50 protein-coding genes and 1 other RNA gene (2 of these 51 cut by a window edge) are annotated in these 57671 nt (G+C 44.1%); 36 read left to right on the top strand and 15 right to left on the bottom strand.

Features of this window, described 5'->3' with window-relative positions; genetic code table 11:
- On the top strand, positions 1 to 2513 hold the 3' portion of the coding sequence (locus HPS57_RS04925; RefSeq protein WP_172180777.1) for a SusC/RagA family TonB-linked outer membrane protein. It extends 523 nt beyond the left edge of the window; 2513 of the gene's 3036 nt are visible here — the last part of the coding sequence; the start codon falls outside the window, past its left edge; its stop codon occupies positions 2511 to 2513.
- Between the two features lie 16 nt (positions 2514 to 2529).
- Positions 2530 to 4332, top strand: a complete 1803-nt coding sequence (locus HPS57_RS04930; RefSeq protein WP_172180779.1) for a RagB/SusD family nutrient uptake outer membrane protein — start codon at positions 2530 to 2532, stop codon at positions 4330 to 4332.
- A gap of 363 nt (positions 4333 to 4695) precedes the next feature.
- Here the strand turns inward: HPS57_RS04930 and HPS57_RS04935 are convergent, their stop codons facing one another.
- The 6 genes from HPS57_RS04935 to HPS57_RS04960 all read right to left on the bottom strand — a co-directional run bounded on the left by HPS57_RS04935 (position 4696) and on the right by HPS57_RS04960 (position 10861).
- Entirely contained in the window at positions 4696 to 5274 is a 579-nt protein-coding gene (locus tag HPS57_RS04935; RefSeq protein WP_172180781.1) for an AbgT family transporter, read from the bottom strand.
- A 37-nt stretch (positions 5275 to 5311) separates the two neighbouring features.
- Positions 5312 to 6028 (bottom strand): DUF5932 domain-containing protein, encoded by a 717-nt coding sequence (locus HPS57_RS04940; protein ID WP_172180783.1) that lies wholly within the window; start codon positions 6026 to 6028, stop codon positions 5312 to 5314.
- A 2-nt stretch (positions 6029 to 6030) separates the two neighbouring features.
- Entirely contained in the window at positions 6031 to 6651 is a 621-nt protein-coding gene (locus HPS57_RS04945) for a 5-formyltetrahydrofolate cyclo-ligase (RefSeq protein WP_172180785.1), read from the bottom strand.
- Positions 6626 to 8251 (bottom strand): S41 family peptidase, encoded by a 1626-nt coding sequence (locus tag HPS57_RS04950; protein ID WP_172181394.1) that lies wholly within the window; start codon positions 8249 to 8251, stop codon positions 6626 to 6628. The genes HPS57_RS04945 and HPS57_RS04950 overlap by 26 nt, the downstream gene beginning before the upstream one ends.
- Before the next feature lie 131 nt (positions 8252 to 8382).
- Entirely contained in the window at positions 8383 to 8811 is a 429-nt protein-coding gene (locus tag HPS57_RS04955) for a deoxycytidylate deaminase (protein WP_172180787.1), read from the bottom strand.
- Entirely contained in the window at positions 8786 to 10861 is a 2076-nt protein-coding gene (locus HPS57_RS04960) for a M3 family metallopeptidase (RefSeq protein ID WP_172180789.1), read from the bottom strand. Before HPS57_RS04960 ends, HPS57_RS04955 begins: the two co-directional genes overlap by 26 nt.
- A 597-nt stretch (positions 10862 to 11458) precedes the next feature.
- Here HPS57_RS04960 and HPS57_RS04965 point away from each other — a divergent pair.
- The 6 genes from HPS57_RS04965 (at position 11459) to HPS57_RS04990 (ending at position 19110) form a co-directional block, all read left to right on the top strand.
- Complete coding sequence (locus tag HPS57_RS04965) at positions 11459 to 12865, top strand: hypothetical protein (RefSeq protein WP_172180791.1); 1407 nt, start codon at positions 11459 to 11461, stop codon at positions 12863 to 12865.
- A gap of 153 nt (positions 12866 to 13018) precedes the next feature.
- A complete protein-coding gene (locus tag HPS57_RS04970) occupies positions 13019 to 13990 on the top strand; it encodes an energy transducer TonB (protein ID WP_172180793.1) in 972 nt (323 codons plus the stop codon).
- A gap of 7 nt (positions 13991 to 13997) precedes the next feature.
- Positions 13998 to 15473, top strand: coding sequence for a hypothetical protein (locus tag HPS57_RS04975; RefSeq protein ID WP_172180795.1), 1476 nt, complete (start codon positions 13998 to 14000; stop codon positions 15471 to 15473).
- Positions 15474 to 15857: 384 nt separating this feature from the next.
- Positions 15858 to 18317 carry a TonB-dependent receptor gene (locus HPS57_RS04980; RefSeq protein WP_172180797.1) on the top strand — a complete coding sequence of 820 codons (2460 nt, stop codon included), beginning with the start codon at positions 15858 to 15860 and terminating at the stop codon, positions 18315 to 18317.
- Positions 18318 to 18485: 168 nt separating this feature from the next.
- Positions 18486 to 18833: a type II toxin-antitoxin system RelE/ParE family toxin gene (locus HPS57_RS04985; protein ID WP_172180799.1), complete on the top strand. Its 348-nt coding sequence runs from the start codon at positions 18486 to 18488 to the stop codon at positions 18831 to 18833.
- Entirely contained in the window at positions 18799 to 19110 is a 312-nt protein-coding gene (locus tag HPS57_RS04990; RefSeq protein WP_172180801.1) for a helix-turn-helix transcriptional regulator, read from the top strand. The genes HPS57_RS04985 and HPS57_RS04990 overlap by 35 nt, the downstream gene beginning before the upstream one ends.
- Before the next feature lie 162 nt (positions 19111 to 19272).
- Here HPS57_RS04990 and HPS57_RS04995 read toward each other — a convergent pair whose 3' ends face one another.
- The 4 genes from HPS57_RS04995 to HPS57_RS05010 form a co-directional block, all read right to left on the bottom strand.
- Entirely contained in the window at positions 19273 to 20448 is a 1176-nt protein-coding gene (locus tag HPS57_RS04995) for a zinc ribbon domain-containing protein (RefSeq protein WP_172180803.1), read from the bottom strand.
- A 24-nt stretch (positions 20449 to 20472) separates the two neighbouring features.
- Positions 20473 to 21111: a glycoside hydrolase family 25 protein gene (locus HPS57_RS05000; protein WP_172181396.1), complete on the bottom strand. Its 639-nt coding sequence runs from the start codon at positions 21109 to 21111 to the stop codon at positions 20473 to 20475.
- Between the two features lie 275 nt (positions 21112 to 21386).
- Positions 21387 to 23165 (bottom strand): glycoside hydrolase family 25 protein, encoded by a 1779-nt coding sequence (locus HPS57_RS05005; protein ID WP_172180805.1) that lies wholly within the window; start codon positions 23163 to 23165, stop codon positions 21387 to 21389.
- A gap of 128 nt (positions 23166 to 23293) precedes the next feature.
- Positions 23294 to 23545, bottom strand: coding sequence for a type B 50S ribosomal protein L31 (locus HPS57_RS05010; RefSeq protein WP_135939161.1), 252 nt, complete (start codon positions 23543 to 23545; stop codon positions 23294 to 23296).
- A gap of 240 nt (positions 23546 to 23785) precedes the next feature.
- On the opposite strand from HPS57_RS05010, the gene udk reads away from it, so the two are divergent.
- Both udk and HPS57_RS05020 read left to right on the top strand, forming a co-directional pair.
- Entirely contained in the window at positions 23786 to 24403 is a 618-nt protein-coding gene (gene udk / locus HPS57_RS05015) for a uridine kinase (protein ID WP_172180807.1), read from the top strand.
- A gap of 253 nt (positions 24404 to 24656) precedes the next feature.
- Positions 24657 to 25820, top strand: coding sequence for a carboxynorspermidine decarboxylase (locus HPS57_RS05020; protein WP_172180809.1), 1164 nt, complete (start codon positions 24657 to 24659; stop codon positions 25818 to 25820).
- Positions 25821 to 25895: 75 nt separating this feature from the next.
- Here HPS57_RS05020 and HPS57_RS05025 read toward each other — a convergent pair whose 3' ends face one another.
- The 3 genes from HPS57_RS05025 to HPS57_RS05035 all read right to left on the bottom strand — a co-directional run bounded on the left by HPS57_RS05025 (position 25896) and on the right by HPS57_RS05035 (position 28810).
- The gene (locus HPS57_RS05025; RefSeq protein ID WP_172180811.1) at positions 25896 to 26642 is read right to left on the bottom strand and encodes a DUF3307 domain-containing protein; all 747 of its coding nucleotides are present in this window, start codon (positions 26640 to 26642) and stop codon (positions 25896 to 25898) included.
- Positions 26623 to 27285, bottom strand: coding sequence for a hypothetical protein (locus HPS57_RS05030; RefSeq protein WP_172180813.1), 663 nt, complete (start codon positions 27283 to 27285; stop codon positions 26623 to 26625). Before HPS57_RS05030 ends, HPS57_RS05025 begins: the two co-directional genes overlap by 20 nt.
- 262 nt (positions 27286 to 27547) lie before the next feature.
- Entirely contained in the window at positions 27548 to 28810 is a 1263-nt protein-coding gene (locus tag HPS57_RS05035; protein WP_172180815.1) for a saccharopine dehydrogenase family protein, read from the bottom strand.
- Positions 28811 to 28975: 165 nt separating this feature from the next.
- On the opposite strand from HPS57_RS05035, the gene ssrA reads away from it, so the two are divergent.
- From ssrA to HPS57_RS05050, 3 genes are all read left to right on the top strand, one after another.
- Positions 28976 to 29375: a transfer-messenger RNA gene (gene ssrA, locus HPS57_RS05040) on the top strand.
- A 335-nt stretch (positions 29376 to 29710) separates the two neighbouring features.
- The gene (locus HPS57_RS05045; protein ID WP_172180817.1) at positions 29711 to 33241 is read left to right on the top strand and encodes a hypothetical protein; all 3531 of its coding nucleotides are present in this window, start codon (positions 29711 to 29713) and stop codon (positions 33239 to 33241) included.
- Between the two features lie 15 nt (positions 33242 to 33256).
- Positions 33257 to 33448 (top strand): hypothetical protein, encoded by a 192-nt coding sequence (locus HPS57_RS05050; protein WP_172180819.1) that lies wholly within the window; start codon positions 33257 to 33259, stop codon positions 33446 to 33448.
- Positions 33449 to 33733: 285 nt separating this feature from the next.
- Here the strand turns inward: HPS57_RS05050 and recA are convergent, their stop codons facing one another.
- On the bottom strand, positions 33734 to 34756 hold the full coding sequence (recA, locus tag HPS57_RS05055; protein WP_172180821.1) for a recombinase RecA: 1023 nt from the start codon (positions 34754 to 34756) through the stop codon (positions 33734 to 33736).
- Between the two features lie 192 nt (positions 34757 to 34948).
- On the opposite strand from recA, the gene HPS57_RS05060 reads away from it, so the two are divergent.
- Genes HPS57_RS05060 through HPS57_RS05070 form a run of 3 tightly spaced genes read left to right on the top strand, consistent with a single transcriptional unit; the run spans position 34949 to position 39153 of the window.
- The gene (locus HPS57_RS05060) at positions 34949 to 35776 is read left to right on the top strand and encodes a WecB/TagA/CpsF family glycosyltransferase (protein WP_172180823.1); all 828 of its coding nucleotides are present in this window, start codon (positions 34949 to 34951) and stop codon (positions 35774 to 35776) included.
- A 25-nt stretch (positions 35777 to 35801) separates the two neighbouring features.
- Entirely contained in the window at positions 35802 to 36587 is a 786-nt protein-coding gene (locus HPS57_RS05065) for a polysaccharide biosynthesis/export family protein (protein WP_172180825.1), read from the top strand.
- Positions 36588 to 36627: 40 nt separating this feature from the next.
- Positions 36628 to 39153: a GumC family protein gene (locus HPS57_RS05070; RefSeq protein WP_172180828.1), complete on the top strand. Its 2526-nt coding sequence runs from the start codon at positions 36628 to 36630 to the stop codon at positions 39151 to 39153.
- 116 nt (positions 39154 to 39269) lie between these two features.
- On the opposite strand, the gene HPS57_RS05075 is transcribed toward HPS57_RS05070, so the two are convergent.
- Complete coding sequence (locus HPS57_RS05075; protein WP_172180832.1) at positions 39270 to 39959, bottom strand: hypothetical protein; 690 nt, start codon at positions 39957 to 39959, stop codon at positions 39270 to 39272.
- A gap of 849 nt (positions 39960 to 40808) precedes the next feature.
- On the opposite strand from HPS57_RS05075, the gene HPS57_RS05080 reads away from it, so the two are divergent.
- The 20 genes from HPS57_RS05080 to HPS57_RS05175 form a co-directional block, all read left to right on the top strand.
- Positions 40809 to 42245: a hypothetical protein gene (locus HPS57_RS05080; protein WP_172180834.1), complete on the top strand. Its 1437-nt coding sequence runs from the start codon at positions 40809 to 40811 to the stop codon at positions 42243 to 42245.
- 5 nt (positions 42246 to 42250) lie between these two features.
- On the top strand, positions 42251 to 42451 hold the full coding sequence (locus HPS57_RS05085) for a hypothetical protein (protein WP_172180836.1): 201 nt from the start codon (positions 42251 to 42253) through the stop codon (positions 42449 to 42451).
- A 16-nt stretch (positions 42452 to 42467) separates the two neighbouring features.
- Complete coding sequence (locus HPS57_RS05090) at positions 42468 to 43472, top strand: acyltransferase (protein ID WP_172180839.1); 1005 nt, start codon at positions 42468 to 42470, stop codon at positions 43470 to 43472.
- Between the two features lie 37 nt (positions 43473 to 43509).
- Positions 43510 to 45069: a lipopolysaccharide biosynthesis protein gene (locus HPS57_RS05095; protein WP_172180841.1), complete on the top strand. Its 1560-nt coding sequence runs from the start codon at positions 43510 to 43512 to the stop codon at positions 45067 to 45069.
- 1 nt (position 45070) lies between these two features.
- A complete protein-coding gene (locus tag HPS57_RS05100) occupies positions 45071 to 46045 on the top strand; it encodes a glycosyltransferase family 2 protein (protein ID WP_172180843.1) in 975 nt (324 codons plus the stop codon).
- Complete coding sequence (locus HPS57_RS05105; protein ID WP_172180846.1) at positions 46042 to 46221, top strand: glycosyltransferase family 2 protein; 180 nt, start codon at positions 46042 to 46044, stop codon at positions 46219 to 46221. The genes HPS57_RS05100 and HPS57_RS05105 overlap by 4 nt, the downstream gene beginning before the upstream one ends.
- Before the next feature lie 412 nt (positions 46222 to 46633).
- The gene (locus HPS57_RS05110) at positions 46634 to 47614 is read left to right on the top strand and encodes a glycosyltransferase family A protein (protein ID WP_172180849.1); all 981 of its coding nucleotides are present in this window, start codon (positions 46634 to 46636) and stop codon (positions 47612 to 47614) included.
- A 102-nt stretch (positions 47615 to 47716) separates the two neighbouring features.
- Positions 47717 to 48310, top strand: a complete 594-nt coding sequence (locus tag HPS57_RS05115; protein ID WP_172180851.1) for an acyltransferase — start codon at positions 47717 to 47719, stop codon at positions 48308 to 48310.
- Between the two features lie 73 nt (positions 48311 to 48383).
- The gene (locus HPS57_RS05120) at positions 48384 to 49316 is read left to right on the top strand and encodes a glycosyltransferase family 8 protein (RefSeq protein ID WP_172180853.1); all 933 of its coding nucleotides are present in this window, start codon (positions 48384 to 48386) and stop codon (positions 49314 to 49316) included.
- 2 nt (positions 49317 to 49318) lie between these two features.
- Positions 49319 to 50305: an acyltransferase family protein gene (locus HPS57_RS05125; protein ID WP_172180855.1), complete on the top strand. Its 987-nt coding sequence runs from the start codon at positions 49319 to 49321 to the stop codon at positions 50303 to 50305.
- 48 nt (positions 50306 to 50353) lie between these two features.
- Entirely contained in the window at positions 50354 to 51361 is a 1008-nt protein-coding gene (locus HPS57_RS05130; protein WP_172180858.1) for a glycosyltransferase family 2 protein, read from the top strand.
- Entirely contained in the window at positions 51358 to 52347 is a 990-nt protein-coding gene (locus HPS57_RS05135; RefSeq protein WP_172180860.1) for a hypothetical protein, read from the top strand. The genes HPS57_RS05130 and HPS57_RS05135 overlap by 4 nt, the downstream gene beginning before the upstream one ends.
- A complete protein-coding gene (locus HPS57_RS05140) occupies positions 52347 to 52673 on the top strand; it encodes a hypothetical protein (RefSeq protein ID WP_172180863.1) in 327 nt (108 codons plus the stop codon). Before HPS57_RS05135 ends, HPS57_RS05140 begins: the two co-directional genes overlap by 1 nt.
- Positions 52643 to 53128: an alpha-1,2-fucosyltransferase gene (locus HPS57_RS05145; protein ID WP_172180865.1), complete on the top strand. Its 486-nt coding sequence runs from the start codon at positions 52643 to 52645 to the stop codon at positions 53126 to 53128. Before HPS57_RS05140 ends, HPS57_RS05145 begins: the two co-directional genes overlap by 31 nt.
- A gap of 6 nt (positions 53129 to 53134) precedes the next feature.
- Positions 53135 to 54013, top strand: coding sequence for a glycosyltransferase family 2 protein (locus HPS57_RS05150; protein WP_172180867.1), 879 nt, complete (start codon positions 53135 to 53137; stop codon positions 54011 to 54013).
- Complete coding sequence (locus tag HPS57_RS14485; RefSeq protein ID WP_305849718.1) at positions 54010 to 54717, top strand: CatB-related O-acetyltransferase; 708 nt, start codon at positions 54010 to 54012, stop codon at positions 54715 to 54717. Before HPS57_RS05150 ends, HPS57_RS14485 begins: the two co-directional genes overlap by 4 nt.
- A gap of 10 nt (positions 54718 to 54727) precedes the next feature.
- Complete coding sequence (locus HPS57_RS05160; protein ID WP_172180869.1) at positions 54728 to 55603, top strand: glycosyltransferase family A protein; 876 nt, start codon at positions 54728 to 54730, stop codon at positions 55601 to 55603.
- A 133-nt stretch (positions 55604 to 55736) separates the two neighbouring features.
- Positions 55737 to 56681 carry a hypothetical protein gene (locus HPS57_RS05165; protein WP_172180871.1) on the top strand — a complete coding sequence of 315 codons (945 nt, stop codon included), beginning with the start codon at positions 55737 to 55739 and terminating at the stop codon, positions 56679 to 56681.
- Positions 56678 to 57421 carry a glycosyltransferase family 32 protein gene (locus HPS57_RS05170; protein WP_172180873.1) on the top strand — a complete coding sequence of 248 codons (744 nt, stop codon included), beginning with the start codon at positions 56678 to 56680 and terminating at the stop codon, positions 57419 to 57421. The genes HPS57_RS05165 and HPS57_RS05170 overlap by 4 nt, the downstream gene beginning before the upstream one ends.
- Before the next feature lie 81 nt (positions 57422 to 57502).
- A protein-coding gene (locus HPS57_RS05175) for an ArnT family glycosyltransferase (protein ID WP_172180875.1) crosses the window boundary here: on the top strand, positions 57503 to 57671 show its beginning. The gene runs 851 nt beyond the window's last position; the window shows 169 of its 1020 coding nt (coding positions 1–169); it begins with the start codon at positions 57503 to 57505; its stop codon lies beyond the right edge, outside the window.

A 57671-nucleotide genomic window follows, 5' to 3' on the forward strand; every position in this document is an offset into this window, starting at 1 on the left:
CTGATGCAGAGCTTAACATCATGCTCCGTGGTACGCGCTCTATCAATGGTGACAACACTCCGCTCTTCATCATCGACGGCATGCAAGGTTCTTATTCCGAACTAAACCCTAACGACATCGCGTCTATTGAGGTTCTCAAGGATGCTTCCTCAACAGCAGTCTACGGTTCTGCAGGTGCCAACGGCGTTATCATCATCACTACAAAGAGCCCAAAGAAGGGCAAGCACAGCATCAACTTCGACGCTTATCTCGGATGGAACACCATACCTTCCTATCCGGAGACACGCAAAGGTGAGGATTATGTCAACTTCCGTCGTCTTGCACAGCAAAATGCCGGAACATACACAAGTGACGCAGATTTGTTCCCGACATCCTTTCAGAATCTTATTGACAACGGTAATTGGGTCAACTGGTTTGACCTCGGCACGCAGGCCGGTATCACACAGAGCTACAATCTCAGCACATCATACGCAAATGACCGTATGAGCTCTTATTTCTCTCTTGGCTACTATAATGTGGAAGGCAACTTGCAAGGAGATGAAAAGACCCGCTACTCTGCACGTGCGAAGATTGATTTTACTGCCAACAAGATTGTGAAATACGGATTGAACGTCTATGCCATGTACTCCGACCATGACAAACGCTCCAGCCGTATATGGAACCGCATGATGGGCACTGCCCCTCTCGGCATTCCATATAACGAGGACGGAACTGTGAATCTTGACCCGTTGGGTGATGGCGGCAACACTCTTAACCCTATCGCCGATGAGGCAGAAGGACAGTATGTCAACAACATCAAAGTGCTCAGTGTCACTCCACAGGCATACGTTGAAATAACTCCGCTGAAGGGACTTACATTCAAGTCCACATTGGGAGGACATTTCACAAGCCGCCGTCAAGGACTCTATACAGGAAGCCAGTCCTATGAGCATCTCGAAAAAGACCCTGTATCTGCAAAGATTCCAACCAAGTTCACATATAATTATAAGTGGGAGAACGTCCTTTCTTACAATTTCCGGATAAAGAAAGACCATGACTTCACTGTCACTGCTGTTGCTGAATGGCAGAAGAACCGTTTGGAAGAATCATCTGCAGAGGCTTACGGTTTTGATACGGACTCATTCGGTTATCACAACCTTGGCGCAGGAACAGGGCAGCCAAAAGTTTCCTCTTCTTTCGTGGGCAGCCAGAAAATGTCATACGTAGCGCGTGCCAACTATTCCTATAAGGGACGCTATCTTGCAAGCGTTTCCGCACGTTGGGACGGAGCTTCTGTTCTTTCCGAAGACAAGCGTTGGGATGTGTTCCCTGCAGCTGCTGTCGCATGGCGCATCAGCGATGAGGCGTTCATGTCCGACCTCAAAGCCATATCTGATTTGAAACTTCGTGCAAGCTACGGCGTGACAGGCAATGCCGGTGCAGCCGAGTATGCCACAATACAGAATATCCGTGCCAACAAGTTCGGCTTCGGTGGTGATGTGCAGAACTCCAGTGGTTACAGCAACATCATGGCAAACAAGGAACTCGGTTGGGAGAAGTCCTACATGGTGGACTTGGGTCTTGACCTTGCTCTCTTCAAGAACAGGCTTAACTTTGTTGTCGACTGGTACCGCACAACCACAAAGGACGTGCTTTACAAGAAGACCCTCCCAATGGGAGCCGGCGGTTTTGGCGGTGGAGGCCTTTCTATATGGGCAAACGTCGGTGAGACACGCAACACCGGTTGGGAAGTGGCTGTCACAAGCCGTAACATCATAAAGAAGGATTTCACTTGGACAACAACCCTCAACTGGTCTGCAAACAAGGAGAAAGTCGTGAAGACAACATCCGACGGACCGCTCCAGTTCGGTGATTACTACCTGATTCCGGGTGAAGCAATCAAGACTTACTATGGCTACAAGTATGCAGGCATCTGGGGAACCGCTGAGGCTGACGAGGCTGCGAAGTACGGACAGAAGCCGGGACAGGTGCACATAGCGGAGAAGGGCGAGGCTGACTACAAGCTCAACACTGACGACTACTATGTCCTCGGACAGGCAACTCCTAAGTGGGCGGCAAGCATGCAGAACCAGTTCACATACAAGAACTTTGACCTCTCTGTCCTGATGACAATGCGCTGGGGACAGACAATCCACTACGGACTGACCGGCTGGTATCGCGGCGACGGTCTGAATGCCACACCTGTAATTTGCGACTATTGGACTGTGGACAACCAGTCAGCACGCTATCCTATGCCGGATGCCAACAACGGCAACCCTCAGTACCAGGATTGGGCGAACTTCTTCGATGGCTCTTATTTCAAGATCAAGACAATCTCTTTCGGTTACACACTTCCGAAGAATCTCGTGAAGAAGGTTAATATGGAGAATGTGCGCTTCTATTTCACTGCAAACAATCCGTTTGTGTTCACGAAGTGCGACTACTTGAAGAACTACGACCCAGAGAAGGGTGGTGACGATGATTCCACACCGATGTCCAAGCAGTATGTGTTTGGCGTAAATGTCTCATTCTAAAAAAACAGAAACAGCTATGAAAAAGATCAATATTTGGATTTTGGCAGCTTCGGTACTCCTCTTAGGCGTTACCACAAGCTGTGAATTGGATGAAGAGAATCCTTCCGGTGACACAGAATTGGCATGGAGCTCGATTGCCGGATATACAAAAAAGATAAACGACTGCTATTTCGACCTCGTGCGTGTCATCTATGGTCAGGCAGAGGACAGCTTCCTTCTTGAGGCTGAAGGCGGTACGGACATCTGGGCGGATGTCAACGAGAACGGCACGAACGGCAATTACAGCAAACTCATGCGCTATGAGGATTTCGGCGCGGCATGCAACCTCATGAATGAGGGCTATGACGGTTTCTATGGCGTCATACATGCTTGCAACGGTGCAATCGCTTACCAAGACCAGGTGACTGACGCACCGAAGGAGACAGTCTACAAGCTTGCTGCCGAGGCTCATTTCATCCGTGCCCATGCGCTCTTCAACATTGTGGAGCACAGAGGTGGAAAGTATCTTCCTCTGGAGCCGGTAACGGGGGAAATAAAGTCTCTTCCCCTGAGTTCCGTGAATGATTTCTACAATGTCATTCTCTCCGACCTTGAGTTTGCCATGCAATGGCTTCCTGTCACTCAGTCCAATCAGGGACATGTGAAGCGTGCCGCTGCCTATCACCTGTATGCAAAGGCATGTATGACATACTCCACCTACACGGACAAAATCTCCAATGTTGTACCTATCTCTGCCACAGAGAGTGAGGAACTGCTGAAGAAAGCCAAGAAGGCGATAGACGAACTTATCGACCATGCTGCCGACTATGACACACAGCTTTATACCGAAGCTAAGGACATCTTTGCCGAGAAGAACAACAAGCACAACAAGGAGGCGTTCTTCGTGATAAGCCATGATGAGACAGAGCTGAGCCTTAACCCACGCGGCAATTATCCTAACCGTACATGGAAGAAGTACTGCGCTTACAACAATGACAAGGCAGGCATCTACATCGAGGGTCTTGAACCAAGCGTGAAATCAACACCAAAGGTGCTGAAAGGTGACTGCATCATGGAGCCTACAAAGTACATGTATGACCTGTACAGCAATCCTAACGACGAGCGTTTCGATGCGTTCTTCAAGGTGGTTTACTACTGCAACAAGGCTACAAACCCGGAGAAGACTGGCTACAGATGGATTGATGCGGATGCTAACCGTTACGGCATGAATGACGGCCGTGTGGGCAATGCTGCTTACGATGTTATGGTCGGTGATACAATCGTCTACCTCTCACGCACGCCACTTACGGATGCGGAGAAGAAGAAACACAAGTATGCTGTCTACAACATAGATGACAACTATCTTGACCCTGCCCGTCCGAAACGATTCTTCCCAACACTCATCAAGGGCGATTGTATGGTTCCTGACTATCTTACAAACCCGAACAAGGCTTACAATGCAAGCGATCACCTCGTCTACCGTCTTGGCGAAAGTTACCTTGTCTCTGCTGAGATAGAGTGGCGTCTTGGCAATAAGGGGGCGGCAGTGAACCGTATCAACACTCTGCGTAACCGCGCTTGCAAGAACCATGACGGAAGCCTTGACATCAATGAGTCACAACTCACACAGGACTTCCTGCTTGACGAGTATGCACGCGAGATGATTGGCGAGTGGAACCGTTGGATGACATTGAAGCGTTTCCGTGCGTTCGAGTCACGTCTGGTGCACAATCCTCAGATTAAGAGTTTCAATCCGGCTGTCCATTACCTGCGTCCTATCTCAAGCAAGGAGATTCTCCTCATAGATAATGGTGCGGAATACCAGAATCCGGGGTATTAGAATGTATGCTCTCTGCAGCAGTCAATGCTTCAGGGAAAATAAAAAACAGAAGCAAATGGCATTTGTCTGCCGTTTGCTTCTGTTTGTATATAGTATGGTGTTGCAAATATTTTTTTTGTCATCTGATAATATGTAAGCAAAATATAGTGGCTTCCTGTAAAATGTAAAGCATTTTGCTGTTTTTGCTAAACTAAAAACGTAACGGATGTTAAAATACGGAGGAGAAAACAAAAGGTAACACTTTGCAGTGCAGAGTGTTACCTTTCACTAAGTCAAGTGTTACCTTTTGCATTGTGAAGTGTTACCTTTCATAATGTCACTGAATGCTTTCCGGTTTTCATGTCGTTATATTCCCCCTCCTGATTATGGCAGTATGTATTGAATGGTGAAATACAGTTGCGCAGTGAAAAGGTACAGCAGAATATACGGCGCAACCATATTTATACCGCATAATGCTGCCGTATAAATATGGTTGAGAGTTGCATATTTTGATTCAAGTGTGCCGTAGGTTAACGCGCAACAGCATGCTACGAAGCACAATGCCGGTACGATTCCTGCCGAGAAACTGCTGTCAAGCAGGTTGCCGGTGGCACTGAGGAGTATGGCATGTGGTGAGAATGAAAGCAATCCGATGGCAGAAAGCATGACAACAAGCACAAACAGTGTGACTTGCAGCGTCCACCCTTTCTTTGGGCGCAGGATTCCGCTGTCCTTGACAATGCCTGCCGATATTCCGGCAAGCAGGAGCCATACAAGGTAGGGTGTTGACAGCAGACGTGCATAATTACCTGTGAACCAACGGATGCCGTCAGGAGAGAGAAGGGACATTATGCCGCTCTCCTGCCATATTGTGCTTGCAATCCATGACAAGGGGAAGAGGACTGCCTCACATGCGAACAGGAGGCAGAGGATGAGAGGGATAATGTTTCTTCTTTTCTTCATGATGAATGAGGAGGTTCGTCATGTGGGAGTGTGTGGGTCATTCCTCATCAGGGACAAGATTGTCTATGTCTATGATGTGCAGTTCGAGTGCTTTTGTCACCAGTCGTGTGGCATTGATTCCCGATTTCTTGGGGAACAGCTTCTGAATCAGTTCCGCCTGGCGCTTCTCCAATGATTTTACGCCGAACGGCATGCCGCGGAGAGCCGTGATTTGCTCCTTGGTGTAGCCCAAGGCAAGATGCCTCAGGAAGCGTTCGTCATACTCGTCAATCTCGTACCTTATCTTTGCATCCTGGTTCATCTGCTCCGAACCTACGGTGCGCTTGAAGCGTTCCACTATGCGTTCGAGGATAGGCTGGTTGAAGACAAGCTGTTTGCCGTCCATTACGGCTGTGACATCGCGGCGCGTGAGAAGCTCCCCGGTCTTGAGGATGATGCCGTCAGCCCCTGCGTCAAGCACATCGACCCACAGTTTCTCGTTGAGTATTTCACCTGTGAAGATGAGCACTTTCACCTTTGGACGCGTCTGTTTTGTCTGTCGGCATATCTCTACTCCAACGGTTGTTGAGCCGCCCAAGCCAAGGTCAAGCAGCACAAGGTCAGGCTCTTCCTTGCGAATCAGCCGCCAGTATTCCGCCTCGTTCTGTGCTGTTCCTATTATTTCCGCTTCCGGGATGTCATTATGTATGATGCCCTCTGTGCCTTTCAGCTCGAGGGCTACATCCTCCACGATGATTATTTTGAAGTTTTCCATAGTCAAGGAATGTAAGGATTATGGTGTTTGTTGTTGCCGAATAAGTTGTTGTCTGCAAGTTTCTGACAGTTGTCAATGGTAACTTTGGCAAGTTCGTCCACAGGGATGTCGTGCTCTCCGCAAGGCACTTCGCCGACAATCTGAAGGTCAAAGCAGATGCCGATGGTATGCGGTCTGCCGGCGTTTTGCAGGAATCTGTCATAATAACCCTTGCCGCGTCCCAAACGATTGCCGTTGTTGTCGAATGCCACTCCCGGCACAAGGATGACGGTGGTGCCGTTGTCCGGGCTGTCGATGTCCGCTTCCTCACCGATAGGCTCTTGTATTCCGAATGCTCCGGTGCGCATGGACGATGGTCCGTCATACTGTCTGAGCACCATTTCCGTGTCGCTTGTGACGCATGGCAGCAGCACTCTTTTCCCTTGTTTGCATAGAGCGTCAATGGCATTGCTTAGGTCCGGTTCGTCAGGAAGCGGCCAATATGCCACGACAGTGCCTGCCTGCATCACCCGAGGGTGGCGCAACAGCCATTCGCAGATGGCGTCCGACTGCCGTGAAAGCTCGTCCGGAGAGCATTCGCGGAGCTTTTTCCTGACATTATTTCTTAGTTCCTGCTTTGTCATTCTTTACAGGCTTCTGTGGCCATGCATTGCCGTTGTGGAACAGTTCAAGGGCTTTCAGCACCGCTTTATCGTCAATATTCAGATATTCCGTAAGAGCCTGTTCGTCCAGCATGTTATAGATGATGCGCGAATTGATATACCTTTCAAGCAGAGAGTGTGACTTGCGAATCATGAGGTTGCGGCGCTGCAGTCCTCGAGAGTTGGCATAAGTGGCGAACTTCTCCACAGTGTTCTGCTTCACAAGGTAGTCGGACATCTCCATCATCTCCTTGAAATTGTTCAGTTTCAGACGGTTGTCGTCAGTGTAGGTGTATGCGAACTGCATGATGAGTCCTGTCATAGCCGCCTGCTTGTAGTATGATGTCATGCCCGTAGTGTCCTCGGCGATGAAGTAATCAGGGGTGATGCCGCCACCACCGTATACCGGTCTGCCAAGTGTTGTATGGTATTCCGGACCGTTATGCTTTATGCTGTCCTGTGAGAAGAACTCTCCGTGCTCGTAGCGTGCTATGAGGTCATTCTCGTATTCCTTCTCATCGCCCATTGTATAAGGCTTCTGTATGCAGCGGCCTGACGGAGTGTAGTAGCGTGCTATTGTCAGGCGGATGAGCGAACCGTCAGGGAATGAAATCTGCTGCTGCACAAGTCCCTTGCCGAAAGAGCGTCTGCCGATGATTGTGGCACGGTCATTGTCCTGCATGGCACCGGCAAATATCTCGGAGGATGATGCGGAACCCTCGTTGATAAGCACGCAGAGAGGGATATGCTGGTATGCCCCGCGTCCGTCACTCTTGTAGTCCTGGCGTGGAGACTTGCGTCCTTCGGTATAGGTAATGAGGCGTTTGCTTGGCAGGAACTCATTAGCCATCTGTATTGCTGTCTGCAGATAGCCGCCTGTATTGTCGCGAAGGTCGATGACAAGGTTCTCAAGATTCTCCTGTGACAGTGACGCAAGGGCAACAAGAAGCTCTGCATAAGTGTTTTCACCGAAGTTCTTCACCTTTATGTAGCCTGTCGTTTCGTCCAGCATATAGTATGCCGTAACGCTCTTTGTCTGTATGTCGTCACGCGTAAGTGTGAAGGTCTTGACTTTTTTGCTGCCATAGCTGAGTACGCCGATAGTCACCTTTGAACCTTTCTCGCCCTTCAGTTTGCGCATGGCAGCCTCGTTTGTCACCTCTTTTCCGACAAAAGGCTTTCCGTCGACAGCCACAATCTTGTCGCCGGCGACTATTCCTGCACGTTCCGCAGGACCGTCTGACATGACGTTCTGGACATGGATAGTGTCCTCACGTATGGTGAATGCAATGCCTATGCCTGAGAATGAGCCTTTCAGATCATCGTTCATCACCTGCACATCTTTTGCGCTTATGTAGACAGAATGCGGGTCAAGCTCCGCAAGAATCTGTGGTATGGCTTTCTCCACGAGGTCATTGACATTGACAGTGTCTACGTATTGGTCGTCAATGATATGCAGAAGATTGTTCAGACGGTTGGACTCTGTGTTGATGATGTTGAGACGGTTGCCTGAGAAATGGTTTGCATAGAAAGTTCCGATGAGTATGCCGATGACCATGCAAATGGCCATCAGCACAGGCATGTATCTGTTTTTCGTGTTCACAGGGATGATGTTTTTGTTTGTATTCAGAAATAGGATTGTCTTTTATGCTGTGTGCTTCCGGGCTTTTTCTTGTCGTTCCCTCTGTCGGATGCCGGCAGGGTGGGGCGTTGTCAGTCCTTCTCCATGGTGAGATGCACAACCTCGATACCGGCGCGCTGCAGCAGTTCCACACCGTCGGTGATGCGGTACATGTGCGTGAACACCACGCGTGTAATGCCAGACTGTATGATTAGTTTCGCGCATTCGATGCAGGGCGAGTCGGTAACGTATAGCGTTGCGCCGTCACTGTTGTTGTGGGAGCGTGCCAGTTTGGTTATGGCGTTAGCCTCCGCGTGCAGGACATACGGCTTTGTGATGTTGTCCTCGTCCTCGCAGACATTCTCGAATCCTGACGGCGTGCCATTGTAGCCGTCAGAGATTATGCGCTTGTCCTTGACGACAAGGCATCCCACCTGCCGCCTTTTGCAGTAGGAGTTCTCCGCCCATATCTCCGCCATGCGGAGGTAGCGCTTGTCAAGAAGCTGTTGTTTTGATTCCATTTCTTTCCAGTAATGCGTCGATTGTTGGTTCTGAGCCTTTGAAACGCTTGTACAATTCCATAGGATGCTCTGTGCCTCCCTTTGAGAGTATGCAGTCGCGGAAGCGTTGTGCGGTCTCAGGATTGAATATGCCTTCCTTTTGGAATACGGCAAAAGCGTCGGCGTCAAGCACTTCCGCCCATTTGTAGCTGTAATAGCCTGCGGCATAACCGCCTGCCATGATGTGCGAGAACTGCACTGTCATGCACGTGTCATTGCGCTGTTTGCCGAGGATAGCTTTCTCCCATGCCTGCTTCTCAAAGGACACAATGTCGTCCGCAAACTCGTCTTTCTTCGTGTAATACGCCATGTCAAGCAGGCCGAAACTTACCTGTCGTAGGCATGCCGTGGCACAATTGTAGTTGCGTGCCTTGAGGATACGGTCGATAAGTTCGTCAGGAATCGGTTCTCCTGTCTCGTAATGGAAGGCGAAAGTGCGCAGGAATTCGCGCTCCACGGAGAAGTTCTCCATGAACTGGGAAGGGAGTTCCACAAAGTCCCACCATACGTTTGTACCTGAAAGAGACTCAAAGCGTGTGTTGGCAAACATACCGTGCAGCGAATGACCGAACTCATGCAGGAATGTCTCCACCTCGCCGAGAGTGAGCAAAGCCGGCTTTTCGGCTGTAGGTTTTGTGAGGTTCATCACGACAGAGACATGCGGACGCACATTCTCACCCTTGCAGTCTATCCACTGACCTTGGTACTCTGTCATCCACGCACCTCCCTGTTTGCCCTTTCGAGGGTGGAAATCGGCATAGAAGACAGCAAGATATGAGCCGTCTTTGTCAAATACTTCGTAAGCCTTGACGTCAGGATGATAGACAGGAATGTCCTTGTTCTCTTTGAAAGTTATGCCGTAAAGCCGTGTCGCAAGACCGAAGATGCCGTTGATGACGTTCTCCAGCTTGAAGTACGGACGCAGCATTTCCGAGTCAAGATTGTAACGTTCCAGCTGCAGTTTGTGTGAATAAAAAGACACATCCCATGGCTCAAGCTCCATGCCGGCAAACTCGCGCAGCTCCTTGCGCTCTTGCTTTGCTGTCGGTTTGTAAGCCTCGATGAGACTGTCAAGAAGGTTGTAGACATTCGCCACGCTTGTCGCCATGCGGTGTTTCAGCACATAGTCGGCATAAGTTTCATAACCAAGCAACTGTGCAATCTCACGGCGAAGGTTGACCAAACGCTTGCATATTTCGAGGTTGTTCTCGTCATTATCGTGGGTACACACACTGTTTCTCGCCATATACATCTCACGGCGAAGCTCGCGCTGTGTGGAATATGTCATGAAAGGCGAATAAGAAGGCATGTCGAGAGTGAACACCCAACCCTCCTTGTCCTGCTCCTTTGCCGTCTGTGCAGCAGCATCAATGGCCGTCTGCGGCAGCCCTTCAAGCTGTGCTTCGTCAGTGATGTGCAAGGTGTAAGCCTTGTTTTCCTTCAGCAGATTCTGTGAGAATTTCAGTGAAAGCATGCTTGCCTCTTCGCTCAGGACACGCAGTTTGTCCTTGTCCTCTTCATTGAGGAGTGCACCGGAGCGCACAAAACCGTCATAGCTCTTGTCAAGTAGGGTTCTCTCTTCTGCAGTGAGAGGGCGCAGACCGTCATTGTCCTCGCAGGCATAACGGTCATGCACACGCTTGATACGTTCGAAAAGCTGCTTGTTGAGGCTCACATCGTTGCTGTGTTTCGTGAGGATAGGCTGCATCTTTTCAGCCAAAGCGTCAATCTCGTCCGATGTTTCCGCCGACATGAGGTTGAAGAAAATCGTTGTTGCACGACCAAGAAGTCCGTAGTAATAGCTCTTCTCCTTGTCGGAATCCTCGCGTACTATGGTGTTGTCGAAAGTAGGCTCCGCCGGATTGTTCACTATGAGGTCAATGTCTTCATTGTCACGGCGTATACCTTCGAGCATAGCTTCCTCGAAGTCCTGTATTGAGATTTCCCCGAACGGAGCTGTCTCGTGCGGGGTATTGTAATGTTTCAGTAATGGATTTTTTTCGTTAAGCATAAGTCCTTTGCACTTTAATATGCAAAAATACAAAAAATCATTGAGAGGAGGAAAACTATCTGTGTACATTTAACTTACATTATTATTGTAGGTGTCCATGTTATATAAAATGAATTTGCTTCCAAAGTCAATCCTTGATAGCATGAAACACAAAAAATCATCTTTCCTTTGCAGAAAAACACATAAAAATGATTGATTTACATTGAAATTTTGTATATTTGCACTTGATAAGCAAAATTATTCACCCTTTAATTATTACTGAAGAAACAGACATAAAAGAACGATGAACGCAACAATGGAAAAGGCTGCACCATGAGTGTGGCGTTCCGTAGAAAAACAGAAAAGCGTTTCCAGTTCATACATTTTACATAAAAAAATAGAGCTTTCGCTCTTGTTCTCTGACTCTGAATACCGCCAAACATTCAACATATGAGAACAAGCAGATGGAAGGTTCACGCTCCATGGGCGTGAGCCGTTCTGTGCTTGTTATATGTGCAGGTCACTTGGCGGTAACCTTGAGTCAGACAAGCCGATGAACGGTTACACGCCTTTTTTGTGTCTATCAATTAACAACGTAAATCAAACAAAAAATGTAAAATGATGAACCAATTGTCATCTAACAGTGCGGCATGGCGCTCTTCAACCTCCATGATTTTCTGGGGCGTACTCGCCCTGACTGTTTTCGGCTGCGCCGCTTCCTTTTGTGGATTCTTCTTTAGTATTATCGATACTGCGAAAGGATATCTTGACAGCCTGTCTGACGTAGCCGCCTCTTTCGGAGACCAATCTCATGCTGAAGGTTTCTTTAAGTTTTATGCAGTGCATGGCAGGCTTTCATTCTGTACCCGTATATTTGAAGTGCTGGCCATAGGTGGTTGGGTTGCCTATGTCTTAGGACTTTCCAAATTCCGGGATACACAGTCGACAGAAAAAGGACGCTGGCTGACAGGAAGCCTCTATTCAGCTTGCTGGATAGGACTTGCCGGCATGGCATGTACGTTTATCGGCAGTTTCCTCGGCATGTTTGGCTTATTGTTCCGCTTTGTGGGTTGGGTGCTTAACCTTATCTCCTTGTTTAAGTTCCGTGGGGCATTCAATCACCTGTGCATTGAAGAAACTTGGAACAGTCTGGCACAGCGGGGAGCCGGAAATCTTCGTGCCTCGTACATATTCGGAATTATCCTTGCCTTCTATCCCATCATAGTATTCCTGACAGTATTGTTTATCGGCTTGGGTTCCATCAGCAATTTCTCCAATATCGTAAGTAGTTTTGCCGGTGACGGAATGGATGCCATTGCTTCACTGATTGGCGGCTCCATAGCGATATTCGCTCTCTTGGCATTGGCGGCGATTGTCTTCTGGATTTGTCAGGTCTGCTACCTTATTAGCGGCTGGTGCAAGATCAACAATGGTTCGCTTGCCGGTGCTGATGAAGACGAATATTGGTCGGATAACAGTACAATCATGACTCTGTGCTCAATCCTTGCCACAATTGTTCTCATTGGACTTGCTTCATGGTTTTGCATTTCACCGATTACACATAAAGGTGCAACATACACAATCGGAAAGAATAATGTTGAAGATGTGCGTCCCTCAGAAGAGACGATGTTCTCAGAAGATAATGACGAACCTGCCTCAACGTATTCCAAAACGGAAGAAACGTCAACCGCAATAGAGGAAGCAGAGACCCAAGATGAGTCGGAAGGTAATGAGTACACTGATAATTACAAAGGTACAATCGATGGAAAACATGCCATAGAGATGACTCTTACCACAGACGGAAGTGCATATTACAGCGGCGAATATTTCTATACCAAAAAGAAACAGCCAATCCAACTGCGTGGTCAACTTACTGACGACTATGAGCATCTTGTCCTTGAAGAATATGTAGGCATGAACATGACCGGAAAATTTGAAGGCACTCTCACTCGAAATGGCTATTATGGCACATGGACAAGTGCTGATGGTGAAAACAGCTATCCATTCTCAGTAACTAAAAAGTAACAGACCATGAAGCATTTCTTATTGCTATTGACGGCTACAACATGTTTCCTTTCGACCGTTGCCCAAGTGCGTATACCATTCGACGTTTCACTGCCGAGGTGGAAAGCACTTGTAACCCCGACAATGGAAGGACAACTTTTCAGAACTTCCGATATGCAATCTGACATTCTGATTTGCATTGCCGGACCAGAGTATGATGAATATGAATGGCGCAGACAGTCTTCCCAACCTCTTAATGAAGGCGAAACCGGCATGGTTATCACTCCCGGAACTGTTTTGCCTGTAAAATCCGAGGGGCATGGTTTGATGACAGAAGTGGAATTCTCCACCTATGCTTCCGGAATTTACAATGGATACACTCAGTCTTTTGGCCTTAAAGAAGTAGAGGCTATGCCTGTAACAATTAAGGATTTGGAAGAGTGCACCTATGTCGTTTGTGTTCCTGATGCAGATGGAAATATAACTGTGATTCTTGAACGTGGGACGGAGGAGCATGTAGGTTGGGCAGATACTTTCTATATCGGAATGCTCAAGGAAGGATATGTCGTTTTCCCGTACACCTGTACTGTTGAGCGCAATTCCGATTCAAGCCATTCCGGAATCCTTAACGGAAAGCTTGGTTACGACATAGACCTTTCAAAATTCACCTTTAGGGATGTCGAATACATCCTTAAGCATGCAGAGCCTATTGAAGACAACATCTATGCTGTAATGTTTTCATACAATACAAGTGAAGGCAGAAGCATACAGTGGCTTGAAACTCGTCTGGTAGGTGATGAAACCGGTACTTCTGTTTCCGTCGACGACAATCAGATATACACGCAGGTAGAGCAAGAACCCACTTATCCCGGCGGTTCGGCTGCTCTTCTTGCATGCATATCAAAGAACATTCGCTATCCGCTGGTTGCAGCAGAAAGCAACATTCAGGGGAAAGTCGTGGTGAAATTCATCGTTGAGAAAGATGGTTCAATCACTAATGTGGAAGTGGTTAAGCCGGTTGATTGCAGTCTCGACCGCGAAGCTGTGCGGGTAGTAAAGGCATTAGGAAAGATGTCTTCTCCGGGCAAGGTAAACGGTCGTGCTGTAAGGTCGTATTATTCAGTCCCTGTAAATTTCAAATTGTAAAGCTACTATGAAAAATTATATCAAATTTATTGCATTGGCATTAAGCCTTAGCGTGGTTTCCTGTGCTCCTCAACGCACAGGCTCTTCTTCTGATGAAACAAAGGTAGAACAGGTGTTCCCACCTATCGGACTATATTATGGTATGCCTACTGCAATGTTCGGCAGTACTCCTGATTATGAGATAAAACCGTCGAATTTGCCTGACTATGTAACCTATCCCAATGACCTCGCAAAGATGGGATTGCGCGGAAAAGTCAAGTCAGTCAGAGAGAAAGTCAGTACTTTTTCATGGACCTACACCTTTAATACGGCAGGGAATCTGACGGACTACCAATTTCGCATGGACTCTCAAGGAAGATATGGCGAAGGAGCAAAGGCGGAGTATAATGAAGCCGGAGAGCTGACCCTTCTTGGGCGCAATTTCCGAGGTCAAAGTCCAAACAGCCACTCTTATAGCTACAAGAAAGGAAAACTCGCCCGCCGTTCATCGTCACGTGGCGAACGCCTGTACTGCTATCATGACAGTATGGATGTCCTGGTTCCCGACAGCATAGTGACCAATGGCCTGACACCATACCTTAATATCAAGTTCATCCAACGAGACGACATGATACTTGTCGGGCGGATGACCCATAAACGGCCATCACTGCCGGGGAATCTTTCGGCAGACAAAGCCGAAAGCGTGATGGAATACGCACCCGACGGACAACTTAAGGCTATCCGCACCATGTATCGCGGTGTGAAAGGGTATAGGGCATCTGTGCTCTACGGACTGACAGAGTACACTTACAATGAGCAAGGAGATGTGGCAAAGAAGGAGTTTTGCCTCTTTACAGACAAAGCTCCTCTTACGGATGAGACATTGCTTTCCACGGCCGTACACCATAGTATTGACACCTTTGAATACCGGTATGATGGACAAGGTAATTGGATATCCATAACAATGGGCTCGGAACCCAAGTCTGCAGGTTCCATAGATTTCAACACAATGTCACGAACCATTGATTATTATTCAGAAGAAGAGCTTCAGGCAATAGGGAAGGAAAAGAAGGACCTTGAAGAAAAGCCTTTCGTGGGAATGTGGACTTTTAGCAAGACGGAAGACATGGGAGAGGGTGACAAGTATAAATATCGTGGTACAATTGCGTTGAATCTCTATGAAAAGTTCATGCCGGACGGCGGTGAAGAGCCACAATGGGGCATTGTGTATTCGGGAATGAGCAATACCTTGGGAGCAAACCGCAATGGCTCTTACAACATCACAGACTTCAAAATTGATGGAAATACAATCAAAATCAACTTGGAAGAGATGTTCTCCGGTGCGAAATATTCTGCAAAACTGAAATACAATCCGGCAGACAAGTCGATAACCATGACTGATGTTTTGGAAACGTATGGAGGCGATGAGAGTATGGCCGGCTTTATAGAAATTCCCCAATCGGTAAAATATTCATTTATAGGGCGTAAAACCTCTTCCAAATAATACGCTTTTTTGTTTTTATGAAGTGTAACCTTTTGCATTGTGAAAGGTTACCTTCCGCCGGAGTGGTTTAAAAAGAAAAAAGCGACTACCTTCACAGGCTATCGCTCTTACCTTCAATAGGTACTAGTTTAAGGTAAAAAGATTGTTTTCAGGATAACGATTGCAAAGATATTGCATTTTCTTGATTTATGCAAATTTTTCTTGCGCTTTTTTACAGTGTAATTTGCTGTTAACGCGCACATTAACAATACTTAACTTAAAAAGGCAGTAGAATTCAATATATATATGTTTGATTTCTGCTTTTTGATGAAAAATGGATTCTTGTGTGATAATAAACTTATCCGATAGCAATAAAATGCCACTTTTGTACGTTATTTTACTGTAATGAGACGAATAATATACATAATTATATCTATTGTCTGCTGTTTTCACTCTGTCATGGCAGAGGCACAGACACATCCTGAGGGTGGGAACACGTTCACACTCTCGGGCAGGGTCACAGACGAGAACCAGGATCCACTGGAGCTTGCGACAGTGACCATACTGCCACAGATGAAGGTGGCATTCACGAATCTAAAGGGCAACTACTCGCTCAGTGGTGTTTCCGCTGACAGTGTGGTGGTGCGCTTCTCCATGGTGGGCTACAAGACAAAGACGCGTGTCTTGCGCCGTCCGAAGGGAAAACTTACCCTGCAGGTGCAGATGTTTGCCGACAATCAGATAGGAGAGGTGGTAGTCACGGAGAAAAGGCGTCAGACAGGTTCGACGGAAATGCTTGACAAAGAGGACCTGAAGACAGTGCAGAGGTCGGCTTCCATAACGGGAAATGCCGTGGAGGACATGATTCAGACGCAGGCAGGAGTGTCAACCCATTCGGAATTGTCCTCGCAGTACAATGTCCGTGGTGGCGCTTTTGACGAGAATTCCGTATATATAAATAATGTGGAGGTCTATCGTCCTTTCCTTGTGCGGAACGGCCAGCAGGAGGGACTGTCGGTCATCAATCCCGACATGGTGGAGTCTGTGGGATTCTCTACTGGCGGTTACGAGGCGAAATATGGCGACAAGATGTCCTCTGCTTTGGACATAAAGTACCGTCGTCCAGAGAAATTCGAGGCAAACGTTATGGCATCGCTCCTCGGTGCGAGTGGTTTTGTGGGCTTTTCGACAAAGAAATTCTCATGGAGCAATGGCTTAAGGTACAAGCGCACAAGCAGCCTTCTCGGAAAGATGGACACAAAGGGCGAGTACGACCCTTCTTTCCTTGACTACCAGACGTATATGGTCTATTCGCCGAACAAGCGTTGGGACATCAGTTTATTGGGCAATATTTCGGAGAACCACTATAACTTCACACCGGAAAACCGTGAGACAACTTTCGGCACTCAGGACAATGTAAAGTCCCTGCGCATATATTTCGACGGTCAGGAGAAGGACCTTTTCCGCACGTTCTTCGGCACTTTGGGCATCACACGCAAGTTCACTGAGAAGACGAAGCTGTCGCTTATGGGCTCCGCTTTCTCTACAAAGGAGCAGGAAACGTATGACATTCAGGGGCAATATTGGCTTGACCAGACTGAGACATCGGAGAATCTTGGTGTCGGAACCTACTTTGAGCATACGCGCAACTACCTCAAAGCAAGGGTGCTGAGTGCCAAACTGATGTTTGAACATAAATCGCGCAAGCATGAATTCCTTGCAGGGCTTACTCTGAAAAAAGAGCATATAGAGGAGAAATCGCGTGAATATGAGTATCGCGACTCGTCGGGATACTCTGTCCCTCATACGGGGCAGGACCTTCACATGATATACACGCTCTCGGCAAACAATGTCCTCGATGCGACGCGTGTTGAGGCTTTCATGCAGGACAGTTACCGTTTCACTTCCGGAGGTTGGGACGCAGAGAAGAATGAGCGTGACGAAAACCGCATGACGCTTTACACTTTGAATTACGGTGTGCGCTTCGCCAACTGGTCGTTCAACAAGGAGAGCATTGTTTCTCCCCGTGTGTCACTCTCCATTGTGCCGGGAAAGAACCATGATGTGACATACCGCTTTGCTGCGGGGCTGTACTATCAGGCGCCGTTCTATAAGGAGCTGCGTGACACATCGACAGTGGACGGTGTGACAACGGCGTTGCTTAACGAAAACATCAAGTCGCAACGCTCCATTCATCTTATAGCTGCCTATGACCGCCGTTTCCGTGTTTCGGAGAAGAGATACAGGTTTTCTGCCGAGCTTTACTATAAGGCTCTGTCGAACATCGTCCCTTACTCCGTGTCCAACGTGAAGGTTGTGTACTATGGAACGAATGAGGCATCGGGACATATTGCAGGCTTGGACCTCAAACTCTATGGCGAGTTTGTGCCCGGGACAGACTCATGGCTGTCGTTCTCGGTAATGAATACAGGCATGAAACTGCATGGAAAGTCAGTGCCTTTGCCTACCGACCAGCGTTATGCCGTAAACCTTTTCTTCACGGATTATTTCCCCGGTACGCAGCGTCTTAAGATGGCGTTGAAGTTAGCCTTTGCCGACGGTCTCCCGTTTGCCGCCCCTCACCGTGGCGTTGAGGACAATAATTTCCGTGCTCCGGCATATAAGCGTGCGGACATCGGCATGAGCTACCGCCTGTATGACAATGAGCGGAAGGACGGAAAGGGAAAGCGTGACAAGAAGAAGGCGTTCCGCAACATCTGGCTTGGTGTGGATTGCCTGAACCTTTTCGGCATTAACAATGTCAATTCCTACTATTGGGTGACGGATGTGTCCAACAATCAGTATGCTGTCCCTAACTATCTGACCGGTCGTCAGATTAATGCCAAGGTGCAGTTTGAGTTCTGAAAATGTCACTTTTGGTAAGTTTCCCACAATTTATACATGATTATGACCATATAGGTTGCTCATGTTATAAATTGTGGGAAATTGTATTATACCAATTATTTTTGTGGTGAATTCATTTTTATGGCGTAAAAGTTTCAATATATGAAAACTTTTATATAACTTTGCGCAATGGAAAGAATGATAATCACATATGGTGGATATTTTGAGCAGTTCATGTCCGAATTGGACAGGAAGACTCAGGAGAAAGTGCACTATGGACTTCTGTTGCTTAAGACTCAGGATAGGCTGACAACAAAGTTCGTAAAGCATATTAGGGAAGGAGTCTTTGAGCTGAGGACAATGTATAACAGCAATATCTATCGTGTGTTTTTTATCTTTGACGGAGACAGGATAGTTGTGCTGTTCAACGGCTTCCATAAGAAGACTCAAAAGACTCCTGACAGTGAAATCGAAAAAGCAATAAAAATAAAGAATGAGTATTATGCAGACAAACGATCATCAGATAAGAAACTATGACTTGGTGCTTGATTCCAAGTTTGGAAAGCATGGTTCTGTTGAAAGGGAAAGTGCGCTTGATGAAGCACGTGCTTTCTATACGGGACAGCTCCTTCATGATGCACGGAAGGAAGTCAAAATGACGCAATCGCAACTTGCTGAGAAAGTCAATGTGACAAAATCTTATATCTCGCGTGTTGAGAATGGGGGAGTGATTCCGAGTGTCAGCATGTTCTATCGTATCATTGATGCTCTTGGGATGAGAATAGAACTTGTGAGAACCGTTGCATCTTTATGATATGGTTCTTTATGCCGGATTAGGCAGGCGGTAAACAATGGAATGTTTATAACAGACACATGGGGCTATGTCAATATTTCATGACATAGCCCCATATATTTGTATTATGTTGTGGTTGTTGGGAGCTGCCTTGTAGTTCCCGTTTTATGGCACTTTGTGGTGTCAGTTAAGTTTCGTGAGGTTGAAACCTGAGATTTTTCCGTCGTTGCTTACCATTGCCGATACGCGGTAATCAGACTTTGTGACAGAGCCGTTGCGTTCAACATCCTGCGTGGCGGAGAAGGAAACGCTGTACTCATATTCGTTCTCGGCAATCTCACGCTTCTCGATTTTGTACGACTGCGGGTCTATCCGCCATACCATGTTGTCCACATCATCCTTGTAGATTTTGCGCATGAAGGTGACAACATCCTGCGCTGTGGCGTTCGATTTGCCAAGGAATGAGTCGATAACCATGCCAACTGTCGCTGTAAGGCGTGACTCATCCTTTGAGTTTATGCTTTGGAAGAACTGGCGGAAAAGAGAGGTGACCATCTCTTTCTCGTCGGAGTGCACCATGGTGCTGAGGATTTTGGACAGCATGACATTAGCCTCGTCAATGAATCTGCCGTCAGGATGCTGCACGGTGTATTCTTTCAGTTCATCCTCAGAGTTGCTTTTCTTTGCTGCCACCCAATCGAGTGAGTCCAGTCTGACCAATGCCTCCTGCCTGTGGACGGACTCCGGATGAGTGTCAAGGTAGGCTTGCAGTTTTTGGCGAGAGTTGCTCAGTATGGCGTTGTTCCACTCTTCATCTCCTTTTTGCAGAGCGATGAGGTGCGCTTCTATGGAATCACGGTGCGCTTCCGGCGCGTCATTGTAGCGCAGGAGATAGTTCTGCAGCACTTCCGGGTCTTTGGAACGCATGGCAAACTCATAGTCCTCCTCTTCCTTTGTGCTTTGTGCCTGGCTGTAGAAATAGAACAGTCCCAGGCAGATCACTGTCGCAAAGACAAAAGCGATGGCAAGAGTCTTTCCGCCTTTCTTGGGCTCTTGCTTGTCGTTTGTGCCGGAATCGTGAGTTTCGGCGTGTTGCACAGCGTTGTTGCTTGTGGTGGTTTGCGTTGCAGGAACAGTGCTTGCAGCATCCGCAGTGACATGAGGTGCAACAGCGTTTGTGTTGTTTTTCGGCGCGTCTTTTGGCGCATGACAGTTCGGGCAGATGCCATCAGCTGTGAAATAAAGGTGTCCGCAATGGTGGCAGTGTGTCACTTTCCCAGCTATTTCGACACCACAGGACGGACATGTCGGGGCTTTGTCGCTCACTTGCCGTCCGCATTCGGGACATTTTATAATCATGTTTCTTTTGTTAATTGTTGGTTTTTATTTCTTGTGTTTGTACCTTATCTCCTTCAGTTTGTGCCTCCTCATGAAGCGCGATTTGTCAACATATCCTTTTATTCCTTTTATATGCCCCTTTCCGGTGTATTGCCAAAGGGTGTAGTCCAAGTCGTCTTTCAGTTTCGGTTCATGCTGAGTGTACTGCGCAATCATGACCTTGTAGCCGTCAAGTTTCCCCAACAGATATTTGTCATAGAAGTTTGCGCCGGTGTAGAGGAGAGGTTTCTGCTTGTAATATTTCTCGACAAGGTCAAGGAATTTGAACAGAGAGTCGCAGAAAGCCTGTGTCTGCAAGCCGTTTGTCACCTCGATGTCAATCATAGGCACAAGGTCTTGTTCATGCGGGCGGCATTGTGTCGTGAAGTTTTTCAGCTGCTTTTGCTGTGGTGTCTTTGGACGATAGAAATGGTAAGAGCCTACCGCCAGCCCGTTTTTGTGAGCTGTCTTGAGGTTGTTCTCATATTTTGGGTCTATGCGGTCGCCACCCTCTGTCGCCTTGATATAGACATACGCCATATTGGAGTTCTCCGCTATGGTTTCCCAAAACACATTCCCCTGGTAGTGGCTGATGTCGATGCCATGGATATGGTTGCATGTATCCTCGCATTCCACGCCTGCCATGTTTGGGTCAATAGCCTTCTTTACCCTCTTCCTTGTCGGCAGGTCGTCATCAAACCCTTCAGGGAGGATGAGCCCTGTCGGCAGTTTTTCCACTTTGGCAGCTCTGTCGCGCACAGCCTTTATGGCAGGAATATCCTGCGCCTGCACAGTCATTGCCGTTAGCGAAATCAATGTGCAGACGAGGGAAAATACAATGTTTTTCAGGATTATGGTGTTCATACTCTTTGCAAAATTACTATATCGTGGGCGAAAAACAAAATAAATTAATAATTATTTTATTTTTGTCCGGAAAAGGTTTTGTGGAATGCCGTGGCATAGCCGTTGAAGATGTTTATGTCCACAGGTGTCTTTATGCCTGCCACCCTGCCGTCAGGACTGAGCTGCCAGAACACAAGATGCACGTCAGGCTTGTACTCTCCGTAGCGTGCAATCCAGATGTTGTAGTTCTTTTTTATATACCCTGCATCGGTCTTTGTGTCAGTCTCGCTGAGATGCTTGTTTATGAACGACTGGCTGACATAAAGGATAGGGCGCACGCCCCACTGCTTTTCCACAGCCTCCAGCCACAGCCTTGCCCTTGCAAGGAGCACTTTCTCGCCTCCGGCCGCCCGTATCTGTGCCTCCGACGGTTCAAGGTCAAGCACGGGAGGGAGGTCGCCATGGCTGTAACGGCTGTTCTTTATGAAGTATGCAGCCTGTGCCTGAGCACCGCTTTTTGTGGAGAAAAAGTGGTAAGAGCCGACTTTGTACCCATGCTTGCGTGCCTGTGCGTAGTCGTCCCTGTAATAGGTGTTTTGGATGGATATGCCCTCAGTGCTTTTGATGTACACGAAAGAAATCGGGAAATCGACAGTTCCGTTGACCTTTTTCTTTGACAATGTGCCAAGGGAAGTTATGCGCAGCCTGTCCCATTGTATAGGGTAGACAACCTTTTGGCGCACCCTTATCCTGCGCCATTGCTTTCCCCTTCTTACTTTCTTGACAACAGTGCGGTAGCCTTTCCTGCCCGGCAACTCATGCTGCCAGCGCGAAATGTCGATGCCATAGACATGGTTTGCAGAGTAGACCGGCTGCTCACCCTTGAACTTTCCGTTCTCCCATTTGCCGGCGCGGACACGGTTGTCGAAGCCGATGCCGAAGCCATGGCGCGCTTTCAGTGAGTCACTGTACTCCCCTTCGTAGTATCCGCCGCCTTTGTAGTGTATCGCCACCAAGTTCTGCCCTTTCTGCTGCATGCGGCAGATTATTGTGTCGGCGGGTGCAGACAGGGCTTTTGACGGGACATCTCCATACCCTATGCTGTCCGCTCCAAGATAGACCGGGCGGAAACCGTCACTGCCGAACTGCCTGATGAAGAGCCTTAGCGCGTCATCTTTAGCCCCGAACGCCTTGTAGCCCTTGCGTAAGGTGAAGCGCTCTTCTGCCTTGAACCGCTCTTTCCCTGCGACTATGCAGTACGCCGATTGCCTTTCCGTATGGAAAGACTTGGCTTTCTGCAGTTTGCGTATGCTTGCCATAAGCGCAGAGATAGAGTCCTGCCTGTGCAAAACCCTCTCCCTGTGGCGTATGACGACATCAAACCCCTCGTCCTGCATATCGTGCGAGTGCATGTAATAGTCTATTTCCGACAGCCGGTTGCAGTAGTTTCGCTGCAAGGCGGTCAGTGCTGCGAGCTTGTTTCTTAGGAGTTCAGGGACAGCATCCTCGGCAATCATGACCTGAGGCTGTTCCTCGGCACTGTCGGTGCGGCACGCCACAAGTCCGAAACATGACGGCAGCCATAGCCTGTTGACCCAGGAAGCAGGGCGCACGCGGGTTATGCGGCGCAGGAAAAGCGAGTCCTTCACCGTTGCAATGAGTGTGTCTTTGCCGGGGTAGGTGAAGAGCAGGAGCGAGTCTGTGCCTTCTCCGTCCGTTAGCAGCTGGTACTGCTGCTCCTCAACGGTGACCGCTGTCTGTGAGACAGGTGAGCCATAGTATATGCGTGACACTGCCGCAGCGACGGCGACAATCGTTGCTATGGCTATGTATATGTGTTTGTGTGATATTCTCATGTATACGACGAAAAAACGAGACATCCAAGGCTTTCACCTTGAGTGTCTCGCTTTGGTTGTAGCACCTTCACGAATCTGCAACTGCATGGAGGGCAAACGACCATATATATTAATATGGTGGAATCTTCTTACTTCTTCAGTTTCGCGTAGCGGCTCATGAAGCGATCGACACGACCTGCTGTATCGACAAGCTTGCTCTTGCCTGTGTAGAATGGGTGAGAGGTGCTTGAGATTTCGACCTTCACTACCGGATAAGTCTCGCCTTCGAACTCGATTGTGTCGTTAGTCTTGGCTGTAGAGCGTGTGAGGAACATATCGCCGTTAGACATATCCTTGAATACGACTGGGCGGTAGTTCTCTGGGTGAATACCTTTTTTCATTTCTTTGTTCTTTTGTTTAGTTTATACGATTATTGCATAAAGCGGATGCAAAGGTACTAAGAAAAGTTGAAACAGAAAAGGGAAATGCTGAAAGCAAGTCTCTTATTAGCATATATTAACATAAATACGCCACCTCTTTTGCCTGTTTCTCGCAAAGATTTATTAATTTTGCTCACTGAAATAACCTTTTGTTGCCCATGGAAGCCACTGCGCTTGGTGGGCATCGTAAAACCCAAGACTATGACAATCATCGGAATAGCAGGAGGTACCGGTTCCGGAAAGACCTCTGTCGTGAAGAAAATCGTTGAGGCTCTGCCTCCCAACTATGTCACTGTGATACCGCAGGACTCGTACTATAATGACACAACCGGGCTTACTGACGAGGAGCGCAAGGCGATAAACTTCGACCACCCTGACGCTTTCGACTGGGAGCTCCTCATTGAGCAAATCAATGAACTTAAGGCTGGGCGTGCCATAGAGCAGCCGACTTATTCGTATCTCATAAGCAACCGCTTGCCGGAGACCATTCATGTGGAGCCGAAACCGGTGATTATCGTTGAGGGAATCATGGCACTTGTCGACAAGCGTCTGCGCGACATGATGGACCTGAAGATATATGTTGACTGTGACGCGGACATCCGTCTGCTGCGCAACATACAGCGTGACACTATTGACCGTGGGCGCACAGTGACGATGGTCATGGACCGTTACATCAAGGTGCTTAAGCCAATGCATGAGCAGTTCATAGAGCCGACAAAGCGTTTCGCCAATGTCATCATCCCTGAGGGTGCGAGCAACACGCCGGGCATTGACATTGTCTGCAAATATATCGAGCGTCTCTGCGGTGTGATAGAATAGAGTTGTAAACCCAATAATAGACATTGATTTACAGGCTGTTACAGATGACGTGGCGAAAGGTTACGATTCGTGCTGTAAAGTGTTACCTTTTGGGAGGTAAAAGATAACCTTTCGTATGGTGAAAGGTTACACTTTGTTTGCCTGCCTGTGACGGGTGCTTTTGCCTTGTGTCACGGATGTTTTTGTGAGGGATGTCGGCACGTTCTGTGGAGCGGCATTTCGGAATGATTTTTATAATAAGGATAAATTGTTTATGGATAAGATAAAAACACCATATTTCTGTATCGACACCGACCGTTTGGAGAGCAACCTCCGTGTGCTGCGCGGTGTGATGGACAGGACAGGATGCAAGATTCTGCTTGCACAGAAATGTTTCAGTTGTTACGGTCTGTACCCTTTGGTGGCGGATTTCCTGTCCGGCGCGACGGCAAGCGGCATCTTCGAGGCGCAACTGTGGCACGAAGAGGGCAGGGGAGAGAACCATGTCTTCTCGCCGGCATTCAAGGAGGAGGATATGGAGCGCATACTTGAAATCTGCGACCATATAGACTTCAATTCACCACGGCAGCTGAGCCTTTACGGCAAGCGTGCGAAGGATGCCGGACTGCAAGTGGGTCTGCGCATCAATCCGGAATGCTCCACACAGGAAGGACACGCCATTTATGACCCTTGTGCTCCGGGTTCGCGCCTCGGAACAACGCTCGCCGTGTTTGAAAGGGAGGTCGCCGGCACACCGTTGATGACGCTTCTTGACGGCATTCATTTCCATACGCTCTGCGAACAGGACAGCGACGACCTTGAAAAGACTCTCGATGCCGTGGAGGAAAAGTTCGGAAAGTATCTGCATGGCATGCGTTGGATAAACTTCGGTGGCGGACACCATATAACAAGGGGTGACTACGACATACCTCGCCTTGAGCGTTGCATCAGGCGCATGCAGGAGAAATACGGCCTTGAGGTCTATCTTGAGCCGGGCGAGGCGGTGGCTTTGAATGCCGGAACGCTCCATTCCCAAGTGCTTGAAGTGCAGGCAGAAAGCAGCGATGGCGTGCGCAACATTATCCTTGACACGTCTGCAGCCTGCCACATGCCTGACGTCATAGAGATGCCTTACACACCGCCTTTGGAGAAAGTCAAGGGTGAGCGTTACATTGCTCCTGACGCTTCGGAGGCAGAATGCCGCAAGTACCGCTTCGGAGGGCCTACCTGTCTCAGCGGCGATGTCATCGGTACGTATGACATGGGGTGTGAATTGGTTGAAGGCGATGAGGTGGTTTTCGGCGACATGGCTATCTATTCCATGGTCAAGACGAACACGTTCAACGGCATGCCGTTGCCGGACATATACATAAAAAAAGGAGAAACGCTCCGCCTTTGGAAGCGTTTCTCCTATGAAGATTTCAAGTCAAGGGTGTGAAAGGCGGAGCTTTTCGCACCCCTTTTATGTGAAGTTTGTTGAAAAGTTTGGCTGGTAGTTAAGTTCTGAGGTACTTTATGATGTCAGTAATTCCACATCAAATGTTGTAAGCCATAGTGTGGCAAATCCGATTAATATAGCAATCGTGAAGCTTAAAAATGTACCTAACAATACATACTCAGTGATTTTTATATCCTTGGCGTTGTTTAATTCTCCAAATCGAAACACTGATTTTGCCGCCAATAGAAAGCCGATGCCTTCGACATTGTCTGTGAATATGAAAGTGAGTATCAGTATTCTTTCCAAATATCCAATCCATTTTCCTGCATTTGGAAGCCCTTGCGATAATGCTTTGTCCGGCACCCATTGCTCAAATTCGATGAATGATTTGATGAAAATGGATGTTGGGGACAGAACTGCTATGAATGAAGTGGCAACGAGCCAAGAGGATAGGGAGAAATGGCTCTGTGCCATGTTGCTGTGAGCTCCTGCTTTCACAAAGAGAAACCACCATACACAAAAAATGATACTGTAATGGATAGCTTGGTCGATGATTAATGCATATAGGTTGTTTTTGCCTTTTGAAACCTTTGCAAAGTCAATAATAAAATGGCTTGCGAAAATAATGGCGGGTATAGCCCAGTTTGTTTGGTCCGCAATAAAGATATAAGACAAAAGTGCGTGTACTGCGCTATGAATGCCAAGTGCTGATACTCTTTTTTGCCAATCAGCGTCATATTTCGTGCTACACAGCCTGTCGGACTGCAATATGAAATCACCTATAAGGTGTGCAGCAATCAATTTAATCAGTATGACAGCCATATTGTTTCGTATAAATGGTTATGAGCTCTTCCGCTCTTTTTATATAGGCTATTATGAGTTCTTCTTTTGATGCTCTCAGTGATTTGTCTACCATTTGACGTGATATGCCAAGTTCTTGTGAAAGTTCGAAATGGCTTTTGGAAGTAAGAAGGCTCGATAGGATTATTTTGCTTTGGTTTTGCGTCCACGAAGAAACTATATCGTCTGCAAAAGCTGTTGCTAATTGCAATTCTTCGTTTGCATTATGCCATGGTGTGCAGACTTTAAGACGGGCTTTGTCCATTGTGTCAAGCAATCTTCCTGAAAGCCGGTAAGCCTCGCCGTCACTTGTGGATAAAGTCTCCGACTCATAATCAAGAGTGCCGATGCCTATTGCAATTCGTGCATCCAGAATGGTTTTTGCGGCTTCAAACTTATGGGAGCGAAGGTGTGCTCTTATTGCCAGTGCTGCTCTTATTGAATCTTTTGCATTGGAAATGCCAATTTGGAAACTGTCTCCCCTGAAGATTTCCATTTTGATGTCAATGGCAGGTGATAGCAACTCATGAATTTTGTCTATGGTGCTAAGCATTATGTTCCTTTCCGCCATTGACAGTTTGGTGGAATCAACAATATCTCCGGTTATGATAGCTCCGATTTTCATCAAATATCTTGAATGCTTTACACTGGTGATTCGTTTATATAGGCAACCTTTTTTGGTTGCATTTTTAAATTGCAACCTTTTTTGGTTGCATAAATAAAGAGGACTTCCTGATGTCAGGTGTGTAACAGTTTTTGTAAGCACATACCCTATTTCCTTTACTGTATACAGTTTGTCGTATGCAGCAAAGGAAACAAGGTGTGTGCTTACCGCAATGCGGTTGTATTGTTAATGCAGCTTTTTCCTGTACCTTTCAATCGTCTTTTTAGTCAACAAGGACAGGGTTCTCGTCCACCTGCCATGGGAGTCCCCACTTGTTGAGCATGTCCATGTATGGGTCCGGATCAAACTCTTCGACGGTGAATACGCCCGGTTTCTTCCACAGACCCTGCATGAGCATGGCTGTGCCAATCATTGCCGGAACGCCTGTTGTGTAGGAGATTGCCTGACTGCCGACCTCCTTGTAGCACTCCTGGTGGTCACATACGTTATAGATGTACACATGCTTCTCCTTGCCGTCCTTAACGCCGGTGAAGATACATCCGATGTTTGTCTTGCCGACAGTGCGAGGACCGAGGGACGCAGGGTCAGGGAGCAGGCGGCGGAGGAACTGTATCGGGACAATCTCCTGACCGTTGAACTCGACAGGCTCTGTGCCGAGCATGCCGACATTCTCAAGGCACTTCATGTGTGTGAGGTAGCTCTGTCCGAAGGTCATGAAGAAGCGGATGCGCTTCACGCCCGGTATGTTCTTGGCCAAAGACTCAATCTCCTCATGGTGGAGGAGGTACATGTCCTTCTCGCCTACGCCGTCAAAGTTGTAGACACGCTTGATTTCCATAGGCTCTGTCTCCACCCATTTGCCGTTCTCCCAATAAGAACCGTTGGCACTTACCTCACGGAGATTGATTTCAGGGTTGAAGTTTGTCGCGAAAGGATAGCCGTGGTCGCCGCCGTTGCAGTCAAGGATGTCAATGGTGTGGATTTCGTCAAAGTAATGCTTCAAGGCGTATGCAGTGAACACTGATGTCACTCCAGGGTCGAAACCTGTGCCGAGGATTGCGGTGAGTCCTGCCTCCTCGTAACGCTTCTTGTACGCCCACTGCCATGAGTAGTCGAAATATGCAGTGAAGCCCTTCTCCTTGCAGCGAGCCTCGTATATCTTGCGCCATTCAGGGTCGTTGGTGTCCTCGCACTCATAGTTGGCGGTGTCGACATAATGCACACCGCAGGCGAGGCATGCATCCATGATGGTCAGATCCTGATAAGGCAGGGCAAGGTTCAGCACGACGTCAGGCTTCACCTCATTGATAAGGGCTTTCAGCTCCTCAACGTTGTCCGCATCAACCTTTCTTGTGGTGATTTTCGCCTTCGTCCCCTTAGCCTCAATGGCAGCTTTCAGGTCGTCACACTTGCTCACAGTGCGTGAGGCAATACAAATCTCACCGAACACCTCGGCATTCGCCGCACACTTCTGGATTGCGACGCCAGCAACGCCGCCACATCCGATGACTAATACTTTTCCCAATTTCTGATACGTTTTCTTTTACTGAGTTTATATTGATTTTACTTCGCAAAGTTACGAGTTTTATTGTATAAATACCGTTGTTTTGCATATTTTAACTATGATTTACACCTCATTTCTTGTGAATTAGGCAAATTATGTGTACTTTTGCATCCTCAAAACAACACCGGGGCTGACTGGATTTGACAGCAAGTCGAAGTGGTGTGTAAGCATGTGGAGCGGTGGCGGTAGGCTCCTTAATCTCTGCTGTCGAATATTTATCTGGCGAAACACGTTACGCTCTCGCTGCCTAAACGAAGTACAGTAGTTTACTGGCCTAATCCCGGCACAAGGTGCTGGGACGAGACATCGCTCAGAAGCTCTTGTTCCGAAGCGTCTGGTAAAGTGGTGTAGGAAATTCGGGAATAGTCCGGAGGCTGCCTCGGCCGAAGGATGAAGCTTTAGAGGCTAAGGTGCCGGTTGGTGGTCCGGGTCTTGTCGGCACACGAAAATGAAGTCCGGAATAAACATGTAGAAAGCATATTGGTTCCTTGTGTGGACGGGAGTTCGATTCTCCCCAGCTCCACGAGAAAGGCAGATTTGGAAACTTTTCCAAGTCTGCCTTTCTCTTTTATGTCCAAATATCTCGAATAACGCTCTTTGCTGAATCATTGCTTGTTTTGTGGTTTTGCACTTTTTTTACCGTATGAATGTTAATATCTCTATAAAAAGCAGTGTTTTCTGTTAAGCTGTATTAAAAATAGGGGGGGGTGAATCCGTCAAATGGAAAATGGCTACCTTTGCATGTCTTTTTCCTGCACTGATAAGAAAAGATGCATAATCTTGAAAGAGAGCAGGGTGGGAAGTGGCTTGAAAATAGAGATAGTAAAATAATTAACTTTAGCGAGTATGAATGTAAAGTTTATGAAACCTTGTGTGTTTCTCGCCACATTGATGATGTTGGTTTGTGAAACAGCATTTGGGCAAGGGCAGGAACCCGAAGCATCGTTTGACGAGAGTAAAGTTAAGGAGGTTTTGACTCCCGGCAACCGCAGGGCATTGGTAGGCAAAGATTGTATGCTGAACAAAATCTATGGCGGCAAGGTTGATGTCATAAGTGGCATTAAGGATGTCGGAGCTCTTTGCGACACTGATTTGGAGAACTTCATGTCTTTTGAAAGTGCGGTTACGGCATCAATTGGTGCAAACCCTGTACTGTCAGTCAGAGACGTTAGCCATCATTACAGAAATACTTATGCAGGTTTCCGTGTGTCAGATGCTACTGCTGCCATAGGACTGAAATTGGGAGCGGCTGATGGCTATTACATCCAATTTTATTGCGAAGGCGAGAAAGTTGGAGAACCTGTGAAAGCCGCTCAAGGTGTATCTTCTTTTACAACATTGAATTTGGGTATTGGTGAAAATGTGGTAAACAATGCTTTCACTGATTTCTATGCAATGTCTCCGGCAGACGAGGAATTTGACGAAATCGGTTTCTTTGTCGTTGTCGGAGGAGTAAGTGCAGATGTCGCTTACCAGAAATTCAATGTGCAGTATGCGTATGTCGGTCAGACCAATGAGTTTAACCTTGTCAATGACAACTCTGAGAACAACTTGAAGGATTATGCGACTTATCTTAGGGAGAACTGCAACATTGAGACAGATCCGACAACATGGGTGGCTAAAGGTACGGAAATTCGGAGAACCATCATTTCTGAACCAAGGTATGATGAACCGGATTTGGTGTTGGCGAACGGCAAGACTGTTGTGCCGATTTCCGGTTATGAGTATAATGTTTCTGTCAAATCAGATGATGGCAATTGTTTCATTCCCGCCGGTACAGAAGTGGGGTTCGTCTATGATCAGGTGAAGGTCTTGAATTTGGGTATTGGCACATCTGTCTCATTTGTACTTTATCCTAAAGATGAAGCAAAAGAGCCTGTGACATTAAAAGTTGCAACGGATGTCCTTGAACTCAGCCTGGTGTCTGTTGGTAAGGGGCTCAAGGCCTCTGTCATAGCACCGTTTGATTGTTCTGGTTTCTCTTATAAATTTGGCGGTTTCTCACTGTTGCCGGATGTGGGTCTGCATTATGCTTTCGCTCGCGTCCCTGCTGATGTTGATGCTGAACATCATTGTCCTATAAACGCAAGTTTGGATGTGGAGGCAAGTGAGTGCGATGATAATGTTGTTTTACGTGCGAGCATGCCTGTGACATGGGAGTGTGTGTCTGCTCCAAGTGTGGAGGCTAAGGGATATTTGGTGCTTGAGCCTTTCGAAGAGTCTGTCGCTAACGATGGAAACACTGCCGTCTCTTATTGTGTGAGGGTTACAGGATTCACTGTCCATGGCAAGTATGTCTTCCGTGCTACTGCTGAAGATGGGTGCTATGAGGAGACGACTGTCAACTTCGGCACGGCAAAGCCATACAACCCAACCCCAAAGGATAATGGTGAGATTTATCTCGTCAACACAGGCGCAATGCCGGACTACAAGCTTTCCGACAAGATGGGTGGCGGCATCATATTGGGTCCTTCCACTACGGATAATCCGGATAAGATACTTACGTCAAAGCTGTCAGACTATGCTACTTTGAATGCAGGACTGGAGCTTGCCGCAAATGCGGGAATCATTGGTGTGAGGACAACTGACCAAAACAGAAACCTTGCGGAAGGCTTTAATGGAAAGTTCCGTGTCGGTCTTGTTGTATCTTCAGGAGTGAATGTGCTGAGTGCCGACGCTTTGAAGTTCATGAACATAATGCTGCTCAATGATGGTGATGAAGTGTACCGGGCTGTTGTTAAGCAGGAGAATGCCGTTGATGCCTCGCTCATTGGCACAGGCAATGAACAGAAATATCGTATCACGATAGAGGTGGATAATCCTGACATCAACTTTGACGAGGTTGTGCTGTTCAGCTCGGGTGTTCTCAGCGCGCGTTTGTCTGCACTCAAGATTTACCATGTCTTTGTCGAGTCAACAGAGTATTCTCAGTCGCAAGACCCTTATTACGGCTCTACTGTAGTGTCTGCAGCAGCAACAGGTGCAAGTTATGATTGGAGTCAGAGCGGAGAGTTCAATCTTGTTTCTATAAGTAGCGGAACTCTCGGTTGGTCAGCCCTCATTGATGACGACCTTAATACCTGCGTTGAATTGCCAACAGGGCTTAATGTGGCAGGAGCACAGTTGCTTGCTGTGAATGTGGGCAGGACTGTCAGTCCGCGTCAGCAGCTTACCGTTGTCATGGGCAATCTTGACATTGCGGGACTTCTCGGTGCCGATGTTGCCAATGTGATAAAGGCAGAGACATATTTGGATGGTGTTTTCCAAGAGGAGATAAACTCATGGCATGTCCTTGGCGCCGATGTGCTTAAGATAAAGGAGAACCACAACTATATGTCGTTCACTCCGACCACGCCATTCAATCAGGTGGTTCTGAAATTCGGCTCCGGTGCTGACGTGCTCAAGAACCAGAAGATATATGGTCTTGTCATAAGGGATGATTCCAACAATGATGGTATCCCTGATATCATTGACCCGCATCCTTATACGTGCGATGCGACGCAGGAACTTGTCCTTGACGAGAATTTTGATTTGGATAAGGCCGGAAATCAGTATGTCAATGCCAAGTTGTTCTTCCAGCGCAAGTTTGTCGCCGGCAAGTGGAACTCCCTTATTCTGCCTGTCGACCTGTCTGCGGAGCAGTTTGCCCAGGCATTCGGCGATGATGCCAAGCTGTCGGAAATTGACCGCGTGGTGGACAAGACTCATGACAACAAGAATGTCGTCATCCGGTTCAAAGATGCCAAGCCGCATGAGAATGGTCTGAAGAAGAATGTGCCTTATATCATAAACATCACGGAGGAGAAGATAAAGAATCAGCTGTCGTCATACACATCGGCTGACGCTGCTGTCAACGGGCATAACCGTACGGTGGCAACCGATGCACCGGAGTACAGCCCTTCGGAGGATTTTGGAGGCACAATCTTTGTTGTGACTTGTGACAAAGGCGTGGAGTACAACACAAGCGATGATTACCTGGACTACAATAACGGAGAAATCTCTGTGCCTGTGGAAAATGACGACAACATCAGTCAGGGCACAATAAAGACTCCTATCGTGTTCAAGGGCAGTTTCGCAAGCAAGCAGGCGTTGAAGCAAGGTGACTACATTTTCAACAATGGTGACATGTACCACTTGACAAAGGACACTCATTGGATGCGCGGTTACCGCTGCTGGTTCACTTCTGCAGAGGAGGGGAAGTCTCTGCCTGCAAAGATGACATTCACACTTGAGGACGGCATGGGCAATGTCACAGTGATTGACAGCATCGACGGAGTGGATGTCTCTGCTGGCGCTGCTGTTTACAACATCAACGGTCAGAAGGTCAACAGCAATGCTTCCCTGTACCGTGGCGTGTATATAAAGAATGGAAAGAAATTTGTTGTGAAATAATAAATATTTGAAGTCATGAAGAAAAAGTATATAGCTCCAAAGATAGAAATCATCAAGATGGATGAATGCTGTTTTATGTCAACAAGCCTTAAATGGAATCCCGGTGACGGCAGCAGTGACGATTTAGATGTGAAAGACGAAGATGACGATCTTGACGAAGAGATTACAGGTGCGAAAGGCAATGTGGTATGGAGTGATGATTTTTAATCCGTTTATAGTATATTGGAATGGCGATTCCGTAATGCCGGTGTGCTGCTTAGAAGTGGCACACCTTTTTTTGTAAGTTAGTCCACAAAATTAAACGCCATTATTTTCAATCGTTATGTATGGATTTGTCTTTCGCCTTCCCTGCTTGTCCTTTTTGGTGAAAACCATAGGTTTCATCGGTCTCCTGTGTGCGGCAGCAAATTAATGGCAAATAGAAAAGATGGAGACAAATGCCGATTGTTGGCATTTGTCTCCATCCAAAGTCATGTCACGGTGTTGTGTCTTTTATTCTGCGAGAGCAGCCCGCACCTTTGCCTCTATCTCCTCGCAAAGTTCAGGGTTGTCGAGGAGGAGTTGCTTCACGGCGTCGCGGCCTTGTGCAAGCCTTGTCTCCTCGTAGCTGAACCATGAGCCGGACTTCTTGATGATGTTCTTGTCGACAGCGATGTCAAGAATCTCGCCAATCTTTGAGATTCCCTGTCCGAAGAGTATCTCGAACTCAGCTTTGCGGAAAGGAGGTGCCACCTTGTTCTTAACGACCTTTACCTTTGTGAGCTTGCCGAGCACCTCGTCACCGTCCTTGATTGCTGTGGAAGGGCGGATGTCAAGACGCACGCTGGCATAGAATTTCAATGCGTTACCGCCGGTGGTTGTCTCAGGGTTGCCGAACATCACACCGATTTTCTCACGCAACTGGTTGATGAAGATGCAGGTGGTGTTTGTCTTTGATATTGTGGAAGTCAGCTTGCGAAGCGCCTGTGACATCAGTCGTGCCTGCAAGCCCACCTTGTTGTCGCCCATGTCGCCTTCGATTTCCGCCTTTGGGGTCAAGGCTGCCACAGAGTCGATGACGACGATGTCCACGGCAGCGGAGGAGATGAGCTGGTCGGCTATCTGCAATGCCTGCTCGCCGTTGTCAGGCTGGGATATAAGCAGATTGTCCACATCGACGCCAAGGTTGGCAGCATAGAAACGGTCAAAGGCATGCTCCGCATCGATGATTGCCGCCATGCCACCCTGCTTCTGCGCTTCCGCAATGGCATGGATGGCAAGCGTGGTCTTACCGGAAGACTCCGGTCCGTAAATCTCTATGATGCGCCCTTTCGGATAGCCGCCGACGCCAAGGGCGATGTCAAGGCTCAATGAACCGGTCGGGATGACATCCACCTTCTCGACCTGCTGCTCCCCGAGCTTCATGATAGAGCCTTTTCCGAAATCCTTTTCTATCTTAGCCATGGCGGCTTTCAACGCCTGCAACTTCGCTGCCTTAGGGTCGTTGGCCAACTCTTCTGTTTCTTTCTTTGCCATATTTGTTGTGTGATGTTTTGGTTTTTCTTTCTTCTTTTGCAAAGTTACGAAAATTAATGGTTATTCCAAATCTTATGACAGAAAATTGTGTTAAAATGCAATAAGTTTGCCTTTTTAGTGCCGATTATTTGGTGGGCTCATGAAAAATGTGTATTTTTGCAGATGTATTTATTTGTGACTGCACGTTAAAAAATGAAATTAAGAGAACTTAATCTTGTTAGCCGCAGGTCTGATCTGAGAGAGATTCCCGCAGGAAAGATACTGATTAATACCATAAACGCATATTCCTATGTCTGCGCACAGAAAGATGAAGAGTTTGCAGAGGCGCTTATGGGTGGCGATTATTTGGTGCCGGACGGTGTCAGCATAGTAATGGCGACACGCTTTGTCGGTAATCCCAATCCTCCTCAGCAGCGCGTGCCGGGGTGGGACGTGTTCATGTATGAGATGGAGAAGCTGCACTCTTCCAAAAATGGAGGGAAGCGCAAGACCGTGATGTTCATGGGCTCCTCGGAGCATGTCCTCTCAGCTATCCGCGAAAGGGTGGCAAGAGAATATCCCGGGCTTGGCGTCATCACTTACAGTCCACCGTTCAAGGAAGAATTCTCGGAAGAGGACAGTGCACGTATGGTTGCGGCTGTCAACAATGCCAATCCTGACTTGCTTCTGATAGGAATGACGGCACCGAAACAAGAGAAATGGGTAAGCAGGCATTGGAGACTATTGGACATAAACTGCAATGTCTGCACCATTGGAGCTGTCTTTGATTTCTATGCAGGCACAAGCAAACGTGCTCCACTGGTGATGCAGAAGTTCGGTTTGGAATGGCTGCACCGCCTTTGTTCCGACCCGTGCAGGATGTGGCGCCGCTATATCATCGGAAACACAAAGTTTGTCATTGCAATGCTCTGTGAGAAGCTGGCACCGGGAAAGCGGAAAGTGCCCGCTACTCCCTCTTATAATGGTTCAGGCAAAAGCGGTTGCAGCGTTGCTGCTGAAAGGAAGGGTGAACGAAATTAATCAAGAACATACATATTAATAAAAAATGAACAATATAGTTAAGGCATTTGCCATTATCCTCGTTGCTGTCGGCATGTGGTCATGCTCCACGCCAAAGGACATCGCATATTTTCAGGACAAGAGACCTGGTACTTCAGAAGCTGTGGCAGCTTATAAGTCCATCCCTTTCAAGCTGCGTCCCGGTGACCGCGTAAGCATATATGTCAAGTCGCGCAATGAGGATTTGACCAAACAGTTCAACATCAATGACAACAGTATGCAGGGTTCACAGAATGGAAACAAATATGGCTACCTTATCGACAATAATGGCAAGGTCGATTTCCCTGTGCTCGGCAAAATACAGGCGGCAGGAATGAACCGCCAGGAACTGACCGACTCCCTTACAAAGGTGCTCCGCACCACAAAACTTGTCGATGATGCCATTGTCAAGGTGGAGTATACGGGACTTTATGTGACTGTTCTCGGACAAGGCGGCGGCAGGCGTGTCAACATAGAGAGGGACAACATGACATTCTTTGAGCTTCTCGGTGAAGTGGGGGATTTGGACATTGATGCCCTTCGCAAGAACATCCTTGTCATCCGTGAGGAGGATGGTGTGCGGAGCCAGTATGAACTGGACATGACGATGATGAAGAACGTCTATGACTCTCCTGCATACTATGTCCATCAGAATGACATCGTCTATATAGAGCCGAACGACAAGACAAAGAGAAACTCTACAGTCAATGGCAACCTGTTCCAAAGCTGGGGATTCTGGACCGGAGCATTCAGCCTTGTACTGACGATATTGTCCATCTCCGGAGTGCTTTGATGCATGATTTTTACAGAACCTACCTTTAGTGAAAATAAATATGGAAAAGAAACTTACCGCACGGCAGAAACAGTTGCTGAAGCAACAAGAGGATAACAATACACTGAATCTTGTTGACATATTCGGGCTTTGCATGAGCAACTGGTACTGGTTTGCCTTGTGCCTTGCTGTCACAATGATTGCCGCTGCACTGTATCTTCGTGTCACTTCACCGGTCTTTACCCGCTCCACATCCATCATTGTCAAGGAGGATGCCAGCGGCCGTGAGCTCGACAATGTTTTCAGCAAATATCGCGGAGCGCGCTCACAGACTTCCGTGTCCCTCAACAATGAGATGATAGCCCTGCGCCAGCCGGCACTGATGGCAAAGGTGGTAAACAGGCTGCACCTTGATGTTGATTATGAGATACGCGGACGTTTGCGCAATACTGCACTTTATGGCTCAAGTCTGCCTATCGAAGTGCAGTTCTCCAATAAAGAAGCACTCGAGGGATTGCAGTTCAAGGTTCGTGTGAAGGATAATAACACGGCAATCGTCATTTATGATGATAACGGCAAAGAAAAAGAGTATGAGGTGCAGATGAACCGCTCTGTAAAGATGCCGTTCGGATATATAACCATAAAGCCTACAATGGCTTTCAAGGCACACACCGATGATGACATAACGGTGACAAAGACAAGTGCCAATCAAGCTACGGCACGTTTCCTTGCCGGCTTGGAAGTCGCAAATACCAATTCCGAGTCTTCTGTGATAGACTTGTCTTTCTCTGACGTGAACATAGAGCGTGCGGATGATGCGCTCAACACATTGATTGCCGTATATAACGAAAAGTGGGTGGAGAACCGCAACCTGATTGTTGTGGCTACAAAGAAATTCATCGATGAGCGCCTGCAGGCCATAGAGGTGGAACTTGGTGATGTTGAGAATGAAATGACATCCTACCAGGTGGCTAACCGCACTCTTGACTACACTGATGAGGGCGCATCGTTCATGGCACGCTCAGCACAGTATGAGGCTGAGGGAGTGACGATGGACAATGAACTGACTCTGGCAAAGTATTTCCGTGACTATATTAATGGGAATGCGGACATAACGCAGACACTGCCGCTTAGTGCGGGTATCAATAATCCGGCACTGGCACAACAGGTCAACCAATACAATGCTCTCGTGCTACAGCGCGCAAACCTTATCTCTGCATCATCGGAAGCAAATCCTCTTGTCTCTGACCTTGACAAGCAGCTCAACGTTCTCCGCCATGGCATACTTGTCACCGTGGAAAACCATATAGGGACGCTGAACACGCAAATCGGGCTGCTGAACAGGACTGCGGAGAAAAACAACGCGCGCATAGATGCCACTCCGGGGAAGAAGAAACTGTACGGTGACATCGAACGCCGCCTTAAGATAAAGGAACAGCTGTACACATACCTTCTGCAGACACGTGAACAGAATGAACTGAACCAGGCATTTGCCGCATACAACACACGTATCCTGCAACCTGCCGGTGGCTCAAGCCAGCAGTCTTTCCCGAATGTAAGAAATGTACTTCTCCTGGCATTCTGTATAGGCATTCTTGTCCCATTCCTGTTCATCGTCATCCGTGAGTGGTCGAACAGCAAAGTGCGTGGCAGAAAGGACATTGAGAAGCTCACGACACCATTCATTGGCGAACTTCCGCACATTGATTTCGATGAAAGCAAGGCACCGTCCTTGTGGGAGAAAATGCTGGACACTGTCAATCTGTTGTGGATGTGGCACTGGGTGAAACGTTTCTATAGGAAAAACTCACGCATGGATGTGAAGGAGGAACATATCAATCGTATAGTTGTGGAGTCCGGCTCGCGTAATGTCATCAATGAGGCTTTCCGTGTCCTTCGCACCAATGTGGAGTTTGTGATAGGTAAGAAATCAGACACGAGGGTGATCATGTCTACCTCGATGAATCCAGGTTCAGGAAAGACATTTGTGTCGTACAACCTTGCACTCTGCATGTCGCTGAAGCGAAAGAAAGTTGTCGCGCTTGACCTTGACCTTCGCCGAAGAAACCTCTCCTCTTATGTAGGAAAGCCGTCAAAAGGCATCTCTGATTACATCAATGGCGCAGTGAAGGATTGGCATGACATCCTTGTGAAAGCAGAAAACTCAGAGTATCTGTATGTTCTTCCTGTCGGTACTCTTCCTCCAAACCCTGCGGAAATCCTTGCTTACGACCGTTTCGGGGAACTCATAAAGGAATTGCGTGAAGAGTTTGACTATGTGTTCTTCGACTGTCCTCCGGTGGAGATTGTCGCTGACACATCAATCATAGCGAAATATGCTGACATGACACTCTTTGTCATCCGTGTAGGTCTGATGGAGCTGGACTGTCTGCATATCATTGAGGAATATTACAATGAGCAGAAGTTCAACAACCTTGGAATCATCCTTAATGGTACTCTGACGGCAAATTCACGCTATGGCTACCGACGTTATGGTTACCGCTATGGCTATGGTTACGGCTATGGTTATGGTGGCTATGGCTACGGTACGGCATATTCCGACCATTATACGAGCAGCGATAAGTGATGGGAATGACCGAAAACATATTTGTAAAGCAAAAAAATGCGGAACCGCCTGTAACAAGGTGGTTCCGCATTTTTTTTTGCTTTACCGGTTTCTCAATGTTTGCTTTTTTCCAAAAATCATTCTTCTGCCGGCACCATGAACGCTGCTGGAATATATGCTGTAGCATAGGAGATTATGCCCTCCAATGTCACTACGACACGAGTCTGAGAATGCACTCTTGCCACCCGTCCCACAATCCCCTCGAATGCACCATGGATTATGCGCACCTTGCCTCCTTTGCGGAAATGGCACTCTTCGGCGGAGACAGAATAAGCTTTTGTCGTCTCTATCTCTGCAAGGCGCATGAAGTTAAGCATTTCATGGCACGGGATTGTCATAATGTTGTCTGTCCCTGACGAACTTTTTGTAGTATGGTCATAGGCGAAATTCAGGAAAGGCAGTGCGTGAGCATCTTGTGAACGGTGGGTGAACCGGAAGGCATCTTGCTCGCTGCCATAGAAAAATATGAATCCGGGGATGCATGCCACATACTGTTTCGTCCTTTTGCCGTTCTTGAAAACAAATTTTGTCTCATGAGGCGTGTAGGCGAAATATGGGACACTTTCATTTTCTCGATTCTTCTTGTCTTCCAATGCGCAGCTGTTTATGTGCGCCACAGCTTTGTCCGCACGTCCGTAAGTGACTCGCATCACATGCCACTGGCTTCCGTCTCGCTGACGGAAATGCGGCGACAGAAACTCTTCTACGGTTTCTTTCTGGAATTCGGCGAGCTTTCGCTTTTCCTCTTTGTCTGTTTTCTGTTCCATATACGCTCTCTCTCTGTGAGGTGTAATGTCTTTTTTGAAAAGTGTTTTTATGATGTTTGCAGCACGAGTTTTCTGCCTTTTCTTCTTCGGCATGCAGCATGTCCGCACTTGCAATGTATGCCTTAGTGCCGCTTTTCTTATGCAAAGTTAATGAAAAAACATATAATAATGTCATCACCGGCTTAGAATTTATGGATATTTTACTTATTCTCCCGATTATACAAGCGTTTGACATAAGGACAGATTATGAACAGTTTCCAAATCCCCTGCCTGTTATAAGTTAAAAGAAAATGTATGGCTCTGAAAATCAGGCAGTAATGGAGTGTAAAACAAAAGGTGACACATTACAGTGCAAAATGTTACCTTTGACCAAGCCAAGGGTTACCTTTCGCACGACAATGTGTCACCCTTTTTCGGCATAATCCCAACCGTAGCATTCCTGCAGTTTTACTCAGGAAAACTGTAATGCAAACGAGTGCCCTGACTTGAGGAACAACTTATTTGCATGTTTTTTTGCACTTGCCTTGAGAAAAATGGAGAAACACTTTCGTAGTTAACTTTTTTTTAGTACCTTTGCGGTGATTATTCATTGAGGCATACGATATATTGTTGTTTTTGATTGTGTGCTATTTGGTAATTATCATGTTGAAGGAGACATTGTCACACATAAATGTTCCTTTGCTCCCCCCCCCCTTATATTGGGGTTTTCGTGTAAGATTTGTCTCTTATGCAACTGCCGAATCGGTCTCTGCGCTGATAAAGGGGTGTCCCTGAGAAATACAGATGTGTGATGTCCAAAGACAGTTTTTTCTTACCATTTGCCACATTTCTTTTATGTCCTATACAACTTTGAAAACCTTTATCATTTCCTTTGTTTTTGCACTCGTGCCGTTTGTCTGCATCTCTGCACAAGGAACATCGGACACTCCTGTCTATACTGTCGCCGAAGCTGTGGAAATGATAGAGCAAGGGCACATAGGGGAAGAAGTTTATGTGAAAGGGATTGTGAGTCAGATTGTCAGTGGTAATGTTGCTGCGGATGGTTGGATTACTTATGACATCTCGGATGATGGAAAAAGAAAATCCAAACAACTACGGTTACTGCGCAACTATAAAGGTGCAGATAATGAGAAATGGACGAATATTTCAGAGGTTGGAGTAAAAGACAATGTCATAGTGTCTGGGAAATTGGGTGAAGCCGTTGCCAATTTGGACAATACATGGTCACTTGAATATGAAAACTATCTTGTAGAACACAACAGTTTCTCTCCAATACCTATGGAAAGTGAGACTGTGGACTTTACAGATGTTTATTACAGGGCACCTGGTGACAAGATTATCGGAACATATTCCGGAATGTCGTTTGACGCTGTATTTGAGAAAGGTAATAACAAGAGTACTCCGAGATTTTATATAAATAACCAAAGTGTTTCTCTTTATAAAGGTAATGTTATAACCATAAAAAGCACGACAACAAACTTAATATCAAAGGTGGAAATTGAATATGCCAAAGGGCATAAAGATTCAAGTCCGCAGGTAAGTTTGGGGAGTAAGCTGGTTTATGATGAAAATAATGTTTTGATTTGGGAACAGGAAGAACCTGTGCAGGAATTTCCGCTTACGGTAGGGATGAACTCTCAATTAATTTTAATCACGGTTTATTACGAGAGTGACTCTGAAACTCAGGCTTATACTCGTGAAGTTATTCCCGGAAGAGTAGGGACAATTTGTTTGCCTTATGCTGTTGAGACCGGTGACTTTTCGGGAGCACGATGCTATGAGACAGACTATGTCGGCAACGGAAAAGTCTATTTCTCAGAGGTGAACCGCCTTGAAGCAGGCATGCCATACATCTTTTTCGCAAATGATGACGCAACAGAGATTATTGCGAAATATTCCGGCGAACCTGTCGTAGAGGCAGGAACCAAGAATGGTCTCCATGGCACGTTTGAGAAAATAAGCATCAATGAGCGTGACAATATCGTTGTTCTCTCAGGCAACCGCCTTGTACTTTGTGGTGACAACAGTTCCCTTGCTGCAAACCGTGCCTATCTGAAAATTGATGAGATATCAACAGTTCCTACACATGCAGATGGTGCCAAACGTGTAAGTTTTAACTTGAACGGTACCCCTACAGGAATAGAAGGTGTGCCCAGTGACTCACATACACCACCTTCCGTCACCTACAATATTGCTGGGCAGCGTGTCACACCGACAGCTAAAGGCATATTGATAAGAAACGGCAGGAAATATGTAAATATGCCAGTCTCCCCACACAGACAATAGAAATCATGAAAAAGAAATATATTGCTCCCACCATAACTATCATGCCCATCGAATGCGATGGCAATCACCTTCTTGCAGGCAGTAATAGCCCAAATACAGGAATGGATATCCCGACAGGACCACCTGTTGAAGGAGTTGAAGGTGATGCGAAAGAGAATCCTTTCAGCTTTGACGATGATTTTTGGGAAGAGGAGGAAGATCTGTAAATAGCATGCGTAATTCATGAAGAAAAGGATATTCTGGATAGATGTGGTGAAGGTGATAGCCATTTGTATGGTTATCTATGCACATGTATTTTGGATAATACGAGACGCTAAGATTGACGGGACTTTTGCAATGGAGTTCTTTTTGAAAAATAGTATAGTTGTGAGTCTTGGTGTTCCATTGTTCATGATGGTTAGTGGGACATTGCTTTTTGATAAGAGTTTTACGAGCAAACTTGATATATTGGCTTTTTACAAGCGAAGTCTGTTGCCTCTTGTCATAACTGCTGAAATATGGATAATCGCTTATAGCTTGGTAGTACAAGAATCTTTTTCATTGAAGGAACTGTTGCTATGCATGATTTTTATTCACAAGCCGGAGGTGCATTTGTGGTATGTAAGAATGATTGTCATGTATTATTTGGCAGTACCTTTCCTTAACATATTGCGTCAGAGATACAAATATGTTTTTATTTCTTTATTGCTGGCGGTTCTTGCTTTCACATTTGTTTATAATGGCTGGCTGATATGGAAGGGTGATTTATGCCCAACGACTCCAAGCCGTTCCTATTTATGCTATCTTGTCTATATGGCGATAGGCTATTGGATAAGTAAAATGGACATCTCCATGTCAAGATGCTTTATTGCTGTTTGTGGAATGCTGTTTGGAAGTTATATTCTTTTTTCTTCATTGAGAGCAACAGAATATTTCCTATGGTATGACAATCCGTTGCTTGCCTGTATAGCGATAAGCTTGTTCTACATTATTCGTGCAGGCTTTGACTCTTATACAATGTCAGGAAAACTACAGTCTTGGATTTCTGAAATCTCTAAAATGTCGTATGGCATATACTTATCCCATTTCATACTGATTTATGCTGTTGGCATGTATTTTCATTTGTACGGATGCAGTGAAATGATGCTTTTTGTATCGCTGATAGCTGTATTTTGTGTAAATGTTTGTGCAATTTTTGCCATTAGAATGTTCTTTCCTAGGTTGGCGCAACTAATGCTCAGGTATTGATTTTTTATTGGTTCTATTATTATAAAGCATTATAGGAATGGCAAATAGGGTACAGAAGACATTAATGAATGCGAGAGTAAATTTGATATTTTACTTTCTGTTCCTTTTTATGTCTTTTTTCTCCAGAAAGATATTTCTTGATGCGCTTAGTACTTCATTTATGGGACTTAGTACAACACTAAGTGGCTTCTTGGGAATATTAAGTTTGGCAGAACTTGGTATAAGCCAGGCTGTTGGCTATGCCCTTTATAAGCCATTGTTTGATAAAGATAAAAAAAAGCTGAATGAGATAGTCTCTGTTTTAGGTTTTTTGTACTATATAGTAGGAACTGTAATTCTTGTATGTGGCATTATCATTTCTTTGTTCTTTCCTTTGATATTTGCTAAAGAAGATTACCCGATGCTACTTATTTATGTGATGTTCTATGCAACTTTAGGATGTTCTCTATTAAGCTATTTTGTAAATTACAGACAATCTCTTCTAGGTGCAGACCAACGTTTCTACATTGTTAGTGTATATACGCAGACTTTAACGATAGTTTGTTATATATTACAGATAATTTTCTTGTATTTTACAGCGAATCCTTATATTTGGATATCAATAAATGTATTCTCCATGGTTATATCAAGTATATTATTAAATTGGAAGATAGATAAGCAATACCCATGGCTAAAGACTAGTATACGACTTGGCATGCAGAAATACAAGGAATATCCTGAGATTATGAAAAAAACACGCCAACTCTTTATACATAATATAGGTGGTTTTGCACAGTTTAAACTTCAGCCTGTGGTTATGTATTCTTTTGCCTCCCTTTCTTCTATAGGCATGTATACCAATTATTCTATATTATCAGATAAAGTCACAACTTTTGTAGGGCAATTTTTTACGGGCAGTTTAGCTAGTGTCGGTAATTTGATTGCTGAAGGAAATGAAAAGAAAATCATGCGGATTTTTTACGAGTTATTTTCGTTAAAAATGTTGGCAGCTGGATTTCTTGCTTTCGGTTTGTGGCATCTTACAGAACCTTTTCTCGCATGTTGGCTTGGTGAACAGTATATAATGAGTAAAACTCTTCTTTTCTTGATAGTTGTGAATTGTTATATAATGCAGACACGCAGTGTCACGGACCAATTCCTTAATGGCTATGGTATTTTTAGGGATGTGTGGGCACCAATTGTAGAATCAATAATATCTGTTGTTGTAGCAATTTTCGGTGGCTATTTTTTCGGGTTGGAAGGCGTCCTTCTTGGTACAATTGTAAGTATGTCTCTTATTATTGTTTTATGGAAACCGTATCTGTTATTCAAAGATGGATTTAAGCAAAGTGTTTGGCGATATTGGTTTTATTACATAAAGTCACTTGTTGGTTTGTGTATGGCATTTGTGATTTCGTCTCAATTATTGTCACTTGTAGCTAACTGCATGGGCATAAACCCTTATTTGTCCTTTCTAAAATGGATGATTTTTGCAGTTGTAGCAATGTCTATATTCTCGATTGTCTATTTTGCTTTACTATTTGTATTAACCCAAGGAATGCGTGATTTCTATCATCGTATGACGGAAATGTTGCTAAAAACGAAACTGAGAAAATAATATGCCAAAGGTTAGTGTTGTCATTCCTGTATATGGGGCTGAAAAATATATAAAACGCTGTGCTTGCAGTTTGTTTGAACAGACGTTGGATAGTATAGAGTATATTTTCGTAGATGATTGTACACCTGATAAAAGTATGGATATTTTAATTGATACACTAAACGAATATCCGGAAAGAAAATCGCAGGTTAGGATTATCCCACTTGAAAAAAATAGCGGACAGTCCGTTGGACGAGCTATTGGTATGGAGGCTGCTACAGGTGAGTATTTGATTTCGTGCGATAGTGATGACTGGGTTGAACCTGAAATGTATGAAACAATGTATGATACAGCAAAGCAGTCAGATGTAGATATGGTAATGTGTGATGTATGGTTTCATAAACAAAACAATAGGATAGAATATTTTAATATTGGAGATTTTGCATCCCCGCATGAAATGCTTACATGTGGTAAATTCCTGATTTTGTGGTCTATGTGTGATAAAATGATTAAGACTGAAATTATACATAAATATAGACCGTACGCTGTTCCTGGCATGAATATGTGGGAGGATGTATGCTCCTCGATGCTTGTTATGTATTATGCCAAAACATTGAAACAAATACATAGACCTTTCTATCATTATGATATGACAAGGTATAATACAACAGCTTCGTCTCCGATAACTTTTAATAAGGTACAGGCTCAGGCTAAAAATCTGCAAGAGGTTTTTAGGCGTTTTGGTGAAGAAGGGTTTGATATGGGAGATACTGGGATGATTTATAAAAGATTTGTCAGAGACAATTTTCTTATTCTTCGTCCAATACCTTTTGCATTTTGGAGAAAAGTTTTTCCAGAGGTAGTGTGGCATGTATATAGTGACAAACAATACTCTTTGGTGTATAGACTTTGTTATGTTCTTGCTACTTATGGATGTTATATACCTTTCAAGTTGCAAATGTGGTTTTGGAAAATCAGAAATCAGAAAAAAGCATGAAGAATCCATTAGTCAGCGTAATCATTCCTAATTGCAACCATGCCAGGTATTTGGAGGAACGCATAGACAGTGTTCTTAACCAGACATATAGGAACTTTGAGGTGATAATACTGGATGATTGCTCGACGGACAATAGTTGTGAAATCTCAATAGATATAAAGACGATAAGCATATAAGCAAGATTACATTGATTATTGGCTCTTTCTTTTGGCCTGTAAGCCTTGCAGATGGTTCGTATGTGAATTTTAGCAATAAACTAATTGTACCTTATATAATTACTGCAGTTCTTGCTATATGGGCTATTTATAGCTTACCTTGGTTACGGTTCAATGGGCGAATAAAATTATTTTTGGAGATTATTGGTAAAAATACGATGTCTATACTGACTTGGCATTTTTTATGTTTCAAGTTCGTGTCGTTATGGATAATACATATATACGGTATAGATATTAAGCATTTGGGAGAATTTCCTATTCTTCATGATTTTGCAGGAAAGGGCTGGTGGATAGTATATGTTTTCGGAGGTATATTATTGCCCTTGTCCTTTTCTTATTGTTGGCATACATATTTTAATGGAAAACATATTGCATGAAAGATACAAAATATACATTTTGCTTGCCAGCTTACAAAACAAGGTTTCTTGCAGAATCTTTGAATAGTATTAAGTCTCAGACATATACAGATTTTGTATGCATTGTGTCTGATGATTGCTCGCCAGAGGATGTAAAGACAATTTTTGATGACACGGTTGGAGATGACACACGTTTTATTTATCGCCGTAATGAAGAGAATATGGGCAGTAAAAGTCTTGTTGCCCATTGGAATCTCCTTGTTGACATGTGTGATACAGACTACCTTGTTATGGCAAGTGATGATGATATATATGCTTCCACTTTTATGGAAGAAGTCAACATATTGCTATCAAAATATCCAGACATAGATATGGTTCGTGCAAGAATTGCGAATATCAATGCTGAAGGTTTGGAAATAAATCATGATAAAGAGTTCGGGGAATATGTAAGTCAATTGGGTTATATTCGCAATCATTTCTCCGAAGGCTTGTATAAGTGTGTAGGTAATTACATTTTTCGAACAAAAGTTTTGATTGAAAAAGGTGGCTTTGTTGATACACCTTTGGCATGGTTTTCTGATGAAATGACAGCTATTATGATGTCAGAAAATGGTTGCTGCAATACCAAAGATATATTGTTTTATTTTCGATTTTCTGGTATTAATATATCAACAAACAATGAATCTTCAGATGTTCTTAAGAAAAAAACGTATGCCGTTGTCTATGCGGAAAAGTGGTTGAGTACATTTGTTGATGGACTAAAATACGCAAGAAATAAAGAAAATGAAGATGTAATATTTTTGTGTCACAAGAAATGTAAAGAATGGGGTATGCGTATATATTATTACATTTTTGGTGTAGATTTAGTGACTTTTATAAAGTTATTACCTATAATTGCAATTCGTGGATATTGGAGTCGAGAAGGGGTAATGTCGGCAATAAAGTCCCAGATAAAGAAGAATGTGTTTTTCATGCGTAGTCGTCGTAGTAAGAAGTGATTTTTGCAAATCCACAAATTTGAAACTATTTCTTTTGATTATAGAAAGTAAAGTTAAATGTTTGGCAAAATATATAGAGCGCTATCTCGAAGAGCATACAATATGGTTTTTATTTTGTTCCATAAAGGGGTGCAGATGCTTGGGAAAGGCATTTTGCGGAATACTTATTGTGATAATCGAGGTTTGGATAATACTATTGCCATAGATGCTGGTGCGTCTTTGATCAATTGCAGAATATTGTTTAAGGGGAATCATAATAAGTTGTTCATACATTGTGGTACTCATCTGAAAAATGTTACATTCTGGTTTGAAGGAAATGGCAATAGTATAGATGTGGGGGAAAATGTGACAATGGAAGGCAATGTAGATATAGATGCTTGTGAGGGACATTCTATAATAATAGGTGATGATTGCATGTTCTCTCATGGCATCTCTGTTCGTACAACAGATTCTCATCCTATTATAGATGCAAGAGGAAAGCGTATTAATCCTGCAAAAAACATTTCAATAGGAAGACATGTTTGGGTTGGTATGGACTGTTTGATTCTTAAGGGAACGGTTATTCCTGAAAATAGCATTGTCGGGGCTCGCTCTATGGTTACCTCTTCTCTTAAAGCTGCTGCAGGTTCTTTGCTCGCTGGTAGTCCTGCACGTGTGATAAAGAATAATGTGGGTTGGAATAGGAAACTGATATAATTTAAGATTTGTATGGCTATGCATATATCCAGCCTTTGATTATGTATTTTATTATATTGATCATATAAAGTAAATGAATATAGCACTGTGTACAGACGAGAACTTTTCTATACCGGCATTGGTGTGTATTACTTCTATTTTAGAGAATAATAAAAATGAAGACTGCCATATATATGTGCTTACAGATGGACTGTCAAATTCAGCTTTGGCAAAGTTTTCACGTCTTGCTTCTGTCTACAATCAGAAGATAGATGTTTTGGAAATAGATAATCAACGGTTTGATGGATTAGCAGTAAGCGAGCGCTATCCTGTGTCGATGTACTATCGTTTTCTCTTACCGGAAATGTTACCGGAAGAAAATACAGTATTGTATCTCGATTGTGACATAATAGTCCGTGGTTCATTGAAAGAACTGTTTGCGACAGATATCTCAGAGTATTCGCTGGGTGTCGTTGTTTCCCAGTCATGCGATTGGGTAAAGTGGCAGAACACATTGAGATTAACCACACCATTCTTTAATTCCGGTGTTATGCTGATGAATCTTGATTATTGGAGAAAGAACAATGTTTTTGACTCATTGGTAAAGTGGGTGGCGGAATCAAAGACAGATATGTGGTTGCCTGACCAGTATGCCTTGAACAAGGTGCTTGAAGGAACAGTATTATATTTGGATTATACATATAATTTCCAAGAGCGGTGGACACGTAATTTGGAAGGCTCTGACATGCATTTTAGCAGGTGGAATGACATTTATAATGTGGGACGGAATCCGATAGTGGTGCATTATTGTGATGCGGTAAAGCCTTGGTTTAAGGAAAGTAAGCATAAATTCAAAGATGATTTCATATATTATGCAACGAAGCACGACTTTATAGGTTTTAAACCAATAACGCGATACGGCATTGCCTATAAATTGTCTATTTTTATTGATAAAATAGGTTTGAAATTCTGTTGGTTTGCAGAAAAATGGCAGAAAGAGATAATAAAGAAGGTTAAGATTTCATAGATATGAAAAAAGTAAGATTACATTATCTTGATGTTGCAAAGGGAATACTAATGACATGTTTGTTGTTTCATCATTGCGCAAATATTATGGGTGAGGTGAAAATTCAAGCAGAGTTAATAGAACATGTATCAGCATGGAATATCATCTTCTTAGTTTTTTTTATGCAGGCTTTCTTTACAATAACAGGCTATTGCACAAACTTTGACAAAGAATTTAAAACGTATTTTATAACGAATATCAAAACATTAGTAGTCCCTGCCATATTCTTTACTTTTATTCAGAAAGCAATAGGAGGTTTTGAAGATTTTTATGGACTGCAAACAATCTTTAAATATATATTTGATAACATTTCTGTGTGGTTCTTGTGGGCTTTGTTTTATAGTAAGATTATTTATTGGTATGTTAGAAAAATGCCATATAAAGGACTGATAATGCTTTCTTTATTATGTATTGGAGGGTTGATGAAAATCCATATTGGTAGTACACCATGTTTTATTGAGAATACATTCCTATGCGCGTTTTTTCTTTGGATAGGAGAAAAGCTAAAACAAGTGCCAACAGTAAAGTGCTACACTATAGTTTCTTTGATATTTTTCATCACATTGTCAGTACTATTGACTATGGATATGAACATGCCAATTGTTACAGCTGGTATCTCCATCGAAACTCATTTGGATATATTACTGTATGTTTGGCTTTCTACAACAGGTACTATGGCGATTTTGTTGGTGTCAAAGTTTATCAATAAAAATGATTTTCTAGAACTTATTGGTAGACACACTCTTGTTATATATGGATTTCAGGCGGTTGTTTTGAGAACTGTGCTGAAAGGTGTTTCTGCGACACATCTCTTTGCATTTGATACTAAAGCAGGTGTTCTCTTATTGTATATAATTGTTAGTATAGGATGCCTTTTGTTATGTTTAGGTATCTCCCTTTTATTAAATAATTGGTATGTTACACGTTTGCTAATAGGAAAAAATAAGTAAAGCTATCATATAGTTTTGTTTGCTGTAAACACGTACAAGATAAATTTTATGCCAAAACTTAGTATAATAGTTCCGGTTTATAATGTGCAGGAGTATCTGCAAGAATGTCTTGGTTCAATTTTAGCACAATCATTTCAAGATTTTGAGCTGATACTTGTTGATGATGGCTCAACAGATTATTCTGGGAGGATTTGTGATGAATATGAAAGGTTTAGTGAAAAAAAAGGAAAGGTTATTCATGTAATTCATCAGAAGAATAAAGGCTTGTCAGAGGCAAGAAATGCCGGGATTGAACTTGCAAAAGGCAAATATATAGGTTTTGTAGACAGTGATGATTGGCTGAATCCGTATATGTATGAGTCAATGCAATTAGCAGCAGAAAAATATGATGCAGATGTTGTAATTTGTCGATATAAATGGGAGTCATCATATGGAAAATTCGAAACTGTTGGTTATGGCAAAGAAATTGTGATGGACAGGATTGAGGCTACCGTAAAAATATTAGAAGATAAGGAAATTCTAAGTTTTGCTTGGAATAAGATTTATCGTAGAACATTATTTGAAGGTGTAAAATACCCAGCAAGACGCATATTTGAAGACACTGCTACAACATATAAACTTATGTATAAAGCGAATCGAGTTGTTGCAATACCTTATATTGGTTACAACTATCGTCGAAATGCAAATGGCATGTGTCTTTCCGAACAGAATATAGTATCTGCGAAAACTATAAAACGAGAGTTTGACAATATGCTCTCTTTTAATGAAAGATATTGGTTTGCCAAGGAACACAAAGATATGTATGAGATATTGCCTATCTGTGCGGAGAAAGCATATCGTATGTTAAGAAGTTTTTTACATATGGTAGAACATAAACAATATATTCTTACAAGTGAACAGGAAAAGGAACTTGTATGTGTGATAGAGAATATAAGAATGAATGATCTCCAGATGTTTTCACTTTATGAGAAATTAGATTTGTTTCTTTATAGAATCCATCCTAATATATTAAAGTTGTTCTTGTGGTTTGTTGCAAAGATTCATCCTTTAAAATGAAGAAAACTCAAATAGTCTATGCTCTCATAGCATCAAAGGAAGACTTGTTTTTACAAGAAATATGGGTGAGTGTATATTCACTTCGTCTTTATGATGCAGATAGGGAAGTGCGAGTATGTTGCGATGCTACTACCGCTAACTATATAAAGCAATGTCATGATTTCATTGATTTGATTACAGAAATTGTGGTGATTCCTGTACCGGAAGAATATGATGCAAAGAGACGTTCTCGTGAAATAAAGACAAGTATTCGCCAATATATTGAAGGCTCTTTCTTGTTTTTGGATACAGACACAGTAATAGCTGGCACTTTGGATTATATAGATACACTAACCTGCTATATAGGTGCGGTATTGGAATACCATCTTCCATTGACGATGTCTCCATTTCGGCAGAGTGTGGTTGCTAATTTCGCAAATGTGTTTGGTTTTGATGCTTCTAAAGAAGAATATTGGTTTAATTCTGGTGTGTTATACGTTGCTGACAATGAATGTACTCATGAATTCTATAAACGTTGGAATGAAAACTGGAGGTATTCAGCTATTGAAAAGATGATGAGTCAGGATGAGCCTGCTTTGATGAAGACGAATTTGGAGTTCGAATATATAATAGAAGAACTGTCCGGACATTATAATTGTCAACCGTGTATGAGTGTGAAATACCTGAATGATGCGAAAATCATACATTATCTTCATATGTTTTTTCCTGCAAATCAAAGTTTTTGCCCATTTATGGATAAAAGTATTTATAGGTTATTAAAGAAAGAAGGTAAGATAACTGATGAAATATCAATATTAATTAAGGAGTGTAAATCATCATACAGTACACTTACGACAATAGTCGGTTGGCAAACTATGAATTTTATGACATCACCGATATCTGGTACATTTGAAAAAATATACAAAGAAGGTGGTGCTGCCAGTTGGTTGATGATAAAGTTCGCAACGCTACTAGAGCAAATACACAAGTATACGAGGAAAAGATAATGGAAAGCAGAAGGGTTATATATGACGAATATGGGCAAACAGGTAATCGATTCTTCTCGTATATTGATTCTGTTGGTTGGGCAATAATTAATAAGAAAAAGTGCATTATTCTTTTTCCAGAAGATATTTTAAAATATTATGATAATTTTCGTAATAGCCCATATATAAAATTGCCATTGTGGGGGTGGAGAGAAAAGTTTGTGTGGAAGATTGCACGTAAGTTACTTTATTATAATTCAGTGATAAAACTGTTTTATAAGACTTCTCTTGCCAAACGAATGGGTTTTTATTCAGGATGGACTCTTCGGATTATTATCCTAATGTAAAGCAAGAAGTTTTTCGTATATTTACTCCAAACAAGAACATAACAGAACCAATAGATGAGCTGTTTGCAAGTGAACGAAAATTGGGAAAACTAATTATTGGTGTTCATATCAGAAAAGGTGATTATAAGAACTATATGGGTGGAAAATACTATTTTGATGATAGTGTTTTCATGCGTTATATGGATTCAGTGAAATCTTTCAAACCAAATTGTGTTTTTTTCGTCGCCTCAAATGAAAGTGTATCTTCCCTATTTGCGCAGCAGTATCCCATATTGCCTAATCCTGTAAATAATGTATCTGGAGATATGTATGCCCTATCTCAATGTGATTATATAATGGGACCGCCTTCTACATTTTCTGGTTGGGCTTCGTTGGTTGGCAATGTTCCGCTTTATTATATTAAAAATAAATCATCAAGTATAGTTCTTGAGGATTTTAAACCAATGCGAGGATGAGGTATTATGATAAGCGTTGTTATTCCTTTATACAATAAAGAAGCGAGCGTGGAACGCTCACTACGTAGTGTCTTATCTCAAGATTATGATGATTTCGAAATTGTTATCGTTGATGATGGTTCTACGGACAGGAGTGCAGAGGTTGTGCGTGCTATAAAGGACAAACGAATCGTTTTTATTCAGCAGGAGAATGGCGGACCAAGCAAGGCGAGGAATACTGGAGTAAAGAATGCTCAAGGTGAATGGATTGTATTTTTGGATGCTGATGATGAATTACAGACGGGAGCATTGGAACATTTTTATGGTTTGACAATGCAATATCATGAGGTTTCCTTTTTTTGTTGTGAATTCTATGTTGCAAATGGTGAGAATGTAATAAAGCCATATAATTATGATAATAGGATCATTCGAAATAAGTTCTTATGGCATGTATTCGGTTTGTTCTGTCCTCGAACGGGCGCGGCACTTTATTCTAAACAGCTGGTTCTGAAATGTCTATTTAATGAAAAGATTAGACGATTCGAAGATTTAGAATGTCTTTTCCGGATGTATAGGCAAGGTGATATTTTTTTAAGTGCTTTCCCTGTTTTGTGTTGTAATACAGATTTCTCAGAAGCAAGTAAGCCTCGTATGAATATTTCAGAAGATTTTGTTGGACATCTTGATATTTCGAATAAAGGGTTTTGGGAAAAGCTTGCTTACTATAAACTATTTTTCGAAGAGCATGTTCTTTACAAAGAACAAACACATAAGTTGTATCCACATCTTTACAGGAGGTATGATTTGTATATTTTGTGCATGTTGATAAATAAAATAAGCAGTAATAAATTTCTTCAAAAAATATTTTTATTCATAATAGGGAATCCAATAAAACAGATAAAATGATGAAAATAAGACTATTGAAGAGAAATAAGTTTATTTCTGGATTATTCCTATATATTTACCATAAGTTGAAGAATCACCATCTTGTTAAATTTTTCTATTCATCACATTTGTCACATAGGTGCGAATTTGAAGGTATGAATATGGTTGGTTCTAAATCTTCGTTTTATGGGCGAATGGGGCTTGGAACATATATAGGTGCTGATTCCCATCTGAATGCAGACATTGGACGCTTTACATCTATAGCTGGTGGTGTCTCATGTGTAAATGCTACGCATCCAATGAAAGCTCCTTTTGTAACGACATGCCCTTTATTCTTTTCATTAGACACAAATAAGAATCCTCAGCAGATTACATTTGCAAGAAAACAAATGGTAGAGGAGTTTAGGTATTATGCTAAGCAGAGGGAAATAGATGTTAATATAGGAAATGATTGTTGGATAGGTGCAAATGTAACCTTTATAGGAGGTATTAATGTTGGAGATGGGGCAGTTGTATTAGCTAATGCTTGGGTAACAAAAGATGTACCTCCCTATGCAATTGTAGGAGGGACACCCGCGAAAATTATGGATTATCGTTATGACAAAGCAACGATAGAATTTTTAATTGAAATAAAATGGTGGAACAATTCTATTGAGTGGTTTCAGGAAAATTGGGAATTGTTATGCGATATTGAAAAAATGAAGAGTGATTATGGCGCAAAATAATTAAGTACACATGAAGATTTATTCTTTTTTGAAAAAAGCATATAACAAACTATGCTATATATTTAAGGAAATATATGTTTCTGCTCATCTTAGAGCATACTATAGAGAAACAAAAGCACTTGTCGGTATTAAAGATGAGAAAATTGATTGTGATTATTGCGAAATTGTAGTAGTGGCATTCAATAATGCGAAGGTTATAGAATATCAGATAAGAACCTTACAGAAATATTTCAGAACTCCTTATAGATATACGGTCTTTGATAACTCTACGGATACTCAAGTGGCAAAAACAATCAGAGAGGTATGCCAACAGTATGGCATCGGGTATGTGAGGCTTCCTAAACAGTCTTTTCTTTCGGGGGGGGCAGGAAGTCTCTCACACGGTATAGCATGTAACTGGATATTCAAGAATTTCATTCAACAGCATAGTGCTGCGCAATATGTAGCTTTGTTGGATCATGATATTTTCTGTATAGAAGATTTTCATATAGACAAGATTCTTGATAAGCAACCTTTTTATGGTCATGTGTTTGCATACGGTAGAAAAGGAATAAAATATCTGTGGCCGGGCTTCTGCTTTTTCAGAATGGACAATATTAAAGGTAAGACCTTGGATTTCAGACCTTCTGCAAAGTTGGATGGAGATACTGGTGTGAGAAATTACAAATTGTATGAAATTGAAAACTTTGACGAAATATTGTTCGCAGAAATGAAACACTGCAGGATTGACAGTGGTAATGATGATATTCTTGGAATGGGATACTCAAAATTCGATAATGAATGGATTCATTGCTGGAATGCGTCAAATTATATGAAAAGTGTTACTTTGGCGGATAAAATGGAAGTGATATATAAGATCTTGGACGAAAAGCTAAAAGAAAATTAAGATTGTCTGTACGTGAATATGTTTGGTAGTTGGTGTTGCCAAATAGAAATGATTGATGGAATTTTTGGACATCATATATATTTGGGTACAATATAAATATCCAATGGGATAATTAGTTAAACAGGTAGTTGAAATGATGAAAACCATTAAGGCTGTCGCACCGTACCAACATCCAGAAAGTTGCAACTTTAAGACTGCTGCTTATGAAGCATGGGAACAGGTTGGAGGACAAGTGGCAGGAAGCCATTATCCTCTTCGTTGCCTTCATGGTTTGGTCTTCAGGTTTGAATTTCCTTCTTTTTTCAAGAGTGGAAGAGAAGTGCGGCTGAGGTTTGTAGAGCCGGTATCAATAAGTTTTGATACATTTCCTGATTATGCACGATATGAGATTATACCTTTTGTCTGGGACTGCTGGCCGGATATGTTTGAACGTACATGCCTATGGTTTGAAAAACATAATGTCAAGACTGCAATATTCACATCATCACAGACTGCCGATTTGATGCGTGAACGTTTTCCGGAGATGAATATTTTATATTGTTCTGAAGGCGTTGATACATCAAAATATTATGAAGGTAGTCTGTTAAAAGATAGAGGTATAGATTTATTGGAGTTTGGTCGCAGCAACAAGCGGATTTTCAGCGCAGCATTGCCTGAAAGGCTGAATCATGTATGTACTAATGTAAATGGTAAGTACATATATAGCAATGAACAACTATTCCATGCTATGGCAGATTCAAAGATAACGATAACTTTGCCACGTTGTGATACACAACCAGAAAAGACAGGTCGTATTGAAACCTTAACTCAGCGCTATTGGGAGGCGATGTTGTCACAGGTGGTTATGCTCGGTCGTGCTCCTAAAGAACTTGTGGATTTAGTTAGCTATAATCCTGTTATAACTTTGGATGCAGAAAATGTCAATGAACAGATACTGGATATTCTTGAGCATATAGAAGATTACCAACCATTGGTTGACAGAAACCGCGAGACAGCATTGAAACTTGGTGACTGGGCATTGAGAATGAAAATGGTCATGGAATGGCTTGAAAAGATTGGCTATAAAGTAAAAGAATGATACCAAAGATAATACATTATTGTTGGTTCGGGCGTAATCCTTTGCCACCGGAGGCAGAGAAGTGTATCGCGTCATGGAGGAAATACCTTCCTGACTATGAGATAAAGGAGTGGAATGAAGATAATTTTGATGTGAATATCATTCCATATACGGCTGAGGCGTATGAGGTGGAAAAGTATGCCTTTGTGAGTGATTATGCACGTTTCTGGATACTGTACAAATATGGCGGTGTGTACTTTGATACAGATGTAGAGGTAATACGTCCGATGGATGATATATTGGCAAAAGGTAATTTCATGGGTTTTGAGACAGATCCTGATGGGAAGATAAGGAATGTCATGAGTGTAAATCCTGGTCTCGGTCTTGGCGTTGTCTCCGGTCTTGGATTAATGAAAAAAATGCTTGACATGTATGAAGGTCGGCATTTTGTGTATGAGCAGGTGATGAAAAACCAGATTACGGTAGTTCATATTGCGACACAAGTGTTGCAGAATTGCGGCTTGCGCTCAATACAGGGAATACAGGAAGTTGCTGGTGTGTGGGTTTACCCTTCGGAATATTTCTGTCCGATAAAGGTTACAACAGGACGCATGCATATTACAGACAACACAAGAACCATACACCATTATGCCGGGACATGGGCAGAAGGGGCATTCTCTATTAAAAGAATGGTACGCCGTTGGCTGCCGGAAAGTTGGCTGATGATGTTCAGTAGTATAAAACAAAGATTGAAAGACTGATGTTTCAAAATAAGTAAGATGCATCGCGTTATGGATATGGAATATGCCTGCAATATTAAATGACACAACAATATTATCACAATGAATAGACTTATAGATATTGTTATGCGATTTGCCAAAGATAATCGTATATATCTTGGTATATCGGCAGTAGCATTAGTTTTTAATATTTTGACAATACAGAACCAACTTCCATGGGTGGATGAAGTCATGTTTACAGATTCGTCTGCCAACCTACTTATGTATGGAA

The sequence above is a fragment of the Palleniella intestinalis genome (assembly GCF_013166595.1).
GTDB classification, from domain to species: Bacteria; Bacteroidota; Bacteroidia; order Bacteroidales; family Bacteroidaceae; genus Prevotella; species Prevotella intestinalis.

Bases quoted from the DNA above. Each gene is read 5' to 3' on its own strand.
- HPS57_RS04995 (WP_172180803.1), bottom strand. From the start codon at position 20,448: ATGATTATAAAATGTCCCGAATGCGGACGGCAAGTGAGCGACAAAGCC.
- HPS57_RS05125 (WP_172180855.1), top strand. From the start codon at position 49,319: ATGAAAAAAGTAAGATTACATTATCTTGATGTTGCAAAGGGAATACTA.
- HPS57_RS04990 (WP_172180801.1), top strand. From the start codon at position 18,799: ATGCAGACAAACGATCATCAGATAAGAAACTATGACTTGGTGCTTGAT.
- HPS57_RS05030 (WP_172180813.1), bottom strand. From the start codon at position 27,285: ATGAAAATCGGAGCTATCATAACCGGAGATATTGTTGATTCCACCAAA.
- HPS57_RS05095 (WP_172180841.1), top strand. From the start codon at position 43,510: ATGGCAAATAGGGTACAGAAGACATTAATGAATGCGAGAGTAAATTTG.
- HPS57_RS05065 (WP_172180825.1), top strand. From the start codon at position 35,802: ATGAACAATATAGTTAAGGCATTTGCCATTATCCTCGTTGCTGTCGGC.
- HPS57_RS05020 (WP_172180809.1), top strand. From the start codon at position 24,657: ATGGATAAGATAAAAACACCATATTTCTGTATCGACACCGACCGTTTG.
- HPS57_RS04935 (WP_172180781.1), bottom strand. From the start codon at position 5,274: ATGAAGAAAAGAAGAAACATTATCCCTCTCATCCTCTGCCTCCTGTTC.
- HPS57_RS04965 (WP_172180791.1), top strand. From the start codon at position 11,459: ATGATGAACCAATTGTCATCTAACAGTGCGGCATGGCGCTCTTCAACC.
- HPS57_RS05110 (WP_172180849.1), top strand. From the start codon at position 46,634: ATGAAAGATACAAAATATACATTTTGCTTGCCAGCTTACAAAACAAGG.
- HPS57_RS04975 (WP_172180795.1), top strand. From the start codon at position 13,998: ATGAAAAATTATATCAAATTTATTGCATTGGCATTAAGCCTTAGCGTG.
- HPS57_RS05100 (WP_172180843.1), top strand. From the start codon at position 45,071: ATGCCAAAGGTTAGTGTTGTCATTCCTGTATATGGGGCTGAAAAATAT.
- HPS57_RS05120 (WP_172180853.1), top strand. From the start codon at position 48,384: ATGAATATAGCACTGTGTACAGACGAGAACTTTTCTATACCGGCATTG.
- HPS57_RS05145 (WP_172180865.1), top strand. From the start codon at position 52,643: ATGGACTCTTCGGATTATTATCCTAATGTAAAGCAAGAAGTTTTTCGT.
- HPS57_RS05130 (WP_172180858.1), top strand. From the start codon at position 50,354: ATGCCAAAACTTAGTATAATAGTTCCGGTTTATAATGTGCAGGAGTAT.
- HPS57_RS05025 (WP_172180811.1), bottom strand. From the start codon at position 26,642: ATGGCTGTCATACTGATTAAATTGATTGCTGCACACCTTATAGGTGAT.
- HPS57_RS05115 (WP_172180851.1), top strand. From the start codon at position 47,717: ATGGTTTTTATTTTGTTCCATAAAGGGGTGCAGATGCTTGGGAAAGGC.
- HPS57_RS04955 (WP_172180787.1), bottom strand. From the start codon at position 8,811: ATGGAATCAAAACAACAGCTTCTTGACAAGCGCTACCTCCGCATGGCG.
- HPS57_RS05150 (WP_172180867.1), top strand. From the start codon at position 53,135: ATGATAAGCGTTGTTATTCCTTTATACAATAAAGAAGCGAGCGTGGAA.
- HPS57_RS04940 (WP_172180783.1), bottom strand. From the start codon at position 6,028: ATGGAAAACTTCAAAATAATCATCGTGGAGGATGTAGCCCTCGAGCTG.
- HPS57_RS05010 (WP_135939161.1), bottom strand. From the start codon at position 23,545: ATGAAAAAAGGTATTCACCCAGAGAACTACCGCCCAGTCGTATTCAAG.
- udk (WP_172180807.1), top strand. From the start codon at position 23,786: ATGACAATCATCGGAATAGCAGGAGGTACCGGTTCCGGAAAGACCTCT.
- HPS57_RS04930 (WP_172180779.1), top strand. From the start codon at position 2,530: ATGAAAAAGATCAATATTTGGATTTTGGCAGCTTCGGTACTCCTCTTA.
- HPS57_RS05170 (WP_172180873.1), top strand. From the start codon at position 56,678: ATGATACCAAAGATAATACATTATTGTTGGTTCGGGCGTAATCCTTTG.
- HPS57_RS05045 (WP_172180817.1), top strand. From the start codon at position 29,711: ATGAAACCTTGTGTGTTTCTCGCCACATTGATGATGTTGGTTTGTGAA.
- HPS57_RS05165 (WP_172180871.1), top strand. From the start codon at position 55,737: ATGATGAAAACCATTAAGGCTGTCGCACCGTACCAACATCCAGAAAGT.
- HPS57_RS04950 (WP_172181394.1), bottom strand. From the start codon at position 8,251: ATGCCTGTGCTGATGGCCATTTGCATGGTCATCGGCATACTCATCGGA.
- HPS57_RS14485 (WP_305849718.1), top strand. From the start codon at position 54,010: ATGATGAAAATAAGACTATTGAAGAGAAATAAGTTTATTTCTGGATTA.
- HPS57_RS05160 (WP_172180869.1), top strand. From the start codon at position 54,728: ATGAAGATTTATTCTTTTTTGAAAAAAGCATATAACAAACTATGCTAT.
- HPS57_RS05140 (WP_172180863.1), top strand. From the start codon at position 52,347: ATGGAAAGCAGAAGGGTTATATATGACGAATATGGGCAAACAGGTAAT.
- HPS57_RS04945 (WP_172180785.1), bottom strand. From the start codon at position 6,651: ATGACAAAGCAGGAACTAAGAAATAATGTCAGGAAAAAGCTCCGCGAA.
- HPS57_RS05135 (WP_172180860.1), top strand. From the start codon at position 51,358: ATGAAGAAAACTCAAATAGTCTATGCTCTCATAGCATCAAAGGAAGAC.
- HPS57_RS05060 (WP_172180823.1), top strand. From the start codon at position 34,949: ATGAAATTAAGAGAACTTAATCTTGTTAGCCGCAGGTCTGATCTGAGA.
- HPS57_RS04985 (WP_172180799.1), top strand. From the start codon at position 18,486: ATGGAAAGAATGATAATCACATATGGTGGATATTTTGAGCAGTTCATG.
- HPS57_RS04960 (WP_172180789.1), bottom strand. From the start codon at position 10,861: ATGCTTAACGAAAAAAATCCATTACTGAAACATTACAATACCCCGCAC.
- recA (WP_172180821.1), bottom strand. From the start codon at position 34,756: ATGGCAAAGAAAGAAACAGAAGAGTTGGCCAACGACCCTAAGGCAGCG.
- HPS57_RS05000 (WP_172181396.1), bottom strand. From the start codon at position 21,111: ATGGCAGGCGTGGAATGCGAGGATACATGCAACCATATCCATGGCATC.
- HPS57_RS05090 (WP_172180839.1), top strand. From the start codon at position 42,468: ATGAAGAAAAGGATATTCTGGATAGATGTGGTGAAGGTGATAGCCATT.
- HPS57_RS05005 (WP_172180805.1), bottom strand. From the start codon at position 23,165: ATGAGAATATCACACAAACACATATACATAGCCATAGCAACGATTGTC.
- HPS57_RS05085 (WP_172180836.1), top strand. From the start codon at position 42,251: ATGAAAAAGAAATATATTGCTCCCACCATAACTATCATGCCCATCGAA.
- HPS57_RS05075 (WP_172180832.1), bottom strand. From the start codon at position 39,959: ATGGAACAGAAAACAGACAAAGAGGAAAAGCGAAAGCTCGCCGAATTC.
- HPS57_RS05105 (WP_172180846.1), top strand. From the start codon at position 46,042: ATGAAGAATCCATTAGTCAGCGTAATCATTCCTAATTGCAACCATGCC.
- HPS57_RS04980 (WP_172180797.1), top strand. From the start codon at position 15,858: ATGAGACGAATAATATACATAATTATATCTATTGTCTGCTGTTTTCAC.
- HPS57_RS05070 (WP_172180828.1), top strand. From the start codon at position 36,628: ATGGAAAAGAAACTTACCGCACGGCAGAAACAGTTGCTGAAGCAACAA.
- HPS57_RS04970 (WP_172180793.1), top strand. From the start codon at position 13,019: ATGCAATCTGACATTCTGATTTGCATTGCCGGACCAGAGTATGATGAA.
- HPS57_RS05050 (WP_172180819.1), top strand. From the start codon at position 33,257: ATGAAGAAAAAGTATATAGCTCCAAAGATAGAAATCATCAAGATGGAT.